Annotated in this window: 49 protein-coding genes and 2 tRNA genes (2 of these 51 only partly in view); 38 read left to right on the forward strand and 13 right to left on the reverse strand. The window is 56.4% G+C overall.

What is annotated here, in order from left to right; genetic code table 11:
• The 3 genes from KP702_RS07370 to fusA all read left to right on the forward strand — a co-directional run.
• On the forward strand, positions 1-589 hold the 3' portion of the coding sequence (locus tag KP702_RS07370) for an ABC transporter ATP-binding protein/permease (protein ID WP_215768724.1). 1,214 nt of this gene lie to the left of the window's left edge; the window shows 589 of its 1,803 coding nt (coding positions 1,215-1,803); the start codon falls outside the window, past its left edge; the stop codon is at positions 587-589.
• 96 nt (positions 590-685) lie between these two features.
• Positions 686-988: a 50S ribosomal protein L28 gene (gene rpmB / locus KP702_RS07375; RefSeq protein ID WP_007282133.1), complete on the forward strand. Its 303-nt coding sequence runs from the start codon at positions 686-688 to the stop codon at positions 986-988.
• A gap of 166 nt (positions 989-1,154) precedes the next feature.
• Positions 1,155-3,257: an elongation factor G gene (fusA, locus tag KP702_RS07380; protein WP_202207330.1), complete on the forward strand. Its 2,103-nt coding sequence runs from the start codon at positions 1,155-1,157 to the stop codon at positions 3,255-3,257.
• 443 nt (positions 3,258-3,700) lie between these two features.
• Here fusA and KP702_RS07385 read toward each other — a convergent pair whose 3' ends face one another.
• Positions 3,701-5,290, reverse strand: a complete 1,590-nt coding sequence (locus KP702_RS07385; protein ID WP_215768725.1) for a S10 family peptidase — start codon at positions 5,288-5,290, stop codon at positions 3,701-3,703.
• 86 nt (positions 5,291-5,376) lie between these two features.
• Entirely contained in the window at positions 5,377-8,142 is a 2,766-nt protein-coding gene (locus KP702_RS07390; protein ID WP_252348598.1) for a phosphoenolpyruvate carboxylase, read from the reverse strand.
• 95 nt (positions 8,143-8,237) lie between these two features.
• Between KP702_RS07390 and KP702_RS07395 the strand changes: the two genes are divergently transcribed.
• From KP702_RS07395 to KP702_RS07430, 8 genes are all read left to right on the forward strand, one after another.
• On the forward strand, positions 8,238-9,557 hold the full coding sequence (locus tag KP702_RS07395; protein ID WP_237389940.1) for a DUF445 domain-containing protein: 1,320 nt from the start codon (positions 8,238-8,240) through the stop codon (positions 9,555-9,557).
• A gap of 120 nt (positions 9,558-9,677) precedes the next feature.
• Complete coding sequence (locus KP702_RS07400; RefSeq protein WP_202207598.1) at positions 9,678-10,160, forward strand: SUF system Fe-S cluster assembly regulator; 483 nt, start codon at positions 9,678-9,680, stop codon at positions 10,158-10,160.
• Between the two features lie 12 nt (positions 10,161-10,172).
• Positions 10,173-11,660 carry a Fe-S cluster assembly protein SufB gene (sufB, locus tag KP702_RS07405; RefSeq protein WP_046901415.1) on the forward strand — a complete coding sequence of 496 codons (1,488 nt, stop codon included), beginning with the start codon at positions 10,173-10,175 and terminating at the stop codon, positions 11,658-11,660.
• Positions 11,661-11,663: 3 nt separating this feature from the next.
• Positions 11,664-12,434: a Fe-S cluster assembly ATPase SufC gene (sufC, locus tag KP702_RS07410; protein ID WP_064273144.1), complete on the forward strand. Its 771-nt coding sequence runs from the start codon at positions 11,664-11,666 to the stop codon at positions 12,432-12,434.
• Positions 12,431-13,624, forward strand: coding sequence for a Fe-S cluster assembly protein SufD (sufD, locus tag KP702_RS07415; protein ID WP_202207333.1), 1,194 nt, complete (start codon positions 12,431-12,433; stop codon positions 13,622-13,624). Before sufC ends, sufD begins: the two co-directional genes overlap by 4 nt.
• The gene (locus KP702_RS07420) at positions 13,621-14,832 is read left to right on the forward strand and encodes an aminotransferase class V-fold PLP-dependent enzyme (RefSeq protein WP_215768727.1); all 1,212 of its coding nucleotides are present in this window, start codon (positions 13,621-13,623) and stop codon (positions 14,830-14,832) included. The genes sufD and KP702_RS07420 overlap by 4 nt, the downstream gene beginning before the upstream one ends.
• Entirely contained in the window at positions 14,829-15,197 is a 369-nt protein-coding gene (locus KP702_RS07425) for an SUF system Fe-S cluster assembly protein (protein WP_215768728.1), read from the forward strand. The genes KP702_RS07420 and KP702_RS07425 overlap by 4 nt, the downstream gene beginning before the upstream one ends.
• A 17-nt stretch (positions 15,198-15,214) precedes the next feature.
• The gene (locus KP702_RS07430; protein ID WP_046901420.1) at positions 15,215-15,571 is read left to right on the forward strand and encodes an iron-sulfur cluster assembly accessory protein; all 357 of its coding nucleotides are present in this window, start codon (positions 15,215-15,217) and stop codon (positions 15,569-15,571) included.
• On the opposite strand, the gene KP702_RS07435 is transcribed toward KP702_RS07430, so the two are convergent.
• The 3 genes from KP702_RS07435 to KP702_RS07445 form a co-directional block, all read right to left on the reverse strand.
• Positions 15,516-16,841 carry a class I SAM-dependent RNA methyltransferase gene (locus tag KP702_RS07435; protein WP_252348617.1) on the reverse strand — a complete coding sequence of 442 codons (1,326 nt, stop codon included), beginning with the start codon at positions 16,839-16,841 and terminating at the stop codon, positions 15,516-15,518. The two genes, KP702_RS07430 and KP702_RS07435, sit on opposite strands and share 56 nt — an antisense overlap.
• Positions 16,834-19,293, reverse strand: a complete 2,460-nt coding sequence (locus KP702_RS07440) for a DEAD/DEAH box helicase (RefSeq protein ID WP_373687835.1) — start codon at positions 19,291-19,293, stop codon at positions 16,834-16,836. Before KP702_RS07440 ends, KP702_RS07435 begins: the two co-directional genes overlap by 8 nt.
• Before the next feature lie 89 nt (positions 19,294-19,382).
• Positions 19,383-19,835: a hypothetical protein gene (locus tag KP702_RS07445; RefSeq protein WP_211496937.1), complete on the reverse strand. Its 453-nt coding sequence runs from the start codon at positions 19,833-19,835 to the stop codon at positions 19,383-19,385.
• A 157-nt stretch (positions 19,836-19,992) separates the two neighbouring features.
• On the opposite strand from KP702_RS07445, the gene KP702_RS07450 reads away from it, so the two are divergent.
• The 18 genes from KP702_RS07450 (at position 19,993) to recO (ending at position 41,423) form a co-directional block, all read left to right on the forward strand.
• Positions 19,993-21,462 (forward strand): NAD(P)H-hydrate dehydratase, encoded by a 1,470-nt coding sequence (locus KP702_RS07450; protein ID WP_252348599.1) that lies wholly within the window; start codon positions 19,993-19,995, stop codon positions 21,460-21,462.
• A 69-nt stretch (positions 21,463-21,531) separates the two neighbouring features.
• Positions 21,532-21,616: transfer RNA gene (locus KP702_RS07455), tRNA-Leu, on the forward strand.
• A 56-nt stretch (positions 21,617-21,672) separates the two neighbouring features.
• Positions 21,673-23,004, forward strand: a complete 1,332-nt coding sequence (gene tig, locus KP702_RS07460) for a trigger factor (protein WP_202207338.1) — start codon at positions 21,673-21,675, stop codon at positions 23,002-23,004.
• A 131-nt stretch (positions 23,005-23,135) separates the two neighbouring features.
• Positions 23,136-23,780 carry an ATP-dependent Clp protease proteolytic subunit gene (locus KP702_RS07465; RefSeq protein WP_046901425.1) on the forward strand — a complete coding sequence of 215 codons (645 nt, stop codon included), beginning with the start codon at positions 23,136-23,138 and terminating at the stop codon, positions 23,778-23,780.
• A 199-nt stretch (positions 23,781-23,979) separates the two neighbouring features.
• A complete protein-coding gene (gene clpX / locus KP702_RS07470; RefSeq protein ID WP_202207339.1) occupies positions 23,980-25,245 on the forward strand; it encodes an ATP-dependent Clp protease ATP-binding subunit ClpX in 1,266 nt (421 codons plus the stop codon).
• 158 nt (positions 25,246-25,403) lie between these two features.
• Positions 25,404-27,944, forward strand: a complete 2,541-nt coding sequence (gene lon, locus KP702_RS07475; protein ID WP_202207340.1) for an endopeptidase La — start codon at positions 25,404-25,406, stop codon at positions 27,942-27,944.
• 139 nt (positions 27,945-28,083) lie between these two features.
• Positions 28,084-28,371 carry an HU family DNA-binding protein gene (locus tag KP702_RS07480; protein WP_007282110.1) on the forward strand — a complete coding sequence of 96 codons (288 nt, stop codon included), beginning with the start codon at positions 28,084-28,086 and terminating at the stop codon, positions 28,369-28,371.
• Positions 28,372-28,441: 70 nt separating this feature from the next.
• Positions 28,442-28,516, forward strand: a tRNA-Val gene (locus KP702_RS07485).
• A gap of 21 nt (positions 28,517-28,537) precedes the next feature.
• Positions 28,538-29,260: a biotin--[acetyl-CoA-carboxylase] ligase gene (locus KP702_RS07490; RefSeq protein ID WP_202207341.1), complete on the forward strand. Its 723-nt coding sequence runs from the start codon at positions 28,538-28,540 to the stop codon at positions 29,258-29,260.
• A 17-nt stretch (positions 29,261-29,277) separates the two neighbouring features.
• Positions 29,278-30,075: a type III pantothenate kinase gene (locus KP702_RS07495; RefSeq protein ID WP_046901429.1), complete on the forward strand. Its 798-nt coding sequence runs from the start codon at positions 29,278-29,280 to the stop codon at positions 30,073-30,075.
• A gap of 51 nt (positions 30,076-30,126) precedes the next feature.
• Positions 30,127-31,785, forward strand: a complete 1,659-nt coding sequence (locus tag KP702_RS07500; RefSeq protein ID WP_064273152.1) for a ribonuclease J — start codon at positions 30,127-30,129, stop codon at positions 31,783-31,785.
• A gap of 11 nt (positions 31,786-31,796) precedes the next feature.
• The gene (gene proS / locus KP702_RS07505) at positions 31,797-33,113 is read left to right on the forward strand and encodes a proline--tRNA ligase (RefSeq protein WP_215768730.1); all 1,317 of its coding nucleotides are present in this window, start codon (positions 31,797-31,799) and stop codon (positions 33,111-33,113) included.
• Complete coding sequence (locus tag KP702_RS07510; protein WP_202207343.1) at positions 33,113-34,360, forward strand: lipoprotein-releasing ABC transporter permease subunit; 1,248 nt, start codon at positions 33,113-33,115, stop codon at positions 34,358-34,360. Before proS ends, KP702_RS07510 begins: the two co-directional genes overlap by 1 nt.
• Positions 34,353-35,042 (forward strand): ABC transporter ATP-binding protein, encoded by a 690-nt coding sequence (locus KP702_RS07515; RefSeq protein ID WP_202207344.1) that lies wholly within the window; start codon positions 34,353-34,355, stop codon positions 35,040-35,042. The genes KP702_RS07510 and KP702_RS07515 overlap by 8 nt, the downstream gene beginning before the upstream one ends.
• A gap of 60 nt (positions 35,043-35,102) precedes the next feature.
• Positions 35,103-38,525: a DNA polymerase III subunit alpha gene (gene dnaE / locus KP702_RS07520; RefSeq protein WP_215768731.1), complete on the forward strand. Its 3,423-nt coding sequence runs from the start codon at positions 35,103-35,105 to the stop codon at positions 38,523-38,525.
• 171 nt (positions 38,526-38,696) lie between these two features.
• Complete coding sequence (rpsB, locus tag KP702_RS07525; protein WP_046901435.1) at positions 38,697-39,491, forward strand: 30S ribosomal protein S2; 795 nt, start codon at positions 38,697-38,699, stop codon at positions 39,489-39,491.
• Positions 39,492-39,593: 102 nt separating this feature from the next.
• The gene (gene tsf, locus KP702_RS07530; protein ID WP_046901436.1) at positions 39,594-40,502 is read left to right on the forward strand and encodes a translation elongation factor Ts; all 909 of its coding nucleotides are present in this window, start codon (positions 39,594-39,596) and stop codon (positions 40,500-40,502) included.
• A gap of 123 nt (positions 40,503-40,625) precedes the next feature.
• Positions 40,626-41,423 carry a DNA repair protein RecO gene (recO, locus tag KP702_RS07535; RefSeq protein WP_215768774.1) on the forward strand — a complete coding sequence of 266 codons (798 nt, stop codon included), beginning with the start codon at positions 40,626-40,628 and terminating at the stop codon, positions 41,421-41,423.
• Here recO and KP702_RS07540 read toward each other — a convergent pair.
• Positions 41,383-41,859: a hypothetical protein gene (locus KP702_RS07540; protein WP_215768732.1), complete on the reverse strand. Its 477-nt coding sequence runs from the start codon at positions 41,857-41,859 to the stop codon at positions 41,383-41,385. The two genes, recO and KP702_RS07540, sit on opposite strands and share 41 nt — an antisense overlap.
• On the opposite strand from KP702_RS07540, the gene parC reads away from it, so the two are divergent.
• Positions 41,836-44,046, forward strand: a complete 2,211-nt coding sequence (gene parC, locus KP702_RS07545; RefSeq protein ID WP_202207347.1) for a DNA topoisomerase IV subunit A — start codon at positions 41,836-41,838, stop codon at positions 44,044-44,046. The two genes, KP702_RS07540 and parC, sit on opposite strands and share 24 nt — an antisense overlap.
• A 2-nt stretch (positions 44,047-44,048) precedes the next feature.
• Here the strand turns inward: parC and KP702_RS07550 are convergent, their stop codons facing one another.
• Positions 44,049-44,765, reverse strand: a complete 717-nt coding sequence (locus KP702_RS07550) for an arginyltransferase (RefSeq protein ID WP_099212259.1) — start codon at positions 44,763-44,765, stop codon at positions 44,049-44,051.
• 115 nt (positions 44,766-44,880) lie between these two features.
• On the opposite strand from KP702_RS07550, the gene cls reads away from it, so the two are divergent.
• Complete coding sequence (gene cls / locus KP702_RS07555; RefSeq protein WP_202207348.1) at positions 44,881-46,293, forward strand: cardiolipin synthase; 1,413 nt, start codon at positions 44,881-44,883, stop codon at positions 46,291-46,293.
• Between the two features lie 3 nt (positions 46,294-46,296).
• Here the strand turns inward: cls and KP702_RS07560 are convergent, their stop codons facing one another.
• Both KP702_RS07560 and KP702_RS07565 read right to left on the reverse strand, forming a co-directional pair.
• Positions 46,297-46,923: an endonuclease/exonuclease/phosphatase family protein gene (locus KP702_RS07560; RefSeq protein ID WP_202207349.1), complete on the reverse strand. Its 627-nt coding sequence runs from the start codon at positions 46,921-46,923 to the stop codon at positions 46,297-46,299.
• A complete protein-coding gene (locus KP702_RS07565; RefSeq protein WP_202207350.1) occupies positions 46,920-47,996 on the reverse strand; it encodes an AI-2E family transporter in 1,077 nt (358 codons plus the stop codon). The genes KP702_RS07560 and KP702_RS07565 overlap by 4 nt, the downstream gene beginning before the upstream one ends.
• Before the next feature lie 51 nt (positions 47,997-48,047).
• On the opposite strand from KP702_RS07565, the gene KP702_RS07570 reads away from it, so the two are divergent.
• From KP702_RS07570 to KP702_RS07580, 3 genes are read left to right on the forward strand one after another with little or no spacing between them, the layout of a single operon-like run.
• Positions 48,048-48,938: a sulfurtransferase gene (locus KP702_RS07570; protein WP_252348600.1), complete on the forward strand. Its 891-nt coding sequence runs from the start codon at positions 48,048-48,050 to the stop codon at positions 48,936-48,938.
• 3 nt (positions 48,939-48,941) lie between these two features.
• Positions 48,942-50,159, forward strand: a complete 1,218-nt coding sequence (gene metC, locus KP702_RS07575) for a cystathionine beta-lyase (protein WP_215768734.1) — start codon at positions 48,942-48,944, stop codon at positions 50,157-50,159.
• Complete coding sequence (locus tag KP702_RS07580; protein WP_202207352.1) at positions 50,159-50,368, forward strand: hypothetical protein; 210 nt, start codon at positions 50,159-50,161, stop codon at positions 50,366-50,368. Before metC ends, KP702_RS07580 begins: the two co-directional genes overlap by 1 nt.
• Here KP702_RS07580 and KP702_RS07585 read toward each other — a convergent pair.
• The 3 genes from KP702_RS07585 to KP702_RS07595 form a co-directional block, all read right to left on the reverse strand.
• Positions 50,348-51,850: a YifB family Mg chelatase-like AAA ATPase gene (locus KP702_RS07585; RefSeq protein ID WP_202207353.1), complete on the reverse strand. Its 1,503-nt coding sequence runs from the start codon at positions 51,848-51,850 to the stop codon at positions 50,348-50,350. The genes KP702_RS07580 and KP702_RS07585 overlap by 21 nt on opposite strands.
• Positions 51,851-51,886: 36 nt before the next feature.
• Positions 51,887-53,134: a phosphoglycerate dehydrogenase gene (gene serA / locus KP702_RS07590; RefSeq protein ID WP_202207354.1), complete on the reverse strand. Its 1,248-nt coding sequence runs from the start codon at positions 53,132-53,134 to the stop codon at positions 51,887-51,889.
• Between the two features lie 80 nt (positions 53,135-53,214).
• On the reverse strand, positions 53,215-54,021 hold the full coding sequence (locus KP702_RS07595) for an inositol monophosphatase family protein (RefSeq protein WP_202207355.1): 807 nt from the start codon (positions 54,019-54,021) through the stop codon (positions 53,215-53,217).
• Positions 54,022-54,095: 74 nt separating this feature from the next.
• On the opposite strand from KP702_RS07595, the gene KP702_RS07600 reads away from it, so the two are divergent.
• Genes KP702_RS07600 through smpB form a run of 4 tightly spaced genes read left to right on the forward strand, consistent with a single transcriptional unit; the run spans position 54,096 to position 57,107 of the window.
• On the forward strand, positions 54,096-54,821 hold the full coding sequence (locus KP702_RS07600) for a 3-deoxy-manno-octulosonate cytidylyltransferase (protein WP_202207356.1): 726 nt from the start codon (positions 54,096-54,098) through the stop codon (positions 54,819-54,821).
• Entirely contained in the window at positions 54,821-55,657 is an 837-nt protein-coding gene (locus KP702_RS07605; RefSeq protein ID WP_202207357.1) for a prephenate dehydratase, read from the forward strand. The genes KP702_RS07600 and KP702_RS07605 overlap by 1 nt, the downstream gene beginning before the upstream one ends.
• A complete protein-coding gene (gene dapA / locus KP702_RS07610; RefSeq protein WP_202207358.1) occupies positions 55,654-56,604 on the forward strand; it encodes a 4-hydroxy-tetrahydrodipicolinate synthase in 951 nt (316 codons plus the stop codon). Before KP702_RS07605 ends, dapA begins: the two co-directional genes overlap by 4 nt.
• Positions 56,605-56,612: 8 nt before the next feature.
• Positions 56,613-57,107 (forward strand): SsrA-binding protein SmpB, encoded by a 495-nt coding sequence (gene smpB, locus KP702_RS07615; RefSeq protein ID WP_202207359.1) that lies wholly within the window; start codon positions 56,613-56,615, stop codon positions 57,105-57,107.
• Between the two features lie 121 nt (positions 57,108-57,228).
• On the opposite strand, the gene KP702_RS16455 is transcribed toward smpB, so the two are convergent.
• Positions 57,229-57,671 carry the 3' portion of a cold-shock protein gene (locus KP702_RS16455; RefSeq protein ID WP_202207360.1) on the reverse strand. It continues 307 nt past the right edge of the window, so only the last 443 of its 750 coding nucleotides appear in the window; its start codon lies beyond the right edge, outside the window; its stop codon occupies positions 57,229-57,231.

The following is a 57,671-nucleotide window of genomic DNA, read 5'->3' on the forward strand; positions in this document are numbered from 1 at the left end:
TGCATACGATCCTACATCGGGTTCCATCTCTATTGATGGGAAAAACCTGCGGGATGTCGCGCTGGAAGACTTACAACGTGTGATTGGCACGGTCCCCCAGGATACCGTTCTGTTCAACGCGGGGATTGGCGAAAATATTGCCTATGGAGATCCGTCTGCTCCTGAATCTGCGGTCGAGCTCGCAGCGACCCGTGCGCAAATCCACGACTTTATTAATAAACTGCCAGAAAAATATGACACAGTCGTTGGAGAGCGGGGACTGAAACTCTCAGGAGGCGAAAAACAGCGCGTCGCAATTGCTCGTGTGCTTCTCAAGGACCCACGCATTCTGCTTCTTGATGAGGCGACGAGCGCGCTTGATACGTGGACGGAAGCCGCGATACAGCAGGAGTTGCGTGCGCTTTCTCTCTCCCGGACAACAGTGATCGTTGCGCATCGTCTGTCCACAGTGCAGGACGCCGATCAGATTGTTGTGCTGGATGCAGGCAGGGTAGTCGAACGCGGAACGCACACGGAATTGCTGCAAAAAGACGGTTATTATGCAAGAATGTGGTCGGTTCAGGCAGGAGAAGCGGTCATGAGGGCTTGACGAAAGCCCTCTCGTTCGCGATAAGCCGCGCCTGATTTACGGAACGCGCCGGGCCTCCGCTGTCCTGCGTCATCCAGCATCGAGGAAAGTGCTACCATGTCTCGCCGTTGCCAGGTCACGGGCAAGGGCGTGCTGACGGGCAATAACGTCAGCCACGCCAATAACAAGTCCCGCCGTCGTTTTCTCCCGAATCTGCAGGAGACCACGATGATCTCCGATATTCTTGGTTCGTCAGTGCGCATGCGCCTGTCCACCAACGGTATCCGTACGATCGAGCACAATGGTGGGCTGGATTCGTTCCTGCTGGGAACGCCAAACCGCAAGCTTCCTGAAGAAGCTCAGGTCATCAAGCGTCGTATCCTGCGCGTTCAGGAACGCAAGGCTGCACAGACCGCCTGAGAAATCTTCCCGGCTGATGTCGGGTCATAAAGATTACTCTTGAAAACCATGGCGGTCTGGGTCATTCAGCCGCCACTGGGACAAATCAGGTTCGGCTTTAACGAGCCGCAGCGGAGGTGTTTCAGTCCAGACTGAAACACCTTTTATTGTTTTTTGGAGGTTCTCCGTGTCCGAAAGCGTTCAGGAAGCCAAATCGGCTCTCTCGAAGATCCGCAATATCGGTATTACCGCACATATTGACGCTGGTAAGACCACCACGACCGAGCGCATCCTGTACTACACGGGTGTCTCCCATAAGATCGGTGAAGTGCACGACGGCAACACCACCACCGATTACATGGCACAGGAGCGTGAGCGCGGCATCACCATCACGTCCGCTGCCGTGACGTGTGAGTGGAACGACCACCGCATCAACATCATCGACACCCCGGGCCACATTGACTTCAACATTGAAGTGAACCGTTCGCTCCGCGTGCTCGATGGCGCCATCTTCGTCATCGAAGGTGTTGCTGGTGTGCAGCCGCAGTCCGAGACCAACTGGCGTCTTGCTGACCGCTACAACGTGCCGCGCATCATCTTCATCAACAAGCTCGACCGTACGGGTGCAGACTTCTACTACGCTTTCAGCACGCTGAAAGAGAAGCTGGACATCGTTGCAGTTCCGCTGCAGCTGCCGATCGGCGCTGAAGAAAATTTCGTTGGTGTTGTCGATCTGGTCGAGATGCGTGCCATCGTGTGGGAAGGCGGCGAACTCGGCGCCAAGTTCCACTACGAAGAGATCCCGGCTGACCTGAAGGAAAAGGCTGAGGAAGCTCGCCAGACCCTGCTTGACACTGCTCTTGCCGTTGATAACGACGCCATGGAAGAGTACTTCGAGAAGGGCGATGTTGACATCGCCACGCTGAAGAAGTGCATCAAGAAGGGTGCAATCTCCGGCGAATTCCGTCCTGTCATGTGCGGTACGGCGTTTAAGAACAAGGGCGTTCAGCCTCTGCTCGATGCCGTCATCGACTATCTTCCGGCTCCGGACGAAGTTGAAGGCATCCGTATTGCTCCGCCGGAAGGCGAAGAGGTTGACGAAGACTTCCTGCCGATCGTTCCTGTCGATCCGGATGGCAAGTTTGCTGGCCTGGCCTTCAAGATCATCTCCGACAAGTACGGCACGCTGACCTTCGTTCGCGTCTATCGCGGCGTTTTGAATGCTGGCGATACAATCCTGAACACGACCAAGGGTCACAAGGAACGCGTTGGCCGCATGTTCCAGATGCATGCTGACAAGCGTCAGGAAGTGAAGTCCGTTGGTGCGGGTGACATTGCTGCGTTCGTCGGTCTGAAGGACACGGTCACGGGTGATACGCTGGCTGATGCCGCTGATCCGGTGGTTCTGGAGCGTATGCAGTTCCCGGTTCCGGTTATCGACATCTCTGTCGAGCCGAAGACCAAGGACGGCGTCGAGAAGATGACGCTGGCACTGCAGAAGCTGACGGCTGAAGATCCGTCCCTGCACCTCAAGACCGATCAGGAAACGGGTCAGACCATCCTGTCGGGCATGGGTGAGCTTCACCTGGACATCATTGTTGACCGTCTGCGTCGTGAATACGGCGTTGATGCCAACATCGGTGCACCTCAGGTTGCTTATCGTGAGACGATCACGAAGCCGCACGTTGAGACCTACACCCACAAGAAGCAGTCTGGTGGTTCGGGTCAGTACGCTGAAGTCAAGATTGAGTTCGCTCCGTCTGACAAGCCGGACGAGATCATCTTCACCAACAAGGTCGTTGGCGGTACGGTTCCGAAGGAATACATCCCGGCTGTCGAAAAGGGCATCCGCATGCAGAGCACCACGGGTGTTCTCGCAGGCTTCCCGACGGTGGACTTCCAGTTCACGCTGCTCGATGGTAAGTACCATGACGTTGACTCGTCGGCTCTGGCCTTCGAAATCGCGGCCAAGGCTTGCTTCCGTGAAGGTATGAAGAATGCCGGTCCGGTCATTCTTGAGCCGATCATGGATGTTGAAGTCACGACCCCGAACGATCACGTTGGTGACGTTGTTGGCGATCTTAACCGTCGCCGCGGCATCATCCAGAGTCAGGAAACGTCTGGTTCGACCGTGATGATCCGTTCCCAGGTGCCGCTGAAGGAAATGTTCGGCTACATTTCCCATCTGCGTTCTGCAACGAAGGGGCGTGCATCCTTCACCATGCAGTTCCATCATTACGAGGCTGTTCCTCGTAACGTTGCTGAAGAAATCATGGCAAAGTCCGCCTGATTTTTTCGCTTCGGTGAGACATCTGACCCCGCCAGAGCAATCTGGCGGGGTTTTTTGTGCCTGTATTTCATAAGGATGCACCAATGCGTCTGCCTGACAGGCAGACATGCACTGTTGCTTGTTTTTCCTGCGAATAACCTTTTACACGCAGAATTTTTCCCTCGGAGTGGTAGCACTCAGGCATACCGGCCTCTGGTACACGCTATCCCGGGCTTGGAGAGGTAGGGTGGGCCCGTTTCGGTTGTCCAGATATGACCGCTTCGGCAAAAACTCTCACTGATCAGATCAGTGACAGGGTGGCATCAATCAAACCGTGCTGCATGTACGAGTTTGTGATTAACGGGTCCTGATAGAATTCTCGTTCGGGTAAGTTAGGGCGCCGAAGCATAAAAAAAGGCGACGAAAGGTTGCCCCGCCGTCGCCTTTTCTGAAAATGCTAGAGATCAGTGCAGATTGTCTGTCCGGCGGATAAACGCTGCGACATTGTCATGAAGCTGCTGCAGGGCTGCCGGGTCTACGTAGACCATGTGTCCGGACGAATACTGAGCGTATTCGATGTTCTTCTGAAGGCTGGTAGCCATCGGAAGATGCTTCATCTCGTAAATACCTTCGTAGTAAGGCGTTGCGAGATCGTAGTAGCCACCATTTAGCATCACATGCAGGTTCGGGTTCGTCTTGATTGCCATGGCAAGGTCGCTCATGACGTTGGGAACGCCCTTGGGCTGGTAGCCGTGTCCTGGCTGGGTGTGTTTGTTGTCCCAGTTCCCTTCAGGATTGAAGAGGCGGTAGGTTTCGTCTGTGCCGTACTTCAGAGTGTTTCGCACATAGTCATTGAAGACCGAAACATAGGCAGAACTGATAGCGCTGGACTGCGGATCGTAATCGGCTTCCTTCGTCATCGGATCAAGCGTTGGGCTGGAATACCGCGTATCGAGGCGACCTGTTGCCATTCCCGTTGCAGCCTGAAGCTGCTGTTCGAATTGGCCGCCGTTCACGCGGAGATCAGAGCGCAGAATATAGTCCACCGGCAGGCCAGTGTAGGTGTGGAGCTTCTCTGCGATGGCCTGACGCTCGCTTTCCGGCAGGTCTGCTCCCTGACGGAGGGCAACGGTATAATCCGTCACAGCAAAATGCTCGACTTCTTTCAGGAAGGCCTTCAGGTCCGGGTGCTGCTGTGGCAGGCAATGATGATACCACGCCGTTGCAGCATAGGTGGGTAGAGCGAGAACATAGGGGTCATCAACGCCAGGGTTGAACTGCGGTGCATCAGCGCTGTTGTCGTAATTCAGGATCTGGGAGAGCAGGATGACACCATTGAAATCGATGTTCTCTTCCTGCTCCAGATCATTGATGACGACTGCGGAGCGCATGGTGCCGTAGCTTTCGCCAAACAGGTATTTGGGCGAATTGTAGCGGTGGTACTTTGCAAGAAACTTCGAGATGAAGTGGGTGAATGCTTCTCCGTCACCATCGACACCAAGGAACTCCTTGGCTGCATCCTTGCCCGCAATGCGTGAGAAACCGGTTCCCGGAGCATCAACAAACACAACGTCCGACACGTCTAGTAGAGACTGGGGATTGTTGATGAGAGCGTAAGGCGCGGCGGGAAGATGCTGGTCACCAGGTGTGTTGACGCGGCGTGGGCCGAACGTGCCCATATGGACCCAGACAGACGCCGMCCCCGGCCCGCCGTTATACAGGAAGGTAATGGGACGTTTCGCGGATGGAACGCCATCCTTGAAGTAGGCGGTATAGAACATCGATGCGACAGGTGGGTTCTTGTCGCTGTCGTCTTTGCCGGCTTCAACCTTGATGCCGCGCTTGGTCAGAACCTCATTGGAATCATTGTATTCTGACCCGTGCACGAGAATAGTCCCGGCAACAGCCTGATAAGGAATGGTCGAGCCATCCACGACTACCGTGCCGCGTGTCACGCTGTCGGCATTGGGGGCAGGAGTGTCCTTGGCGGGTTCAGCGGCAAGAGCGGGTGTTACCATCATGGCAACACCCAGGAAGAGAGCCTTGCGAAGCATTCAGAAGGGCCTTGTGTTAAGTGTTCTGCCCTTCTCTAAACGCATAGCTGACTTGCAGACAAGCCAGATGTTATAATGTTTCGTTCTTAACCGAATGCACGGTTCGTATGCATGATCGCCACGCCGATTTCCCGTAGCAGATTGAACGAGCGTTCCAGTGGCTGGAAAATTTCCCGGTGTTCCCGGGCAAAGCCACTTTCTTCGCCCGCGTCGCCCGGCTCGCCAAAGTCCAGATTGGCCACGCTCGGGCCAGAGACCGGGAAGAGGTCATCCAGCAGATGCAGAGAGCGCGGGATATCCAGACACAGGATCAGGTTGGTGATGGAATCACGTGTCAGGCTATTGCGCGGACCAAAATAGGGAATACGCGTAGACAGAACCCACAGTCGATCAATCAGGGCAAAGCGGATGGCGTGCAGTAGCTTTTCACGGGGCTCCATACGCGGTGCATCCGGCCATGCGGCGCGCAGGGCAATATGATCCGTCTGGATGCGGCGGAACATTGCCGGTGCGCTCGTCCAGAAGCGCAGAACTTCCAGTCCATGGGAAATGGTCAGGAAATTCTGACGCTCTTCTTCGTCCTGCGCTTTGGATGCGCGATCCAGCCAGGTTCCCGGATCAAGCTGACGTATTGTTGCGCGCAGGACTTCCAGATCGGAGTGAGCCAAGGCCTGTCGGGCAAAGTCCATGGCTTCGCGGAAACGTGGCGAGCTGGTGACAAACTGCTCGAATGTTTCCGGATGACGCTGCGCCGCACTTCCAAGGCCGTGCAGCACATTGGCCCACCAGCCAAGCTGTTGAAGGATGGCATTGTTCGGGATGGCGCGTAGCTGACTTGGATGCGTGATGCGCGTCACTGTAGCGGCATCAGACTGGCGTGCAGAGGGACGGGAGCCTGTCTTGTCGATCAGGGATGGTCCAAAAGCACTCAATAGTGCCGCATATCCCGGATCGTTGACCAGAGCGCCCATGTCCAGCGCGATGGTCGAAAAGAAGTCTGCTGCAAAATCCGGGCGTTCATAGACTGGATCATTCACGCTCGTCGGAACGTGCGCCACATGCTCGGCCAATGTTGCAATCGTGGAGGCTGCAATGCTTCCTGTTCCGAACAATGTATAGCCGTCACCACCCTGAAATGCGGTTTCTACACGACAGCCGACGCCTGCATTCTGGAATGCAATCCGCGTTCTTGCCGGAGAAAAATAGTCCAGACGCTGACGAAGGCTGAAAGGATGGGCGCCGCGGCCGATGCTTTCGCCATGGGTGTCGAACAGTGTGAGGGCAACGTCCCCGAGATCATGTTCTTTCAAGAGGTCCAGCGTCCGCATCCGTAGCCGCTCAACCAGATTCGTGGCGGCTAACTGCCCGACATATCGACCCGAGTCCGAATAACCGAACTGGAGGGATAGTCTGCCATTCGCCCGCAGATAATCCCGCCAGTGTGGGGAGCGGAACGCTTCCTCAAGGATGGTCTCTCCGTTTTCGAGTGCGCTTTCCGTCTCGAAAAGAGGAGAAATTTCGATCTGATGATCCTGAATACCGAACAGGCGGGCGAGCCACAGCGTGGCCAGCAGCGTGTATCCGCTTTCTGTTTCAGCAATAAGGAAACGGATGGGGGAGCCGGTATCGATGTGCTTGAGAATCTGCGCCATCGTCATCATCAGGCGCGCGGCCGATGCCGGCTCGACGAGCAGAGAGCCAAAATCAACATGGCGCGCCGTTAGATCATCGAGGGCATCGTTGATTCGAGACAGCAGCACGCGACGGCGGGACGGAAGAGCCGGGTCGTCCGTCAGACCGAGGCGCGTTCTGGCAACATTGTAGATTTGGGCGGCATTCAGGCGCGTGTGGATGTGCGCAATACCAAGCCCGTGGCTCATGAACCCAGCCCGGAGCGTGCGCAGACGCAGGGCATCTGAAGCTTCCAGTCCCGATGCGGCGTCCCGGAAGAAGGGCTGAAGCTCTTTCGCGTCCAGCAGGGCTTTTTCCCGATGTGCGATCAGGGTCTGTGCAAAGTCGCGGATGTCTTCGGGGGTAGCACTTTTGCTTCTCGGACATGCGGCATGTTGTGTCCGGACCGCTTCCATGGCGCGGCGAACACGCATCGCCAGTGACGTATCCTGAAGGCGGAGTTCAGTCAGGCCCGATTCAAGACGTTCAAGCTGGGCAAGTTTGAGTTCCAGACGGATGCGGATTGTGTCCCACCAGCCAATGTCATTGCGCCCGTCTGTATCAAAACCAACCCAGCTTGCGAGAATGATGGGTGAGGGATCCACATGATCCGCCTCGTTCGCCCATCGGGATGTCATTTTTTCAATGAGAGATGTCGTGAGCTCATCAAGGGCATCGCGGCCGCGTAGAACAGCAGCCAAGGCGAGGGACTGCTCATCGGCAAGTGTTGGCGGTGCCGACCGGCGATGTGTTGTCAGGCATGGGAGAGGCGCTTCCGGATTGGAGGCACGTTCGGCCATGAGCGCATAGACATGGTCAGCCAGAGCAAATGTCGGGTGAGCTGTAAAGACAGCGGCAATTGCGGGTTTGGTCAGCGCTTCGGGAGAAGGGGCCTGCTCGACCAGTTTCGCCGCGACCTGCTTGAGACGTTCTGTCGGATTTGCGTCTTCAAGGCCAACATAGTGCCGAAGATGGGCTGCACGCTGGGAGAAGTATTCATCCCGCAGTGTTCGAACTGTGTGTTCCAGTTCCTCGATTTTCTCGCCTTTTCCGATGGACAGTTCATCACCAATGGAGGCAATCAGATCACCCAGGCCGTTGCGTTCCTGTGTAAGGCGCGTGGTCATGGCGTCGATGCGGTCGGAAAGGGATGTGTCGTGCCGGGAGGCGCAGTCAGACATCGGGAGCAGTCTCGCTTCTGCGGGAGGTAAATTGAAAACGGGCAAGTTATGTTCCATGCCCGGCCTGTAAGCGCAACCTTGTTGCGGACGCGACAGTGCGTCCGGATGATGCTATCGGAGGCTTCATGCATCCGGATATGAAGAAAGATGTCAGTCAGGCCATTCCGCAGAAGGGATCTTCGCCAACAAGATTGGCCGGAGGCCTTCTGATCGGGATGGGCGCGCTTGCCACAGGCACGACCTATCTGGCTGCAAGACATTTCCACGATGAGAGTCTGGCGTTAGGCGTGCTCCGGGCAGGCTCACGAGCGGGCGTTGTCGGTGGTCTGGCGGACTGGTTTGCTGTAACGGCTCTGTTCCGACATCCGATGGGGCTTCCTATTCCTCATACGGCTATCCTTCCTAGACAGAAGGTACGGTTAGGGCAGGCGCTGGGTCGGTTTGTGTCCGGTCAGTTCTTTACGGATGCCGACGTTCATCGGGCCCTCTCCAAGATTGATCTGCCAGGTTTGATCGCGGACGCTCTCAGCGAGCCATCTACCCGACAGACACTTGTCGCCACGCTGCGCGCCAGTATCCCCAGCCTGTTTGATCGCCTTGAGGACGGTCGGGCGAGTGCTGCTCTATCGCGCGCGCTGCCGGTCCTGCTCAATGGTGAGGAAATCGCGCCACTCGTCTCTCGCGCCATGAGGGCGATGGTGGACAGTGAGATGCATCAGGAAGTGCTCTCTTTCCTTCTGGCAAAGCTCAAGGCCACGGTCGCCGCCAAGGAAGGTGATCTGAGGCAGTTCGTCGAGGAGCGGGTGCGTGAGCAGGGGGGGCGCTTCCTCGGCTGGGCCATTGGCGGATCGGTTGCCAATCGGGTTCTGACGGCTCTTCAGGCTGAAATTGAACGGATCGATCCGATGGACTCGGATATTCGGCATGGCTTCACGACGTGGGTGCGGGCTGAAATCGATCGGATGGAAACGGATCCGGATCGCCGACAGGATCTGACCCGAGCGATTGGCTCAGTTCTCACGCATTCCAGCCTAAAGGCCTGGAGCGGCGAACTCTGGGAGCGCGTCCGCCGGATGGCAGAAGAAGATTGCGCAAAAGAGGACGGTTGGAGTGCCTCTGTTCTGGATACGGCGATTACCGGTCTGGCAACGTCCATGCGTGAAAATGATCCGCTGAGAGATCGCATCAACACGACCGTGGAGCGCATGGTCTCGAAGCTGCTTCCTGGCGTCAGAGACAAGCTCTCCGGGTTCATCGCTAACGTCATGGCAGGATGGGATGGCGATGACCTTGCGCGCCGTCTGGAAGCACGTGTAGGGCGGGATCTGGCCTATATTCGCGTTAACGGGACTGTCGTCGGGTTTTTGGCTGGAGCTGGCCTTGATCTGATCTCCCGCCTGTTTTTCGGTGTCTGAAGAGGCTATAACTCCGTTTAAGACATCACAAACTTCTTGACCTTTGTGACAGCATGGGTCATCTGGAACCTAATCAGGACTTCATAAGTCTTGAATGAATGTAATGTGAGTGTGCAAGCTATGCTGAGGCTCTCCAAACTAGCCGATTATGCCACCGTCCTCCTTGTCCACCTCGGACAGCACGAGGGTCTGGCAACAGCCGCCGCGCTGGCAGGAGAGACCGGAGTACCCGAGCCAACCGTTGCAAAGCTGCTTAAGGGGCTGGCTTCGAGCGGACTCGTCATCTCTCATCGAGGGGCCCGTGGCGGTTACCGGCTGGCAGGTGCGCTGGAAGAGATTACGATCGCCACGGTTATTGCCGTTGTTGATGGTCCGATCTCGATCACAGCCTGCTGTGATGGTCGGGAGTGCGAGCATAGCTCCCTGTGTGGCCTTTCTGGGCAGTGGGACATGGTAAATGACGCCATTCTCCGAACGCTCAACAGTATTACGCTTGCGGATATGAATCGACATTCCGTTCTACATAGCGGGAAGGCGCCCAAGGAGCCTTCTCTCGACACTACCGGCGCCGGGCCAGTCCCCGTGGCTGATCCGGTCAACTGAGGACACCAAATCATGCCAGCTGTGACGGAGACCCGCGAGACAGTCGAAAAGCTCGCGAAGTCCAGTTACGAGTGGGGCTTCGAGACTGATATCGAAATGGATATCGCTCCCAAGGGCCTGAATGAAGATACGGTTCGTCTGATCTCGGAGCGTAAGAGAGAGCCTGAGTGGATGCTGGAATGGCGTCTCAAGGCTTTCCGTATGTGGCTGGAAATGAAAGAGCCTGAATGGGCCAAAGTCAGTCACCCTCCGATTGATTATCAGGATGCGCATTACTTCGCTCAGCCTAAAAAGAAGCCTGGCCCGAAAAGTCTGGATGAAGTCGATCCCGAGCTTCTCAAAACCTATGCCAAGCTAGGCATTCCGCTGCATGAGCAGGCGTTGCTGGCTGGTGTAGAAGGTGCTGAAGATCAGAAGCGTCTTCCTGTTGCTGTTGACGCTGTTTTTGACAGCGTGTCGGTTGCGACAACCTTCCGCAAGACGCTTGAAGAAGCCGGTGTCATCTTCTGCCCGATTTCAGATGCTATTCGGGAACATCCGGATCTCGTAAAGCAGTATCTTGGTTCGGTTGTGCCAGCCGCTGACAATTTCTTTGCGGCACTGAATTCCGCCGTCTTTACAGATGGGTCGTTTGTGTTCGTTCCAAAGGGTGTGCGTTGCCCGATGGAACTCTCCACATACTTCCGAATCAATGCCCGCAATACCGGCCAGTTCGAGCGGACCCTGATTATCGTCGAAGATGGCGCGAGCGTCTCTTATCTGGAGGGGTGTACAGCTCCCCAGAGAGATGAAAACCAACTTCATGCGGCGGTTGTCGAGCTGATTGCGATGGATGATGCGTCCATCAAGTACTCTACGGTGCAGAACTGGTATCCGGGAGATGATGAAGGTCGCGGTGGCATTTATAACTTCGTGACGAAGCGGGGAGCCTGCCGCGGCGCACGGTCCAAGATTTCCTGGACGCAGGTTGAAACCGGTTCTGCGATTACGTGGAAGTATCCCTCCTGCGTTTTGGCAGGCGAGGGCTCGGTTGGCGAATTTTACTCCGTTGCTGTGACCAACAATCACCAGCAGGCCGATACAGGTACGAAAATGATTCATCTGGCGCCGAATACGCGCTCGACGATCATTGCCAAGACCATTTCGGCCGGCCGCTCTGACAGCACATATCGTGGTCTTGTTCGTATGCAGCCGAAGGCCCGCAATGCGCGCAATTTCACGCAGTGCGACAGTCTTCTGATTGGTGATCAGTGTGGTGCACATACGGTTCCGTATATCGAGAGCCGCAACATGACCGCGCGTATCGAGCACGAAGCAACGACGTCTAAAATCTCCGAAGACCAGCTTTTCTACTGTCGCTCTCGCGGGCTTTCTGAAGAAGACGCAGTTGGTTTGATTGTTAACGGATTTTGCCGCGAGGTGCTCAAGGAGCTGCCAATGGAATTCGCGGTCGAGGCTCAGAAGCTACTCCAGGTCAGCCTCGAAGGAAGTGTGGGTTAAGACATGAATGATTTTCTCAAGATCCAGGGTCTCGAAGCACGCATTGATGCCGATGGGACGCCAAAGGAAATCCTGAAAGGGATCGACCTCGAAATTCCAAAGGGCGAAATCCATGCCATCATGGGCCCAAATGGCTCCGGCAAATCTACGCTCTCCTATGTCCTTTCCGGCCGCGATGACTACGAAGTAACAGGCGGGAGCGCGACCTTTAAAGGCCAGGATCTTCTAGCTCTGGACCCGGAAGAGCGTGCTGCTCTGGGCGTGTTTCTCGCATTCCAGTCTCCCGTCGAGCTGCCGGGCGTCAATAACGCCAATTTTCTGCGGACAGCCGTAAATGCTGTGCGCCGTGCGCGTGGTGAAGACGAACTGGACGCTGTTGCGTTCCTGAAGGCCGTGCGAGCTGAGACTAAGCGTCTGTCCATGTCTGACGAAATGCTCAAGCGTGCGGTTAATGTCGGCTTCTCCGGCGGTGAGAAGAAGCGCAATGAAGTGCTCCAGATGCGCTTGCTGCAGCCCTCTTTCGCTATTCTCGACGAGACGGACAGTGGTCTGGATATTGATGCCCTGCGTATCGTTGCAGATGGCGTGAATTCTCTTCGCGGGCCTGACTTCTCGGCACTTGTCATCACGCATCATCAGCGTCTGCTCGATTACATCGTTCCTGACCGCGTGCATGTTATGGCCAAGGGCAAGATCATCTACAGTGGTGGTCCGGAAGTGGCGAAGACGCTTGAGAAGCAGGGCTACACCCAGTTCCTCGAGGCTGCAGCGTGAGTACAGGGACAGCAGTTCAGTCGTCCCCAGCCCTGAGCGCTTTCGTCGGGCGTGCAGCGGGACATGGCTCTGTTCTGGCTGAGCGCGGGATTCCCACGCGGCGTGTCGAGGCATGGCGATATACGCCCCTGCGGGCCTTTACGGAAACGGTTTGGAACGAAGCGTCTGCACTGTCGGATCACGACGTGCAGTCGCTGTTGGATGCGCTGGCGTTGCCAGAGGCGGAAAGCCGTGCGGTTTTCGCGAATGGGCAAGAAGCTGCATCTCAAACACGCCTTTCGGAAAATCTTGTTCGTTCGCAGGGTGAAGCCGTTGATCCGTTAGAGGACCGCTTTTCGGCTATTCTCAACGCAGCCCTGCGTCAGGATGGTTTGTCCATTCGCGTGCCTGCGGGCGTTGCTGCTGGAACGCTGGTCCTCGTTTCCCTCACCTCAGGGAACGCCATTTCCACACATCTGCGCCATCAGATTGTTCTCGAAGACGGTGCATCTCTGACGGTCTTCGATGTTAACGCAGGGGACGGTCGGTATGTGACCAACCCGCGGTTTGACATTGTGGTTGGGAAGGGCGCCCAGTTGAATCACGTCAAACTGCAGCGTGAGGGCGCAAACGCGGGGCATCTTGCTCTTGTTTATGCATCCGTGGACGCGAACGGAAACTACGACAGCTTTACCCTGAATCAGGGTAGTGAGCTGGCGCGGCACGAAGTTGTTGCGACGCTGACCCAAGCCCATGCACAGGTCCATGTGAACGGAATTCAGATCGTGGATGGCACGCGCCTGAACGATCTGACGTCTATGATTCATCATGCAGCGCCTGATTGTGGGTCGCGCCAAACGGTTAAGACTGTGCTCTCTGAGAGCGGACAGGGCGTGTTCCAGGGCAAGATTCTCGTCGATCGTGTTGCCCAGAAGACTGACGGCTATCAGATGAATCAGGCACTTCTTCTGTCAGAGAAAGCGCAGATTAACAGTAAGCCTGAGCTGGAAATTTACGCGGATGACGTGAAGTGCAGCCATGGCGCCACTGTGGGGGCACTGGATGACGAGCAGCTTTTCTATCTGCGCTCTCGTGGTGTGCCAGAAGCAGAAGCGCGCATTATTCTCGTTCAGGCCTTCCTTCTGGATGCACTTGATCTCGTAACAGACGAGACCCTGCGCGACGTACTGATCCGGAGCATCACAGCATGACGCCGGCTGTACGCGCGCAGTTTCCGATCCTGTCTGAGCAGGTGCATGGTCGTCCGCTCGTCTTTCTCGACAGTGCCGCTTCAGCCCAGAAGCCGGAATGCGTGATCGAAGCTATGCGCGATGCGGCGTATCATCAGTACGCCAACATTCATCGCGGCTTGCACTGGATGAGTGAGCGGACAACAGAAGCTTACGAACGTACGCGTGATGCTGTCGCAGGGCTCATTAATGCGCCAGACCGCCATGAAGTTGTCTTCACGCGAAACAGTACAGAGGCCATCAATCTGGTGGCGCACAGTCTTGGCTCACTGATGAAGCCAGGGCAGGCGGTTCTGATTTCGGAACTGGAGCATCACGCCAATATTGTCCCATGGCTCATGCTGCGGGACCGGGTTGGTATCGAACTCCGTGTAGCCCCAATGGATGAGAGTGGTGACATCGATCTTGAGGCGTATGAAGCGCTTCTGGATGACGGCAATGTCGCTCTTGTGTCCATCACGCATATGTCGAATGTGCTGGGGACCGTCACACCTGCCAAAAAACTGGCAGAAATCGCCCATGCTCACGGCGCGCGCATCCTGTTTGATGGGTCGCAGTCTGTCGTACATCGGAAAATCGATGTGCAGGATATCGGAGCAGACTTTTTTACCTTCACTGGCCATAAGCTTTATGGGCCAACAGGTATCGGCGTACTCTGGGGAAAGCGGGAGCTTCTAGATGCCATGCCGCCGTTCCTGGGTGGGGGCGAGATGATCCAGAATGTCTCTTTCGAGCGTGCGACCTGGGCGACTGTCCCTCATAAATTCGAAGCGGGAACCCCTGCCATTCTGGAAACGATTGGTCTGGGCGCGGCCGTTAAGTTCGTGGAGGGGATTAGCTATGACGCTATCTCTCGTCACGAAACAGCTTTGACCACATATGCCGAGCAGCGTCTGGGCGAGGTTGAAGGGCTTAAAGTTCTTGGGTCTCCGCGGGTTCGCGGTGGTGTTCTGTCCTTCGTGATGGACGGCGCTCATCCCCATGATCTGGCTACCTTGCTGGATCAGTTGGGAATTGCGATCCGTGCTGGTCAGCATTGTGCAGAGCCGCTTGTCCGTCGTCTCGGTGTGCATGCTACGGCACGCGCCAGCTTCGGTATTTACACGACACAGGATGAGATTGACGTCCTGATCACAGGCCTTGAACGGGCACGGAAGATGCTCACATGAGTGATGCCATGACCGAACACCACCCCATTGATGAGAGCACTCCCGTAACAGGTGAGGGCACCGGCCCGGACCAGGACGCTGTTATAGCGGCCATAGCGACCGTTTATGACCCGGAAATTCCGGTAAACATTTATGAGTTGGGCCTGATCTACGCGATTGACCTGCATGATGACGGCCGGGTCAACGTGGAAATGACCCTGACGGCTCCCAATTGTCCGAGTGCTCAGGAACTGCCGGAAATGGTGCGTGACGCCATTCTGAAAGTGCCAAATGTGACGAATGCCACTGTGGAAATCGTATGGGATCCGCCATGGGACATGAGCCGCATGAGTGATGATGCGCGTCTTGCGCTTAATATGTTCTGATCTGAGGGGCAAAAGTCATGTCTGAAACCCTGACACGTCGACCACTTCCCGCTCTGATGTCTGTGTCTGATCGTGCTGCTGAGAGGCTGCGCGTTCTCTATGCCGGCGCTCATCAGGGACAACTTTTACGCATTGGTGTCGGTACGCGAGGCTGCTCAGGCCTGTCTTACGAAATGACTTTTGTGGATGAGCCAGCCGTAACGGACGAGCGCGTAGAAGACCAAGGTGTGACCCTGCTTGTTGATCGCAAGGCCACACTTTTTTTGACGGGAACAGTCATGGACTACGAGATCAAGGATCTCGAAGCCGGATTTACCTTCAGGAATCCAAATGAGAAGGGACGTTGTGGCTGCGGCGAGAGTTTTCACGTTTGATCCGTTTAGGATCACGTGAAAATACCAGAACCGTTTCCACTTCTGTGGACCAGAGGAACTGGTCCACAATTGTCCAGTTCAGGACTGAATAGCCTGCCTCTTTTAATGCGCGGCCATCTTTTTCCAACGCAGCAGGATTACAGCTCACATACACGATGTCTTTAACGCCAGATTTGGCGAGTGGCATTGTCTGTGCACCAGCACCAGCATAAGGCGGATCAAGAACGACAGTTCGCGTTGACTTCAGATCCTGAGGCAGAAGAGGCTGACGCATAAGATCACGATGGAATCCGTCCACCCGTCGGCCGCCTGCTGCTGCCTTTAAGCAAGTTGCAGCAGCAAGATCGCCTTCATACGCTATTACGCGGCCTTTTTCCGACATAGGGAATGTCAGAGTACCGCAGCCTGCGAAAAGCTCGACTGTGATATCTTTTTTGTTGAGTGGCGGAAGCCCATCAACAACAGCCTGTACAATGGCATTTTCCGCATCTTCAGTCGCCTGAAGAAAGGCAGCAGGAGGCGGAGTAATTTCCACGCTTCCAAATGCTTCCTTGACTGCCCGCGTCTGTGAGACCGTTTCAATAGAACGGTCTTTCGGGTTTTGCCATGAAATCCGCGGCAGTCCGTGTTGCCTCCCGAAGGCGGCAAGTTTCGTACGGTCAGCGGTAGTCAACTCAGCTGGCGTCGAAAGCGTCAGGTCTGGGCCACTATCCAGAAGATTGAGGACTAAGCCTCCGCGGCCGGTCAACGCACCCAGAGAAGACAGGACCTCACGAAGTGGCTTCAGCAAAGCAAAAAGGGTCGGGTGCAGGACATGACACTCCGTCATATCCACCGGATCGCCATTGCGTCGATGAAGCCCGAGGATAACGCCGCCTGGAATACGCTGGATCGCGAGGTCCATGCGTCGGCGCGTGTATGACGGGGTTTGATAACGCTGCGGAACAGGAAGATCTTCAAAGCCTGCTGCGGTGAGAGCTTCAGCGACTCGCGTTGTCTTCCAATCCAGCAGCGCAGGTAATGACATCTGTTGAATCGCACAGCCACCGCATTCGCCAAAGAGAGTGCACGGAGGTGCAACTCTATCTGACGACGGAGCCGTAATTTCAATCAGTTCCGGACGCGTACCAGAAAAGCGGGCTAGCACTTCCTCTCCTGGCAACGTGCCAGGAATAAAAAGAACATGCCCGTCGTGATGAGCAACGCCGTCAGCCGCAGCGCCTAAACCTTCAATCCGGAGGGGAAAAGCTCCGGTCCCGGGGTTATTCATCACCGTAATGACGAGCATCGTGCTGAACGGGAAGGGTCAGGTCTGTTTCGGCTGCCACCGACAGCCTGTGTCGCCGAGGCACCAGCATGAATGCAGGTGTATCCCCACCGAAGCCTGTCTTTGGCGCATCGTTTTCGAAGGCAGGGGCAAGTTCAACGGACTGGCGATCGTGAGGAGCAGGCTGTGCAACGGGTGTTGCAACAGACTGTGGCGCGTTTGCCACCTGTGTCTCGTCACGATCCGTACGATTGCGCTTGCGGCCTCCGCGTCGGCGCTTGTTACGGCGCTGTCCTTCCGATTCGTCCTCAATGCTGGATTCTTCGGAAGCCTGCGATGGGAGTGCCTGCTTAGGTGTCTGAATCAGACGACCATTTTCGTCTTCCTGAGCCCAGTCAACGGACTGTATTCCGGCGAATTCCAGACGGGGAATAACCTTCCCTGTCAGGGTTTCAATCGCGTCGAGGAGGCGGCGATCACGCGGTCCAGCAATGCTGAAGGCATGACCATGCTTGCCGGCACGACCAGTGCGTCCAATGCGATGCACATAGTCTTCCGCATTGAACGGCAGATCAAAATTGAAAACATGCGACAGACCGCCGATGTCAATTCCACGCCCGGCAACGTCAGAGCAGACCAGAATCTTCAGCTCGCCAGACTTGAAGCTATCAAGCGTCGAAAAGCGTAAGGACTGTGCAAGATCGCCATGCAGATGGCCTGCGGCGAATCCATGCTTCGTCAGATAACGCTGGAGCATATCGACGTCGCGCTTGCGATTACAGAACACAATGGCGTTCTGAACATTCTGCGCCTGAAGCAGCTTACGCAGTGCCCGGCGCTTCTCGTCTTCTTCGACGACGATCAGGCCTTCTTCAATCGTGGTCGCGACAGAAGATGGACGGGAGACCGTGATCTGTACCGGATTTCTCAGGAACGCATCTGCAAGGCGACGAATTTCCGGCGCCATAGTGGCGGAGAAGAAAAGCGTCTGACGATTTGCGGGCAGCAGGCTGACGATTTTTTCAATATCGGGAATGAATCCCATATCGAGCATACGGTCAGCTTCGTCGATAACGAGCGTGCTTGTCTGCGTCAGCAGCAGGCCGCCGCGTCCGAATAGATCGAGAAGACGTCCCGGAGTCGCAATCAGGACGTCCACGCCACGGTTCAGAACTTCGCGTTGTTCTGCCATGCTTTCACCGCCGATCAGCAGTGCATGGGTCAGGCGTAAGTGCTTGCCGTAAAGCTTGAAATTATCTGCAACCTGGAGGGCCAACTCACGTGTCGGCTCAAGAATGAGCGAACGCGGCATTCTGGCCCGAGCGCGAGAACCAGACAGCTTCTCAATCATCGGAAGGGTGAAAGACGCAGTTTTTCCGGTGCCGGTTTGGGCAACACCCAGAACGTCGTGTCCCTTCAGAACTTCAGGAATAGCCTGAGCCTGAATAGGAGTCGGATGCTCGTAACCGAGTTCCTGAATGGCGCGCATGATGGCGTCAGAAAGGCCCAGATCAGCAAAGCGCGGACGGTCTTCTGAGGTCTCAACAGCGACTACAACTTCAGCTTGTGCCGGCTCAGCTTTAATCTCAGCGACCACTTCCGGAATAGCTGGCGCAGTTACCGGAGCTTCAGCCTCGGGCCGAATCTTCCTAGGGCGTCCACGACGAGCTGGTGCTTTCGCTGGAGCCTCTGCTGCCTCTACCAGAGGAGCAACTTCAGGACGTGCCTCGGCTTCTGCTGGTTCAGGTGCGGATACCTCGGCTGCGACAGCAGCTTTGGGTTTGCGCCCGCGACGTGGCTTCGGTGTCTCTGGTGGCTCCAAGACTTCAGGTGTAGCCTCAGTAGCAACGACTTTCGGTTTACGACCGCGCTTTTTGGGAGTAGGCGCTGCGACTTCTTCAACGACAGCGTCACTAACGACTTTCGGCTTGCGACCGCGGCGCTTGGGCGCAGGAGTTTCGGTTGCTTCCGGGGCAACAGCTTCGACGGACTCGGTTGTTTCCGGAGCTGGCTTGCGTGCCTTGCGGCGAGGAGTGCTCACAGTGTCGGTATCAACCGTCTCGCTCTTGGGGCGACGGCCACGACGTACTGGGGCAACTTCAGCAGTTTCTGGTGCGCTTTCCTCTTCGGAGATTGCAACTGCCTTCGTGCGCCGACGAGAAGGTGTTGCGGTGTTGGCAACGGCTTCTGTCTCGGTCTTTTGAGCTGCGGGACGACGGCCGCGAGGCTTCTTTTCAGCTACGACCGGCTCAGGAGTAGCCGAATCGGCATCTTCCGTTTCGATCGGGGAATTCTTGATTGCCTTCGCACGGCTGCCTACGGGGCGTCCGCGTTTTGCAGGGGCAGAGGTACGGGGCTTGGAAGGACCGGAGGTCGTTTTCGCGCTCAAATGACTCTCGAGACTCTCGTTGACGGTACAGACCTGACGGAATGGACCGGAGTTGAGGGCGGGCACATGTCCCGCAACTTTAAAGTGGTGCGTTATCGGCTAAACGCTGGAATGGCAAGCGATACAGCCCATGAAGCGCCATATCGCTACCACAATCACATGCCGTGCGCCATGGCTGCAATCAGAATGTTCACAAGACCAAGGCCAGCCATAAGAATCATACGGTTTCTGAGAGTATCAAAAACAGCAGGCTGAGGGCGCATGGCCCGACGGGCTCGCAGGAATGGACCGCGAACTGTTGTTATGAAAACCACTGCCATGGCAATCCCGATCAACTGCATGGCATTGATCGTCCAGTTCACGGCAGCAAAGCCGCCTTCATGGAAAACAAGTGCCCAGCCGCTTACCAGGGAAAAAGGCACAACCTGCCAGAGACCTTTGAAAAAGCGTGTGTAGTTCTGCAAAAGGACCGAAGAGCGGGGTCCGGGGTCGAGCAGGCCAACTGTGGAGCGGACAACCAGGGCGGAGTAGATCGATCCGCCAATCCAGTATGTCATGCACAGAAGATGGATTGCGAGCACTAGGCTCCAGAGAAGTGAACCCGTCATTGATCCTCGTCATGGTCAGGTGGGTGAAGGAAGAGCAGGGATATCCCTGATGTATCGGCCGGAGGTTACCCGAGGGGAATGTCCAAAGGCCATAGGGAACGCGGATGTCGCCTGTGCTTTCTGTAAGCATACCCGCGAATCAGGAGAAAACAGAGTTATGCCTCCATACCCTCTTGCGCTGCTGACACCTGAGGAGAGCGACATGATGGATCATGCCGCTTCTGCCGTCGTTCCTGTCGCGCAACTTATGGAAAATGCGGGATGGGCCGTTGCTCGGGCCATTCGCAAGCGGTTTCAGAAATGTCGCGTGGCCGTTGTTTGCGGGCCGGGTAACAACGGTGGCGACGGCTACGTCGTGGCCCGTCTTCTGGCGCGATGGGGATGGTCGGTCCGAGTGGTTGCGATGGGTGTTCCCAAAGAGGGTGGCCCGGCATTTGTCGCTGCGTCAGGATGGTCTGGTCCTGTACTGCCATTCGAAGGAGCGTCTCTGGAAGGAGCAGACCTGCTGGTTGATGCTGTTTTTGGATCCGGGTTGAAGCGTCCAGTCAGTGACGACGTAGCTGCAGTGCTGGCAGCTGTTCCTCGACGCGTGGCGATCGATATGCCGAGTGGCGTATCCGGAGAAACTGGAGAAGTGCTCGGTCAGGCACAGAGTTGCGCGTTGACGGTCACATTTATGAGGCCGCGGCCAGGTCATTTTCTGGAGCCTGGGCGAGGGTTGTGCGGGGAGCTGGTCTGCGCCGATATTGGTATGCCTGAGCAGGCATGGAGTGGCCTGACGCCAAAAATCAGCTTCAATTGGCCGGGGCTTTGGGATCTGCCGGTCTCCGGAGAGGGAGACTATAAATATCGACGCGGCGTTGTGAGTGTCTGTGGCGGCGCTGTTATGCCGGGCGCCACAAGGCTGGCAGCACGAGCTGCAAGGCGGACAGGCGCTGGGCTTGTCCGCATCGCAGCCCGAAAAGTTGCAGAAGCTTATCGACTCGGCGACCCGGGACTAATCATTGATGACCAGCCTATTGGCTCCCTGCTGGAAGATTTGCGACGGAAGGTTTGGGTCTGCGGACCCGGCCTGACTCCTGAAGAGGTTTCTGAAGTTCTCCCTGCGCTATTGGCCGCAAAAAAAACGGTTCTTGCGGATGCAGGTGCTTTGGCGTGGGGAGCGGAAGACCTTTCTCGTCTGAAAGGTGTGGCGGCTGTTACGCCGCATATCGGCGAATTCAAAAAGCTGTTTGGCCCTGTGACTGGGAGTCGAACTGAAGCTGCCTTGAACGCTGCGCGTGAGTTGAATGCCGTGATGGTCATGAAGGGTTCAGATACGATCATAGCTGCGCCAGACGGACGCATTGCAATCAACGCGCACGCCACATCGGCGCTTGCTACTGCAGGGTCTGGCGATACACTGACGGGTGTGATTGGGACTTTGATGGCTGCGGGAATGGAGACCTGGGAGGCGTGTTGCGCGGGTGTCTGGCTGCATGGTGAGGCAGGAATACAGGCATCCCGTGATCACGGTGGGTGGCCCGTCGCAGAGGATCTGGATCTTCCCCTGGGGGAGGCTCGGAGCGTCGCGACAGAGCTTTCAAAGGCGGATTTAAGCAAAAACCCGATGGCCGCCCTGTTGTGAAGTGGCGTTTCATGCGCTAAAGGCCGCGCTTCCAAGGTTCGGTAACACGAACCCCGGAGACGGGGCTGAGCGGGCGTGGTGGAATTGGTAGACACGCCAGATTTAGGTTCTGGTGGCGCAAGTCGTGGGGGTTCAAGTCCCTCCGCCCGTACCAACCCGGTTTCCTGAGAAGAGATTTTAACATACCCGACCGAGAGGATCGCCTGGCTCATGCAGGTTACGCCCACGCTCAACGAAGGACTTAAGCGCGCCTTCACTGTCGTTGTCCCGTCTGCGGACCTGCAGGCTCGTCGCGCCGCCCGACTCGCAGAAGTTGCACGCACGATCAAGCTTCCGGGTTTCCGTCCGGGCAAGGTGCCGGCATCTCTCGTCAAGCAGCGTCATGGCGCAGCCGTGAATGCGGAACTGATGGAAGAAGTTGTTAACGACACGGTTGGCAAGCTTCTCCAGGAACAGGACGTCCGTGCGGCTATGCAGCCGAAGGTCGAACTGGTTTCTGCTCCGGACTCTGATGGCGATCTGGAATTCAAGATCGAAGTTGAAGTTCTGCCGGAAATTGCAGTTCCTGATCTGTCTGGTCTGAAGCTGACGCGTCTGACCTCCAAGGTTGACGAAGAAGTCGTGAACAAGGCTCTGGCTGACCTCGCCCGTCGCAGCCGCAAATTTGACGCCATTGAAGAAGATCGCGCTGCCGTAAAGGGTGACGTGGTCTGCGTTGACTTCGTTGGTAAGCATGATGGCACGCCGTTTGACGGTGGCACGGCTGAAGACGTGAACGTCGAAATCGGCGGTGAAGGCTTCATTCCGGGTTTTGCCGAGCAGATGGAAGGCATGAAGGCCGGGGAAGAGCGCGTTATCAACGTGACGTTCCCGGAAGACTATCAGGCTGAAGAACTGGCCGGTAAGGCTGTGACGTTCGACATCAAGGCGAAGTCCCTGAAGAAGCCTGTTGATCCGGAAATTAACGATGATCTGGCCAAGGACATTGGTCTTGAGAGCATCGAGCAGATCCGCTCCCTGATCACGGAGCAGGCTGAAGGCGAGTACAAGCAGCTTTCCCGTCTGCGCATCAAGCGCGAGCTTCTGGACGCCCTGTCTGAGAAGACCGACTTTGAAGCCCCGCAGAGCATGGTTGACGCCGAGTTCGGTCAGATCTGGACCCGCGTCGAGCAGGATCGCGAAGCTGGTCGCATGGACGAGGAAGATGCAGGCAAGGACGAAGAGACCCTGCGTGCAGATTACCGTCGTATTGCAGAGCGCCGCGTGAAGCTGGGTCTGCTGCTGGCTGAAATTGGTCGCAAGCAGGAAATTCAGGTGTCCCGCGAGGAACTGCTGGGTGCGATGCAGCAGGAAGCTCAGCGTTACCCGGGTCAGGAAAAGATGGTTTTCGAGTTCTTCTCCAAGAACCCGCAGGCTGTTGAAGGGCTTCGTGGCCCGATCCTGGAAAACAAGGTTGTCGACTATCTGATCGAGCTGGCTGACGTCACCGAAAAGGAAGTCACACCTGAAGAACTCGCAGAAATCCCGCCTGCCGAGCTCTGAGAGTACTGACGTAAGAAGGACGGGCACTCTCAGGAGTGCCCGTTTTGCTGTCTGCTCCCTTTGACGGAACGCTCTCTCGGGTCCATGTTAGAGAGAACAGACAGCCCATCGGGCATTGAGGAACAGACAGTATGACCATTGGGGACCGCGATCCCGTCGAGGTGTTCAACAACTCTCTGGTGCCGATGGTGGTCGAACAGACTGCCCGCGGAGAGCGAGCTTTCGACATTTTTTCACGCCTCCTTCAGGAGCGTATCATCTTCCTGACCGGCCCGGTTTACGATCAGGTGTCATCCTTGATCAGCGCTCAGCTTCTGTATCTTGAGAGCGTCAATCCGACCAAGGAAATTTCGTTCTACATCAACAGCCCTGGCGGTGTCGTTTCCGCTGGTCTCGCGATTTATGACACGATGCAGTACATTCGTTGCCCTGTTAGCACTGTCTGCATTGGTCAGGCTGCGTCCATGGGGTCGCTGCTCTTGGCTGGTGGCGAGAAGGGGCATCGTTACTGCCTGCCGAATGCGCGCGTGATGGTGCATCAGCCATCTGGTGGAGCACAGGGTCAGGCGTCCGATATTGAGATTCAGGCTCGTGAGATCCTGTTGATCCGTCAGCGCCTGAACGAAATCTATCGTGAGCACACAGGGCAGACGCTTGAAGAGATCGAGCGCAAGCTCGAGCGTGATAGCTATCTGTCTGCTGAAGAAGCGAAAGAATTCGGTCTGATTGACGCTGTTGTGCGACGTCACCCCAACGTGGCAGCCAGTCAGGATTGAGTTTGTTTGAAGTGACAGGGGAGAAGGTTGCTCCCCTTGGAAAGAAAAAGCGGCATACCGATATGCCGCTTTTCATGTCTTGGAGCCCAGGGCTTCGGGGTTGCCGAAGGCTGAGACCTCGGCCTAGAGTTTTAAGTGCTTCCGCATGTCTGCTGCCGAAAAGTGGTCGGTGCGTGCGTGAGGGGAAAGAGGAACAGCGATGAGCAACAAATCCGGCGATTCCAAAAACACCCTGTATTGCTCGTTCTGTGGGAAATCCCAGCACGAAGTGCGCAAGCTGATCGCTGGCCCGACAGTTTTCATCTGTGATGAATGCGTTGAGTTGTGCATGGACATCATTCGCGAGGAGCATAAAACGCATCTCGTGAAGTCCCGAGACGGTGTTCCGACGCCAAAAGAAATCTGCAAGGTTCTGGACGATTACGTCATTGGTCAGTTCGAGGCCAAGCGCGCGCTTTCTGTGGCCGTTCATAACCACTACAAGCGTCTGGCCCATGCTCAGAAGAGCAATGACATCGAGATCGCGAAGTCGAACATTCTTCTGATTGGCCCGACCGGAACAGGCAAGACGCTGCTGGCTCAGACGCTGGCTCGTATTCTCGATGTGCCGTTTACCATGGCTGATGCCACGACGCTGACCGAAGCCGGTTATGTGGGCGAGGACGTTGAAAACATCATCCTGAAGCTTCTTCAGGCATCAGACTATAACGTTGAGCGTGCGCAGCGTGGCATCGTCTACATCGATGAAATCGATAAGATTTCTCGTAAGTCCGATAACCCCTCCATCACGCGTGATGTGTCGGGCGAAGGTGTACAGCAGGCACTGCTCAAGCTGATGGAAGGGACCGTTGCGTCCGTTCCGCCGCAGGGTGGCCGCAAGCATCCTCAGCAGGAGTTCCTGCAGGTGGATACGACGAACATGCTGTTCATCTGCGGTGGTGCCTTCGCGGGGCTGGACAAGATCATTGCAGCGCGTGGGAAAGGCTCAGGTATCGGTTTTGGGGCAGATGTGCGTTCTGAAGACGAGCGCCGTCTGGGAGCGATCCTTCAGACTGTCGAACCTGAAGATCTTCTCAAATTTGGGCTGATTCCAGAGTTCATTGGTCGTCTGCCTGTCATCGCGGCCCTGAATGATCTGGATGAAGCTGCTTTGATCCAGATTTTGAGCAAGCCCAAGAATGCGTTGACCAAGCAGTATGCGCGTCTCTTCGAAATGGAAGGCGTCAAGCTGACATTCACGGAAGACGCACTTTCCGCCATCGCGAAGCGTGCCATCGAACGTAAGACAGGTGCACGTGGCCTTCGGTCGATCATGGAGAATATTCTTCTGGGAACAATGTTCGATCTTCCTGGGCTGGACAGCGTTGAGGAAGTCGTCATCAATCGTGAAGTGGCGGAAAGCAAAGCCAACCCTGTGTATGTGTATGGGAAAGGCAAAAGCGAGCCGGCTGAGCAGTCTGCCTAAGAGTGTTGAAGGGGCCGTCTTGTCAGACGGCCTTTTCGTTCCGACATTCTGGATAGATGCTGTCTGAATTCGTGCCTTTTCTGCATGAAGAGACATCACGGTGTTCGCGCTGCCAGGCAGGCGGAGGCCGTGGGATCGTCCCTATGGAGATCAAGTGAATGACTGACGATACCAAGCCTAAAACGCGCCGTCGCACAAAGAAGGTGGACGACGCTGCTGTTGTAGAAAAGAAGCCTGCCCGCAAGCCGCGAGCCAAAGCTGCCGCTCCAGTAGAGGCTGTGCCTGAGGCCGCTCCGGCTTCGCGTCCGGATGTTATGGCTGTACTGCCGCTGCGGAACATTGTTGTGTTTCCACACATGATTGTTCCGCTGTTCGTCGGCCGGGAAAAGTCTGTCAAGGCGCTGGAAACGGTCACGCGTGACAGCAAGCAGATCCTGCTTGTTGCGCAGAAAGATGTTTCGCAGGATGACCCTTCTGCTGACGACATTTACCGGTACGGCACGGTTTCCACCATCCTTCAGTTGCTGAAGCTGCCGGACGGCACCGTTAAGGTTCTGGTCGAAGGAACCCGTCGTGTTGAGATCACGCGTCTGTTCGACGTGGACGGTCACTTCGAAGCTGAAGTGAAAGAAATTGCGGAGGAGCCTTTGTCGGCTACTCCTGGCAGCGATCTGGAAGCTCTGGGCCGCTCAACGGTTTCCCAGTTCGAGCAGTATATCAAGCTCAACAAGAAGATCCCGCCTGAAGTCATGGTCTCGATCAACCAGATCGAGGATCTGTCAAAGCTCGCGGACACAATTGCCAGCCATCTGAATCTCAAGATTTCCGAAAAGCAGGAAATTCTCGAGATGGCCTCTGCTGAGCAGCGTCTGGAGCAGGTCTTTGCTCATATTGAGACAGAGATTGGTGTTCTGCAGGTTGAGAAGCGTATCCGGAACCGCGTGAAACGGCAGATGGAGAAGACGCAGCGCGAATATTATCTCAATGAGCAGCTTAAGGCGATCCAGAAGGAGCTTGGGGAAGGCGAGGATGGCAAGGACGAACTTGCCGAGCTTGAAGAGAAGATCAACAAGACGCGCCTGAGTCGTGAAGCCAAGGAAAAGGCCCATGCCGAGCTGAAAAAACTCCGTGGCATGAGCCCGATGTCAGCAGAAAGCACGGTCGTCCGGAATTATCTGGACTGGCTGTTGGGTATCCCGTGGAAAAAGCGTTCCAAGATCACCAAGGAGTTCACGCACGCTGAAGGTGTACTTGAAGCCGAACATTACGGTCTGGAGAAGGTCAAGGAGCGTATCCTTGAGTATCTTGCCGTGCAGACGCGTTCCCAGAAGATCAAGGGACCAATCCTGTGCCTCGTAGGGCCGCCGGGCGTTGGTAAAACGTCTCTCGCACGGTCTATCGCCAAGGCAACGGGCCGTCAGTATGTTCGGATGTCTCTGGGTGGTGTGCGCGACGAATCGGAAATTCGCGGCCATCGCCGGACGTATATCGGGTCCATGCCTGGAAAAATTATTCAGGGCATGAAGAAAGCGAAAACGTCTAATCCGCTGTTCCTGCTGGATGAGATCGACAAGCTAGGCGCGGATTGGAGAGGTGATCCTTCGTCTGCACTTCTGGAGGTCTTGGACCCAGAGCAGAACTCAACGTTTGCCGATCACTATCTGGAAGTCGATTACGATCTCTCGGATGTCATGTTCGTGACGACGGCTAACAGCCTGAACATGCCGCAGCCACTGCTGGATCGTATGGAGATCATCAATCTCTCCGGGTACACGGAAGATGAGAAGGTCCAGATCGCGCGTCGTCATCTGCTGTCAAAGCAGGCTGAGGCCCACAATCTCAAGCCGGATGAATGGTCTGTTTCCGATGAGACGCTGATGGAGTTGATCCGCTCCTACACGCGTGAGGCTGGCGTCAGAAATCTCGAGCGTGAGATTGCCCGATTGGCTCGTAAGGCCGTGAAGGAAATCATCACGACGGGTGTGACGCATGTTGAGATCACGCCGGACAACCTGGAAAAATACGCAGGTGTCCGCCGCTTCCGTCATGGTGAGACCGAGACGGAAGATATGGTTGGTGTCGTGACCGGACTTGCCTGGACGCAGGTCGGCGGCGAGATCTTGACGATTGAGAGCGTCATGGTGCCTGGAAAGGGGCAGGTGAAGCAGACTGGCAAGCTGGGGGAAGTGATGCAGGAGAGCATCTCGGCCGCCCTGTCTTACGTCCGATCACGAGCTCAGGACTTCGGCATCCGGCCACCTCTTTTCGAGAAGCGCGACATCCACGTGCATCTTCCAGAGGGGGCTACGCCGAAGGACGGTCCGTCCGCAGGTATTGCGCTTGCTACGTCTCTTGTCAGTATTCTGACGCAGATTCCCATCCGTAGAGATGTGGCGATGACGGGCGAAATTACGCTGCGTGGTCGTGTGCTGGAAATTGGTGGCTTGAAAGAAAAGCTGCTTGCAGCGCTTCGGGCAGGGATCAAAACTGTTCTTATCCCGAAGGATAATGAAAAGGATCTTGCCGAGGTTCCTGAGAATGTCCGCCATGCTCTCAAGATTATTCCAGTCAGTCACGTCGACGACGTTCTGAAAATTGCTCTCACGCGTATGCCTGAGGCGATTGAATGGGATGAAAATGTCGATCCTGTAGGCGGAATTTCGGCTGAGAAAGTGGCTCCAAGGGCACTTCCGCACTAACGGTTGGGTTCTTATACGATTCTAACAGTTGACGCGGCCAAAAAGCGCTTCATAGTGCGGCCGCAGATCGAACAAGCGCCTGAGCCGCAAGACTCTTCGGAGGTTGGCTCAGGTGCTCTTAACACCAGAAAGGCACATCATGGAGAAGCCCCTCAACAAGCAGGAACTGATCGCCGCCGTTGCTGACGCCGCCGATCTTCCGAAGGCCAAGGCCAGCGAAGTTGTCGATGCGGTGTTCAGCACGATCGAGAAGACGCTTGCCAAGAAGCAGGAAGTTCGTCTGGTTGGTTTCGGTAGCTTCGTGACCGCTACGCGTAAGGCCGCCAAGGGCCGTAACCCGCGTACGGGCGAAGAGATCGACATTCCGGCATCCACCTCTGTCCGTTTCAAGCCGGGCAAAGGTCTTAAGGACGCCGTAAGCGAATAATTTCGCTTTTTTGGTTCTGAGTGCCTTTACGGGTGCTCAGAACCGTGTATATAGGCCACGTGTTTTCAGAGGGCGATTAGCTCAGCGGTAGAGCGTCTCGTTTACACCGAGAGGGTCGGCAGTTCAATCCTGTCATCGCCCACCACATGAAGACTGTTTTTTGACTATGGCCTGGCGTTTCGAAGTTTATGAGACGTTGGGATCGACTTCCGATCTCTGTAAAGAGAAAGCTGAGGCTGGAGCCCCCGAGAGGCTCGCCGTTCAGGCACTTTTCCAAACATCAGGGCGTGGAACCCGAGGTCGCAGTTGGGTAGATCCCGGCGGTAATCTGGCAATTTCTCTATTGTTCAAACCGCAAAATCTTGAAAAATTTTTGATTGCGTGCCCGTTTCTGACCGCTTTGGCGCTTTACGAAACAGCGCAGAGTTTCTGCCCTTCAAAAGCAGAGTTTTTGCTGAAATGGCCAAATGATCTGCTCTTGAATGAACGCAAAATGGCGGGAGTTCTGATTGAGGCGGGTGGTATTGCGTCTAACAGGTGGGTTGTTGTCGGTATTGGTGCAAACCTGGCGCAGGCGCCTGACGTCCCTGGTCGTCAGTTGGCAGCCCTTTCCGAGGTCGCTCCTTCAGTCGATCCCATCAAGTTTGGCGAGGCACTGACGGCGGAAATGGACCGCTGGATTGCCGCGTGGAATGATCATGGTTTCGAAGTCATTCGTCGGGCATGGCTCGAAAGAGCGCATCCGGTTGGACGTCATCTTGCGGTTCAGCGTGGTGAAACTTATATAACAGGTTCATTTTCAGGGTTGGATGAACAGGGGCGACTGCTTCTCGCTCTCCCGGGTGGTGAAACCATACCGGTCGTAACAGGTGATATCCTGCTGGGTTAAAGGGACCGGATCGGAACGTGCTTCTCGTCATTGATGCTGGCAACACCAACGTTGTGTTTGCCGTCCACGACGGTCAGTCGTGGATCGGTCAGTGGCGCATGTCCACCAGCGACTCCCGTACAGCAGATGAATATGCCGTTTGGTTACTGGGCCTTTTCGATCGTATTGGGCTGACGCCTGCGTCTGTCACGCGCGCGATTATCGGAACTGTTGTTCCCGCAGCATTGTATGATTTGCGGCGTTTCTGTCGCCAGTGGCTCGATGTGGAGCCACTTGTGGCCAATGCTGGCTTGGATTGGGGCATTGAAGCGCTAGTCGATAACCCGGCAGAACTTGGTGCGGATCGTCGATTGAACGGTCTGGCAGCCCAGCACTTTTATGGTGGCCCGCTCATTGTTGTTGATTTTGGCACGGCAACAACGTTTGATGTCGTGAATGAATACGGTCAATACTGTGGTGGGGCGATTGCTCCGGGCGTCAATCTGTCCATTGATGCCTTGCACAGAGCGGCCGCTCGATTGCCACGGATGAGCATCGGGCGCCCTCTGAACGCAATTGGCCGAAGCACAAGCGTTGCCATGCGTTCCGGACTCTTCTGGGGCTATGTTGGCCTGGTTGAAGGGATCGTAGGAAGAATTTCCGAAGAAATGGGCGGACGCCCCAAGATTGTTGCAACAGGCGGTCTTGCGCCTCTGTTTTCAGAGGGCACCAACCTGTTTGACGTGATGGCCCCGGATCTGACCCTGGATGGCCTCCGTCTTCTGGCGGACCGCAATGCGCTCCTGCCGATCTCAAATTCCCCCGAAGGCATGTAGGCTTTCGGCAATGAATATCGCTCATGATGGTAACACACGTAAGGAATAACTATGACGGATACACCTGACGGTTTGTCCTTCCTGCCTTTGGGCGGGACGGGCGAGATCGGCATGAATTTCAATCTCTACCGCCTCACTAAAAACAGTAAGGAAACCTGGCTCGCCATCGATTGCGGCATTGGCTTCTCAGGTAACGACACGCCTGAAGCTGAAGTGCTGATGCCGGACCCGACGTTTATCGCGGACCGCGCAAAGGATCTGTGTGGGCTGGTCATTACACATGCCCATGAAGATCATCTGGGTGCAGTAGCCCATCTCTGGCCTTATCTGCGCTGCCCGGTTTATGCCACGCCGTTCGCTGCCGCAGTACTGCGCCGCAAGCTGCATGAAGCGCATCTGGTTAATCAGGTAAAAATTCATGTGGTGATGCCGGGCTCGCGTTTCCATGTCGGCCCGTTTGATCTCCAGTTTGTGTCGGTGACGCACTCTGTCGCGGAAGCGCAGGCAGTTGCTCTGCGGACACCTCACGGGCTGATCGTTCATACAGGCGACTGGAAGCTGGACGAAAATCCGCTTGTTGGCCCGGTGACAGATCTGGAAGAGTTCCGTCGTCTGGGTGACGAAGGCGTTCTGGCGATGGTGGGTGATAGCACCAACGTCATGAAGGAAGGTCGCTCAGAGTCGGAAGCTGACGTTCGCAAGGGCCTGACGGATCTGATCACAAGCCTTCAGGGGCGTGTGGCCGTAACGTGCTTTGCCAGCAACGTGGCGCGCGTTGAGAGCATTGCGAAGGCTGCCATGGCGGCTGGTCGTGCTGTCATGATCGTGGGCCGTTCCTTGCGTAATCTTGAAACTGCTGCCCGTGAGTGCGGTTACTTCAGCGATCTGCCGCCGTTCCTGACGGAGCAGGACGCACGCGACGTCCATGATGACAACCTTCTGATGATCATCACGGGAAGCCAGGGCGAGCCTCGTTCTGCACTGTCCCGTATTGCATCCGATACTCATCCGAATATTTCGCTGGGTGAGGGTGACACGGTCATTTACAGCTCTCGCGTCATTCCGGGGAATGAGCAGGCTGTCATGGCTGTGCAGGACAACCTGTCCCGTCGTGGTGTGACTGTTCTGACGGACAAGGACGCGAAGGTTCACACGTCCGGTCATGCAACGGGCGATGATATTCGCGTTCTGTATGGCATTGTCCGTCCGAAATACAGCATCCCGACGCATGGCGAATGGCGTCATCTGACGGCTCACGCGGCTCTGGCCCATGAAATGGGTTCTGATCCGATCCTGCTGGAAGATGGCGACATCCTGAACCTGTCGCCGGGTGAAGTGAAGGTTGTCGATACGGCACCGACTGGTCGTTTGGCGCTGGATGGCGGTCGTCTTCTGCCCATGACGGGTGGCGTTCTGGCAGCACGTCGCAAGATGCTCTTCAACGGCATGGTTCTTGCGAGTTTCGCTGTTGATGACGAAGGCTATGTGATCGGTGAGCCAAAGATCAGCGCGCCAGGCCTTCTGGAATCGGAAGATCCGGAAAGCATTCGCATTCAGGAAGAATTCGCTGATTCTATTGACGAAATTCCTGATGAACTGCGAAAGGACGACACGGCATTCCGTGATGCGGCCAAGACGGCTCTGCGCCGTGCCCTGGGGCGCAAGCTCCAGAAGCGTCCGCTTGTCGATGTTCATCTGCTGCGCGTCTGAGAGAATAGAGTATGCGTCTGAGTAAAGCCTTTCAGCCGACGCTGAAGGAAGTTCCGGCGGAGGCGCAAATTGCGTCTCATCGCCTGATGCTACGTGCAGGTTTGGTTCGCCAGACCTCCTCGGGTATTTATGCCTGGTTGCCAGCGGGCCTGCGTGTTCTTCGGAACATCGAGCAGATCATCCGCGAAGAGCAGGATGCAATCGGGGCTCAGGAAGTCCTGATGCCGACGCTTCAGTCTGCTGATCTGTGGCGTCGTTCAGGGCGTTATGACGCTTATGGTCCGGAGATGCTCCGCATTCAGGACCGTCATGGTCGTGAGCTGCTTTACGGACCGACGAACGAGGAAATGATCACGGATATTTTCGGATCTTCCGTCAGTTCCTACAAGCAGCTTCCTAAGGCACTGTATCATATTCAGTGGAAGTTCCGTGATGAGGTGCGTCCCCGCTTCGGTGTGATGCGCGGTCGTGAGTTCCTCATGAAGGATGCCTATTCCTTCGATGCAGACTATCAGGGCGCGGTTAACAGCTATCGCCGCATGATGCTGTCTTATCTGAGGATCTTCCAGCGTCTCGGTGTTCGCGCTGTTCCGATGGTTGCTGATACCGGCCCGATCGGTGGTGATCTCAGCCATGAGTTCCTGGTTCTCGCACCAACTGGTGAAAGTGGCGTATTCTTTGACGCTGCCCTTGAAGAACAGGATTGGCTGGGACGGCCGGTTGACTGTGATAACGAGGAAGATCTCGCCGCATTTTTCTCTTCCGTGACGGATCACTATGCCGCAACTGATGAGAAGCACAACGAGGCTGCCTGGGCGGAAGTGCCGGATGACCGGAAGCGAGAAGGGCGTGGCATCGAAGTCGGCCACATCTTCTACTTCGGCACCAAGTACACGGAATCCATGGGTATCGAAGTCAGCGGTGCCGACGGGACGAAATTCTCGCCTCACATGGGGTCTTATGGCGTCGGTGTCTCCCGTCTGGTGGGTGCGATCATCGAAGCGTCTCACGACGATGCGGGCATCATCTGGCCAGCTTCTGTTGCTCCATATAAGGCCGCGATCCTGAACCTGCGTCCAGGCGACGAAGCCTGCGATGCAATCTGCGAAGAGATCTACGGGGCCGATCCAGAGAACTTCATGTACGATGACCGCTCCGAGCGTGCAGGCGTGAAGTTCAATGATGCCGACCTGATGGGCCATCCCTGGCAGATCATCGTTGGTCCGCGCGGTGCCAAGGAAGGCAAGGTTGAACTGAAGCGCCGTGCAGACGGTGACCGGTTCGAACTGCCGGTGGCTGAAGCGCTGGCCAAGATCGGAGCAGCCTGATGTTCGGCCGCTTCGAGCGTATGGTGGCGGGGCGCTATCTGCGTGCCCGCCGTGGCGAACGCTTCGCCTCGATCATTGCAGTTTTCTCACTGGTCGGAATTGCGCTTGGAGTGGCCACGCTCATCATCGTCATGTCGGTGATGAACGGGTTTAAGGCCGATCTCATGGGGCGTATCCTTGGCCTTCACGGTGATCTCACTGTGTTTGGCTACGGTCGCCCTATTGAAGCCTATCAGAACGACGTCGAGGCTATCCGCTCTGTTTCTGGAGTGAAATCTGTCATTCCCATGGCGCAGGGGACTGTGCTCGTGGAAGCCGGACGATACTCGACGGGTGCAGAGGTTCAGGGTGTCGCCCAGCAGGATCTTCGTGATTGGCGTGCTCTAAGTAACGGGATTATTGCCGGTTCGATTGATCGTTTTACCGGCGACGATGCTGTTGCCATCGGGACGACCATGGCCGATCGCGCTGGTCTGACGGTCGGTTCTCCGATCACCCTGTTGTCTCCGGACGGCCAGGCCACACCGTTTGGCACGATGCCGCGCGTGAAGACGTACCATGTGGCCGCCATCTTCGATGCCAACTGGAACGATTACAACTCGAACATCGTTTTGGTGCCGCTCCCTGCCGCACAGAAGTTTCTGATGCTCGGGAGCGCCGTCTCCCTGATCCAGGTCTCAACCAACGACCCTTCGAACATTCAGCCCACACGTCAGGCCATCGCGCAACGCCTTGATGACCCGCGTCTTCGGGTTCTGGACTGGACGCAGAGCGCGAACGGCTTCCTTGATGCTGTGACGGTTGAGCAGAACGTCATGTTCCTCATTCTGACGCTCATTATTCTGGTGGCTGCTTTCAACGTTATCTCGTCCTTGATCATGATGGTGAAGGACAAGACACGTGATATCGCGGTTTTACGAACGCTTGGTGCGAGCCGTGGCGCAATCATGCGGATATTCCTCATGAATGGTGCTTTTGTCGGGATTGTCGGGACGGCTGCTGGTTCTGCCCTTGGTATTGCGTTCGCCCTGAATATCGAACGTATCCGGCAGTGGCTCCAGTCTCTTACCGGAACCAACCTGTTCAACCCGGAAGTTTACTTTCTCGAGCGTCTTCCGGCGAAGCTGGTCTGGTCGCAGGTTGGAGAAGTGATTGCCATGTCTCTGGTGCTTTCTCTTCTCGCAACGCTGTATCCATCCTGGAGAGCAGCGCGAACTGATCCAATTGAGGCGTTGCGTCATGAGTGAGGCACAGGTGCCAGCATTAAAGCTGGAGAATCTGACGCGTCGTTTTCGGTCAGGCGAAGAAACGCTCGAAATTCTATCGAATGCCGAGTTTACGCTTTACCCCGGTGAAATTGTCGCCCTTGTGGCGCCGAGCGGGACCGGAAAATCTACGCTCTTGCATCTCGCCGGGCTGTTGGAAGCTCCCACCGAAGGTACAGTTTATATCAGTGGCAACGCCGTAAGTGGACTGAGTGATAGCGTTCGCACTGCTGTCCGACGTGATCAAATCGGGTTTGTGTATCAGTTTCACCATTTGTTAGGTGAGTTCACGGCACGCGAGAATGTCATGTTGCCCCAGTTGGTTGCGGGTGTGTCCGCAAAGGTGGCGAAGGCGCGTGCCGAAGATCTATTGGGACGTTTTGGATTGTCTCATCGCCTGAATTCTCTGCCCGGCCGCCTGTCTGGCGGTGAGCAGCAGCGGACTGCTATTGCGCGGGCCTTAGCCAACAGGCCAAAACTTCTCCTTGCGGATGAGCCAACCGGTAATCTGGATGTTGGGACGTCTGATCACGTTTTTGATGAGCTATTGCGTGCCGTTCGTGAGGAAGGCGTTGCAGCACTGATTGCAACGCATAATCAGGAACTTGCGGCCCGTATGGACCGGACGGTGACGTTACGGGATGGGAAGCTCGTACCGTTTTGAGTTGAGGTGACCGGCAAGAAGAGCGCTGTATCTGCTCGCCGGTCCTGATAGAATAGAGGCATGCCTCATGCCGATTTTGTCCATCTCCGTAATCACTCAGCTTACTCCCTGAGCCAGGGCGCCATTCGCATTCCAGATCTGGTTAGTCTGGCTGTGAAGAACGGTATGCCTGCCGTTGCATTGACGGACAGTGGCAACCTATTTGGTGCTCTGGAATTTTCTCTTTACTGCCGAAGCAGCGGTGTACAGCCAATTGTGGGCTGCCAGCTCTCACTTCCATCGCGCAGCACCAAGCCCGGAGCTCCTTCTGAGCCGCTGGTGGTGCTGGCCCGGAACGAGACGGGACTGGCCAATCTCCAGATCCTGTCCTCTGAGGGCTTTCTGAATGGCGATCCGGCTGATCCAACAATCGCTGTGGATGTGCTGTGTCAGCATGCCGACGGGTTGTTTCTTCTGACTGGCGGCAATCGTGGGCCGATCAATCGGTTGATTTATGACGAGCAGAAAGGTGAGGCAGAAGAACTGCTGCGTCGTCTGGCAGACGCTTTTCCAGGTAATATTGCGGTGGAACTCAATCGCTTCGGCGCGGCGGGTGAACGCGAAATCGAAAGCGTTCTGATCCCACTCGCGGACAAGCTTGATATTCCCCTTGTCGCTACCAATGAGTGCTTCTTCCCGACGCCGCAGATGCACGAAGCCCATGATGCGCTTATCTGTATTGCCCAGGGGCGGACGATGGCCGAAGCCGATCGTTGGCACGTTTCCCCGCAGGCCTGGTTCAAGACGCCGGCTGAGATGCGTGAGATCTTCAAGGATTTGCCGGAAGCTTGTGATAACACGCTGATCATTGCGCAGAAATGTGCCGTCGCTGCGTGTACGCGAAAGCCACTTCTTCCGATTTGCCCGAAGGTTCGTGAGGGTTCAACGGAAGAAGAAACGCTTCGTGCTATGGCATGGGAAGGGCTGGAAAAGCGCCTTGAAGCGATCAGTGCGGACGAAGACAAAAGAAAAATCTACTCAGATCGGCTGCAGACTGAACTCGACATCATCGCGAAGATGGGTTTCCCCGGTTACTTCCTGATCGTTGCCGACTTCATTCAGTGGGCAAAAGCGCATGATATTCCCGTAGGGCCTGGGCGTGGATCGGGTGCAGGCTCACTGGTGGCGTATGCACTGACCATCACTGATATTGATCCGCTACCCTTCGGCTTGCTGTTCGAGCGCTTCCTGAACCCGGAACGTGTCTCGATGCCTGACTTTGATATCGACTTCTGTCAGGACCGGCGAGACGAAGTTATCCGCTATGTTCGTGAGGAATACGGTGGAAGCCGTGTCGCTCAGATCATTACCTTCGGTAAGCTTCAGGCCAAAGCTGCCGTCCGGGACGTTGGTCGTGTACTTGGTTTGCCTTACGGCATGGTTAACCGGGTTGCGGAATTGATCCCAAATAACCCTGCCAAACCAGTGACACTGGCGCAGGCGATTGAGGGCGAACCGCGCCTGCAGGAGATGCGAGACAGCGATGAAGCTTTGAAGCGGCTTCTGGAAATTGCTCTTCAGCTTGAAGGTCTCTATCGGCACGCCTCAACACATGCCGCAGGCGTCGTGATTGGCGACCGAGAACTGGTCGAACTGGTGCCGCTTTATCGAGATCCGAAGAGCGACATGCTGGTCACCCAGTACAACATGAAGTTTGTTGAGCAGGCCGGACTGGTCAAGTTCGACTTCCTTGGTCTGACGACATTAACAATTCTGAAGCGTGGTCTGGATTTCCTTAAAGAACAAGGAATTATAGTCGATCTCTCACGTATCCCGTTAGACGATAAAAAGACTTTTGAAATGCTCGCGAAGGGAGACACGGCTGGTGTCTTCCAGTTTGAAGGCGCGGGCATGCGCGATATGCTCAAACAGATGGCCGCCAGCCGTCTGGAAGATCTGATTGCCGGTGTGTCGTTGTATCGACCGGGGCCGATGGCCAACATTCCGGACTATTGTCGGCGCAAACATGGCGAGGCATGGGAGCCGCCTCACGAAGAAATTCGGGATATTCTGGAAGAGACCTATGGGATCATGGTCTACCAGGAACAGGTCATGCAGATCGCTCAGAAAATGGCGGGATACAGCCTCGGTGGTGCTGACCTTCTGAGACGCGCCATGGGCAAGAAGATTGCGTCTGAAATGGAGAAGCAACGCGAGATCTTCACTGACGGCGCTACGGCCCGAGGAATTCCAAAAGATAAAGCCGTAGAAGTCTTTGATCTTATGGCTCGTTTTGCGGACTACGGCTTTAACAAGTCACATGCCGCTGCCTATGCTCTGGTTTCATATCAAACGGCCTGGATGAAGGCGAACCATCCAGTCGCATTCCTTGCTGGCTGTATGTCTCTGGCACGGGAAAAGACGGATAAACTCGCTGCGCTTTATCAGGAAGCAAAGCGTATGAACATCTCGGTGCTTCCCGTTGATATCAATCGCTCAATGGCGGATTTCTCCATTGAGACACTGGAGGACGGGCGTCAGGGCATTCGTTATGCGCTTTCAGCGATCAAGCGCGTCGGGACTGCCGCCATGGAGGCGGTGGTGGCAGTTCGCGGGGACCGTCCTTTCAAGGATCTGACAGATTTTGCAGAGCGATGTGACCCTAAAAGCATTAACAAAATCCAGATAGAAAATCTCGCAAAATCAGGAGCTTTTGATAGTCTTCTTAAAGACCGCCACACCGTATTCGCGAGTGCGGACATCCTCATCCGCCGGGCGCAGGCGAGAGCGCAGGAACAGCAGGTTGGTCAGACGGGTCTGTTTGGCGGGAGCGGACAGGAGCGGGAAATTCTCCGTCTGAATGAGGGGCGCCCTTGGCCGGATTTCGAACGTCTTTCGCTGGAAGCGTCTGCTATTGGCTTCCATATGAGCGCCCATCCTCTGGACGCATACCGTACGGTCCTTAGACGTCTGGGTGTCACACCATCCAACGCACTGGAAAATGCTGCAAAAACAGGAAGTACCCGCGTCAAGATCGCTGGATGTGTCGTGGATAAGAAAGAGCGTCCTACCCGGACTGGCAAGAAGATGGCGTGGGTCAATCTCTCGGATAGTGGCGGTGGCTGTGAAGTCACGCTCTTCGCTGAGACATTGATGTCCTGCCGAGATCTCTTGGTCGCAGGGCAAGCTATTCTTGTGCAGGCTGAACTCAAACTGGACGGGGACGCTCTGCGGATTACGGCACAGAGTGTCATGGATCTGGAGGTCGCGGCTGCTGCTGAGCGGTCTGAAATGCGGGTGTGGCTCTGCCAGTCCGCCGCTTTGCCCAGTCTTTCCGAAATGCTTGAAGAAATGCGTGGCGGACATGGTCGTGTCGTACTGCTTCCTTCTCTGGAAGAGACACAGGATGTGGAAATCCTTCTGCCCGGGACATATCGCGTGACGCCTCGGTTGGCTGAGCGGATGCGCACCATCCGTGGCGTAGAGAAGGCTGAACAACGATAAACCAGAGAAAATTCTTGCAATAAGGGCGCGTATCAGCCATATCGCGCTCGTCCGTTTTCTTCCCTTCAAGGAGGTTGACGGACAATCCGCACGCATGACCATGAGGTTTTCTGGTGTTCCGTAAGGGGCGTCGTCATGCGGAGGTCTAACCAGATGCTAGGAATTTGAATCATGGCAATGCCAGAATTCACCATGCGCCAGCTCCTTGAAGCCGGCGTTCACTTCGGTCACCACACCCGCCGTTGGAACCCTGCAATGGCGCCGTACCTGTTTGGTATTCGCAATCAGGTCCACATCATCGATCTGCAGCAGACCGTTCCCCTGCTGGACCGCGCCCTGAAGCTGGTCCGCGAGACGGTTGCAAACGGTGGTCGCGTTCTTTTCGTTGGAACGAAGCGCGCTGCTGCTGAGCATGTTGCTGAAGCTGCCCAGCGTTGCGGCCAGTACTATGTGAACCACCGCTGGCTCGGCGGCATGCTGACGAACTGGAAGACCATTACGGGTTCCATCAAGCGTCTGCGCCAGATCGACGACATGCTGTCCGGTGACACGGCTGGTCTGACAAAGAAGGAAGTTCTCGACATCACGCGTGACCGTGAGAAGCTCGAGCGCTCCCTCGGCGGTATCAAGGAAATGGGCGGCCTGCCTGACCTGATTTTCGTGATCGACACGAATAAGGAAAAGCTGGCTGTTGAAGAAGCCAACAAGCTCGGCATTCCGGTCATCGGCATTCTGGACAGCAACTCCAACCCGGCCGGTGTCACGTACCCGATCCCGGGCAACGACGACGCTATCCGTGCCATCACCCTGTACTGTGACCTGATTTCTGGCGCAGTTCTGGACGGCATTTCTGCTGAGCTGGCCGCTTCCGGCCACGATATCGGCGCTGAAGAAGAGCTTCCGGCTGAGACCGCAGTTCTTGAAGCTGCCGTCGCCGAAGGTGAGCAGGCTCCAGCCGCTAACTGAGACAGCGTGCCGTGTTCTCTCTGATGGCACGGCAACTGAAAAACATGCATGCGGTCGGGCGTTTACGCTCGGCCGCATGATCTTTTCGAGGGATAAGAGAACATGGCAGAGATCACCGCAGCCCTGGTTCGCGAGCTACGCGAAAGCACCGGCGCAGGCATGATGGATTGCAAGAAGGCTCTGACTGAAGCCTCTGGCGACATGGAAGCCGCCATCGACTGGCTGCGCACGAAGGGGCTGTCCCAGGCTGCCAAGAAGTCTGGCCGTACCACGGCAGAAGGTCTGGTTGGCGTTGTTTCCGGCCCGAACCGCGCCGCTATGGTCGAAGTCAATGCCGAGACGGACTTTGTTGGCCGTAACGAAGCATTCCAGGCTTTCGTTGAGCAGGTTGCGCAGGTTGCTCTGGAAGTTGGTGATGACCTGGAAACCATCAAGGCTTCCAAGGTTCCGTCTGGCCGTACGGTTGCAGACGAACTGACGCACCTGATCGCCACGATCGGTGAAAACATGTCCATTCGTCGCGCTAAGGTTCTGTCCGTAGAGACCGGCGTTGTCGCAAGCTATGTGCACAGTGCACTGCGTCCGGGCATTGGCAAGATCGGCGTTCTGGCTGCTCTTGAAGCACCGTCCGAGAGTGAAGCTATTCTGACGCTCGGCCGCCAGATTGGTATGCACGTTGCTGCAACCCGTCCGGCTGCTCTGGACGTTGCAAGCGTTGATCCGGAATCTCTGGAGCGTGAGCGCGCTGTTCTGATCGAGCAGGCTCGTGAGTCCGGCAAGCCTGAAGCCATCATCGAAAAGATGGTCGAAGGTCGTGTCCGCAAGTTCTACGAAGAAGTTGTGCTTCTGGAGCAGGTGTGGGTGCTGGACGGCGAAAGCCGCGTGTCCAAGGTCGTTGAGAAGGCTGGCGCGAAGCTGATTGGTTTCGAGCGCTTCCAGCTTGGCGAAGGCATCGAAAAAGAAGAAAACGACTTCGCTGCTGAAGTGGCTGCTGCTGCTGGCACGAAGTAAGATCTTTCTTTTTCCGGCTGATGGGCTTGCCTGTTCAGTGGGATACGAGAGACTGGAAACTCCCGCATGGTTATCGTGCGGGAGTTTTTCTGTTTTCAGGGGCTGTGGGGCTGCTTTGCAATGATGGAATGGGAAGCCGCTGCGCTTGTTCTCTCCGTTCGACCCTACGGTGAAGGCAGTGCACTTGTTCACTTATTGAGCGAAGAGCACGGTGTTTCGCATGGAATGGTCCGTGGGGGTGGTTCACGGAAACAGGCCCCGCTGTGGCAAACCGGTAATCTTGTTATGGCCAGATGGCGCGCCCGGTTGTCTGATCAGCTTGGAGGTGTGACTGCCGAGCCTGTGCAAAGTGTTGGAGCCAGATTGCTGGACTTGCCGTTGCAACTGGCAATGGTCAGCAGTGCGTGTGCCCTCGCTGACGGGGCGCTCCCACAGGGTGAGCCTCACCCTGAGCTTTTCATGCGCCTGATCCGCCTGCTGACATTGATTGCTGTTGCTCCGGAGCCGCCCCCCATGGCGGCCTATATTCGCTGGGAACGTGAACTGCTCGGTGGCCTTGGGTACGGTCTGGATCTTTCGACCTGTGCAGTTACGGAGACGACTGAAGATCTGGATTTTGTCTCTCCACGATCTGGCCGGGCTGTCAGCGTTGCGGGAGCAGGAGAATGGCGGGACCGTCTATTGCCGCTTCCGGCCTTCCTCCGACATGACGAAGAAGAAGGCCTGCCTGACGAATGGTTGCAGGGAATGACCCTGACAGGTCATTTCCTGGCACGCTGGGTCTTTGGCGTCCGGCATCAACCATTGCCTGCAGCCCGCGAAAGGCTTTTCGAACGTGTCCGTAGATTGACTGAGCCAAACGAACTGCAGAGTGATGCGGTCAGTATTGTACCTGCACCGGACCTGGGCGAAGGCCACTAACGACATCCGGGTCTGCGCGCCAGTTCCAGACTGACCAGTCCCATCCCGGATGCTGATTAATTTCTGCGGTCATACGTTGTTCTTCATTCGCAGAGACATGGTGGCCGGACTGGTAAGCGTGGTAAGCAGACATATTGCCCATATAGACGCACCCGCAGGCTGTTGGATCCGCATAGAGCAGGACCGGAATATTGCCTTGCATGCGGTACGTCATGGTGTTGGCAGGAAGCAGGTTCATCATTTGCCAGCGGGCTGTTGTATCGGCCGGATGGGCGACAAAGCCGCTGCGAGCCAGTGTATCTTCCGCATGGAGGATGGGCCGGTAAGGTGAACAGGCCGAAAGAAGAACGAGGGCGGCGCTGGACAGAAGCGGGCGCCAGTGTCTAATTCCTGCGGAGAAAAGGGGAAGTGCATGGGCGTTGATCTGGCGGGTCATATTGAGGATACCAAGCTCGCGGAGGCTTTGAGCGAGCGATATATTGCGTATGCGATGTCGACGATCATGTCGCGGTCCCTTCCGGATGTGCGTGATGGTCTCAAGCCGGTGCACCGGCGCCTCCTCTATGCGATGCAGCAGCTACGCCTTGATCCCACATCAGGGTTTAAAAAGTGTGCACGTGTCGTCGGTGACGTGATCGGTAAGTTTCATCCGCATGGTGATGCGTCCGTTTACGAAGCGCTGGTGCGTCTGGCGCAGGATTTTGCCGTCCGTTATCCGTTGGTGGAGGGGCAGGGTAACTTTGGTTCCATCGACGGTGATGGCGCGGCTGCCATGCGATATACGGAAAGCCGCCTGACAGAGATTGCCCAGACGCTGCTGGATGGCATCAACGATGATGCTGTCGATTTCCGGCCGACCTACGACAACGAAGATCACGAACCGATCGTGCTGCCTGGGACGTTCCCGAACCTCTTGGCCAATGGCTCCGCGGGTATTGCGGTGGGCATGGCGACAAGCATTCCGCCTCACAATGCTGGTGAAATCTGCCGAGCTGCAAAGCTGCTGATTGAGAAGCCTGAAGCAACGGTTGCGGAACTCGTCGATTACATTCCAGGCCCTGACTTCCCGACGGGCGGCATTCTGGTGGAAGATCGGGATTCGATTATCCGGTCTTACGAAACTGGGCGAGGCAGTTTCCGGACACGGGCGCGCTGGGAAGTTGAACAGGGACGTTTTGGTACGTGGTGCATTGTCGTCACTGAAATTCCCTATCAGGTGCAGAAATCCCGGCTGATCGAACAGATTGCCGAGTTGATGGAGCAGCGTAAGCTGCCCTTGCTCGGAGATGTCCGGGATGAAAGCACCATGGAAATTCGTCTGGTGCTGGAGCCCAAGACCAAGGGATGTGATCCTGAGGTCCTGATGGAGACGATGTTCCGCAACACGGCACTTGAAAGCCGGTTCAGTTTGAACATGAATGTTCTGGGCGGGGATCGTGTACCGGGTGTTCTGTCGATCAAGCAGGTCATTCAGGCTTGGCTCGCACATGTGCATGAAGTGCTGGTTCGACGTTCCAACCATCGTCTTGCGGCGGTCCTGCGCCGACTGGAAATTCTTGACGGCTTTCTCGCGGTCTATCTGAATCTTGATGAGGTCATCCGCATCATTAGAGAAGAAGATGAGCCCAAGGTCTGCCTTATGAAGACCTTTACTTTGACGGATATTCAGGCGGAAGCCGTGCTGAATATGCGCCTGCGTTCTTTGCGGCGCCTGGAAGAGATGGAAATCCGTAAAGAACGTGATGCACTGGCGGATGAGCGGAAATCTCTTGAAACCCTTCTGGGTTCTGAAAAGCGGCGCTGGACACGGATCGGCAAAGATCTGGACGCCACGATCAAGAAATTCGGCAGTGGCCCACTAGGTGATCGCCGGACAACAATTGCTGAACCGCCCAAAGCCATCGATATTTCAGCGGCTCTGGAGGTTGATCGTGAGCCTCTGACAATTCTGCTGTCCAGCGAAGGCTGGATACGGGCCATGAAAGGCCATGGATTGGACCCGGAAGGCCATCGCTTCAAGGAAGGTGATTCGCCGGGACTGATGGCGGAATGTCAGAGCACAGACCGGGTCTGCCTGATCGCCAGCGGAGGAAAGGCGTTCACACTCAAAGCTGCGGATCTGCCCCGTGGACGTGGTTTTGGTCAGCCGGTGCGGACGCTGATGGACATTGCGCAGGAAGAGCGCATCGTTGCCATGTTCCCTGTGACGGAGGATGGCAAGCGCCTGATCGCCTCCGAAACTGGGCGTGGCATGATTGTGTCTGAAGCTGGGATTGTTGCCGAGAAGCGGACCGGCAAGCAGGTTTTTAACGTCAAGGATGGGGAAAGCGTTTTTGCCTGTATTCCGGCAGTTGGAACGCATGTTCTGGCGGTCGGGCATAACAAGCGCGTTCTTATTTTCCCAATGGAACAGGTTCCTGAGATGACGCGTGGGTCAGGCGTGTCTCTTCAGAAGCTGGGCGAGAGCACATTGCGGGATCTCAGGGCCTTTACGCTTGAGGAAGGCCTTCTGTGGCAGCCCGGGCAGCGTGTACGACCTGCTGCTGATCTGGCCCCGCTTGAAGGACGGCGCGGTGCAGTTGGGCGTGCCGCTCCGCAATGGATCCTGCGCAAACCAAGCTGATGTCAGACCGGTGCGGCCAACGTTTCCCAGTGACCACCCTGGAAGATCTCAGCCGGACGGAAGGTGGCCTTGTAAGCCATTTTCCGGCTGCCGGGGACGTAATAGCCTAGATAGAGATGAAGGCTTCCGCGCCGCTTGGTCAGATTGATCAGCGTCAGGATTGAATAGGTTCCCCAGGAGGCCGTCGGGCTGGATGTATCGTAGAACGTATAAACTGCGGACAGGCCGTCAGACATAATATCCACGAGGCTGACGCAGACGAGTTGGCCTTCAGGGGTTCGAAATTCCACGACAACCGTTTCCACCGGGGTGTTGGAAATCAGTTCGACGTAATCCTGCCAGGACATGTGGGCCATGTCGCCGTCCGTGTGCCGACTTTCCTGGTAGGCATGGAACAGGGCAAACTGCTCCTGCGTTGGCACCGGCGGTATGATGACAGCATTGGTATTTTCGTGATGCTTCCAGACGCGCTTCTGGGCACGCGAAGGCGTGAAGAGTCCTACAGGAAGGCGCAGGGGCTTGCAGGCCCGGCAGTCGATGCAGACAGGTGCGTAGGCGATTGTATGGCTGCGCCGGAAGCCAGCCTGGGACAGACGGTCATGCAATGCCGAAGCATTCGGGCCGGAAAGATCAGTCAGAACCTTGCGCTCCATGCGATCGGGCAGGTACGGGCATGGTGCTGGCTCGGTTGTATAGAAGAGCTGTGGGCGGTGTTGCACAGGGCCGCTCCTCCAATGGAAAACCAGATGCGTTCTTCAGCCTAACCCAGACAGGACGCTGGCGCATCCATCATCTTTGCGGGAAGAGTATAGCCTCGGCCTGATTGGGAGTTTTATGAGGCACTGGACCATTCTGGATTGTGTTCTGACGTTTTTTCGCTGGGCGCTTCCCATCTGCGTGACGCTCCATGCGCTGCGGCATAAACGGAATACGTCTGCCTGTGCCGGGTGGATTGGCGTGTGCTGGGTCGGACCGTTTGTCGGGACAGCGCTTTATCTGATGTTCGGCATCAACCGGGTGCATCGCCGGGCCCGGAAGATGATCGATCATCATTCCTGGGAAGGACGGGAGCTGCTCGCCAAATACCGGCAGGTGATGGACGGACATCTGGCGCCATTGGCGAAGATGCTCGGGCGACTGACAGAGCGGCCGCTGATGGGGGGGAACTCTGTCAAAGTGTTGCATGATGGGGATAACGCCTATCCCGTCATGATCGAAGCCATCAATCAGGCGCAGACGTCGATCGTGCTGTGCTCTTACATCTTCCGGGCCGACAGGATCGGAGAAATGTTCGCGGAAGCTCTGGTCGAAGCACACAGACGGGGCGTCGAAGTTCGTGTTTTGGTCGATGGAATCGGGAGTGGGTATTTCAGGTGTGCGATTGAACGCCGCCTGCGACGGGATGGCGTGAAGTGTTCGCGGTTCATGCATTCTGTGTGGCCATGGCGCATGCCGTTCATCAACCTCCGCAATCACCGTAAAATTCTGGTGGTGGATGGTCGTCTTGGTTTCATGGGTGGCCTGAATATTGGTGAGGAGAACATGCTTCGTCTCCGCACCAAACTGCCGGTTGCGGACACGCATTTCCAGTTGCGCGGGCCGATTGTGCATCAGCTTTCCGTAGCATTCGCCTGGGATTGGTCTTTTACAACCGGGGAAGAGCTTCGTGGGGAGCCGTATCTGCCTGAGCCGGTTCCGGTTGGTGATGTACCCATGCGGATTGTTACGTCTGGGCCAGATGCAGATCTGGAGAAGATTGAGTACGGAATGCTTCAGGCTATCACGTTGGCAAAGACGCATGTTCGCCTCATGACGCCATACTTTCTGCCAGACGATCGATTTTCAGCCGCATTGAATCTGGCCGCTCTGCGGGGCGTAGTGATTGACGTCGTGGTGCCCAAAAGCAGCAATCATGCCATTATTGATTATGCACGCGACGCCAATCTGAGGCCGTTTCTGGATGCCGGGTGCCGCATATGGATGGCCGATCCGCCCTTCAACCATTCCAAGCTCATGGTTGTGGACGATGAATGGAGCTTTGTTGGAAGCACTAATCTGGACGTACGTTCTCTGCGGTTGAATTTCGAAATCAATCTGGAGATTTACGACACGGGCGTTGCGCGCGACCTGTCTGCGTTCATGGATAGTCACCGGAAAAACCGCCTGACCCACCACGATATTGATCGGACGCCTTATCTGATCCAGGTCCGCAACTCAGCGCTCAGACTTTTTCTTCCTTACCTGTAACCGTCAGGGATTGAGGCGCAGCGTCACCGAGATGGGTCGGTGATCAGAGCCAAAGCGTGGCAGGGCCTTCGCCTCAAGGCGGTTCACCCCACGTACGAGGCATCGGTCCAGTCGCAAAGGAAGGCGATCCAGCATGCGGTGTGTTTTTTCACGAGGGCCAACATCGTGAAAGCCGGGCAGGAGCACGGGGCCAACAAGATTGAAGTCCCCCATGATGACGGCACGCCGGTGCATGTTGGCTGTCAGACTGCGTAATTGCCTGCGGTTCAGGATCTGACCGTGCGACAGATGGACGTTGGCGAGAGAGAAATTTCCAAAGTCGAGGATCTGCGCCGTACGCTTGACCACCAGGCCACGCGGTAGATGGCAGAAGGACGGAGGCTGCGTGAAAGGCAGACGGCTCCAGCACGCTGTGCCGTGTGGGCGTCCGGGAAGAGGGATACGATCATAATAGCCTCCCAGGATTTCTGGCAGGACATCGACGGGCTCCTGAGCTTCCTGCATCAGGACGACGTCTGGATTTTCCGCACGAATGACTGTCAGGATGTCTTCGAGCGATGCGCCATCCCAGCGCAGAAGGTTCCAGCTCAGAACGCGAAACGGTGAGCCAGACGTAAGGGATGCCGTCACTTGGGAGACTCCGAAATATAGAGAGGGCCTGATTGGGGCATGTGTGGGCCAGCAGCGAACTCACTTGTCAGGGTGTAGCCGATGGCCAGAAGAACAGGTCCTAGAAAAATTCCCAGTCCGCCGAAGGCTACGACGCCACCTAGAACTCCCAGAACGGTCAGGAGATAGGGTAGTTGTGCACCTCGTGAAATGAAAATCGGACGGATCAGATGGTCGGCGCCTGAAATGACGATAACGCCATAAGCCGCCAGAAAGAGACCGTGTCCGACGTGATGGGTCATGGCCAGCCAGATGGCCGCTGGAATCCAGATCAACGGGGCGCCAATGGGAAAGACAGCCACGAAAGCTGCGATACCTGCCAAGAGAACGGGCGATGGGACACCTGCGATCATAAGGCCAATCCCGGTCAGGACGCCTTGAATGATGGCCGTGCCGAGCACGCCATACACAGTACCACGAATGGTCCGACCAATGACATTGATGAGCCGTGGTGTAGCGCGTGGGCCAGCAATGCGAGCGATGAGGGCCGTAATGGTCATGCCAAGGGCGTCGCCGTTCAACCAGAGGAAGAATGCGACGAACAGCGCCATGACCAGCTCAACGAGACCGCTGGCTAGCTTTACAAGAACGGCAAGCGTGAAATGAGCGATCTGCCCGAAGTAAGGACGCAACATCTCCGTGGCGGCACCGACGTCATGCGTCAGATGATACCAACCTTCGACCAGGTGTGGGCCAGCCATAGGGATGCGCCCCATCCATGCTGGGGGTGGGCCAGCTGAGGCGGCTTTGAGAAGCAGCGTGTCCAGGCTGGCGATGGTTGCTGGAATATCGCTGATTCCGGCAGATGTCAGAACGGACAAAGGCACGATAATGGTCACGGCGCTGAGCATCATCATAGTGAGTGCAGCGAGAGCCGGACGAATATGGCGTCGCAGCCACCGATAGATGGGCCAACTCGCAAAAGTCAGGATTGCCGCCCAGAGGATAGCCGAAAGGAATGGCCAGAGGATGATTCCACATCCATAGGCAATTCCGACAAGGACGAAGCCAAGAATGATCCGTTCGGTCTTCATGCAATGGTTTTCCGGACGGTCAGGGGCTTCAAGGCTGGGACCTGCATGTTCATGACTGGACACTGTGCCACGCTCTGGCGTTCTGCGCATCCCTCGACCTATGGTGGATCCATGACGAACTCCCCCCTTATCACCGCAAAAGACCTCCTTTCTGTTGGGACGGCATATGTTCCGCTCGACGCCAGTGTTCTTCTGCCCGGTCAGAAGGGCGATCTGGACGCAGCTTTTCGTGAACGACGCCTGCCAAATGCGCGCCGATTCGACATTGATGTTTTTGCCGATCCAGACAGTCCGCTCCCACATACGGTGCCGGGTGCAGCCCGGTTCTCCCGTCTCATGGGTGAACTGGGGCTGAGTGAAGAGACACCTCTTGTCTTCTATGACGGCAAAGGAAGCGTTGGAGCCTGCCGGGGGTGGTGGTTGGCCCGTCTTTTCGGGCATCAAAATGTGAAGGTTCTGGATGGCGGACTGGCAGCGTGGGAAATCGCGGGCGGCGAACTGGAATACGGTGACCCTGCGCCAATACAGCCGGCGTCCTACAGGACGCGTCCACAATACCGGTTACTCGCAGGAAGCGCCGACATTCTAAACGCTGACTCGCACACTGTCGTGCTGGATGCGCGAAGCCATGCCCGTTTCACGGCGTCCGTGCCAGAACCTCGCCCTAGTGTCCGAGGGGGACATATGCCGGGAGCTCTCAGCCTCGACTGGACGCAGCTTGTGGATGAGGCCGGTCATTTTCTGCCCGTTGAGTCTCTGCAAGATCTGTTTGCTCCAGTCGCTGGGCGGCGGGTGATTACCAGTTGCGGGTCGGGTTTGACGGCGGCAACGCTCCTGGCTGGTCTGGCAATCGCTGGGCTGCCAGATGGCGCGTTATATGATGGGTCATGGGCTGAATGGGGCAGCGATCCACAGGCACCAATCGTGACGGGAGAAGAATAAAACATGAGCGACCTTGAAATGAAGGTGAGTGCTGGCTGGAACCGTCTGGCGTCAACGCTGGTGCAGGGTGGCCGGGCTGACGTCAGGGAGAGCGGCACGCTTGTGAACCTTCCTGTCACACGGGGCTCGACAGTTCTTTTCCCAAGTCTTGAAGCCATGAACCGGATGGACGGTCGAAGCCATTCGCATAAGGCTGTGTATGGTGCCATGGGGACGCCCGTTCAGCATGAGCTGGAAAAGCTCCTGTCGCTCATTGAGGGGGGAACGCATACGCAGGTCGTCAACTCTGGCCTGAGTGCCTGCACGACGCCGCTTCTGGCGTTTCTGGGGCAGGGCGATCATCTTCTGCTTCCCGATTCGGTTTATGGTCCGACGCGTCGTTTCGCAGATACGATGCTCAAGCGGATGGGCATCAGCACAACCTATTATGCTCCCATGGCGACACGCGCAGAGATTGAGGCGCTGATCCGAGCCGAGACCCGGGTTATTCTGGCGGAGAGTCCGGGAAGCCATACATTCGAGGTGCAGGATGTGCCGATGCTGGCAGATGTCGCTCATCAGGCGGAAGCACTGCTGTTTTTAGATAATACCTGGGGCATTGGCGTGTTTCAGCCGTTTGAGCATGGCGTGGACGTGTCCATTCAGGCTCTGACGAAATATCCCGGCGGCCATTCGGACGTCATTATCGGGGCCATTACGGTTAATGATGAAACACACTGGAAAACCCTACGGGATGCGTCCATCCAGTTAGGTCAGTGCGCAAGCCCGGATGACTGCTGGCTCACCTTGCGTGGCCTGCGAACCATGGGAGTGCGCCTCACGCATCAGTCGCGTTCGGCTCTCGAGATTGCACAGTGGCTAAAGACGCGCCCCGAAGTTGCCCGGGTTCTGCACCCCGCTCTGCAAGACTGCCCCGGGCATGAATTCTGGAAGCGCGATTTTACGGGGGCTTGCGGTCTGTTCGGTGTTGAACTGCAACCAGATATCAGTGTCGAAGCTGCGGAACGCATGATTGATGGTCTGAGCATGTTTGGGATCGGCGCCTCATGGGGCGGTTACGAGAGCCTTGTTTTGCCGACCACAGGCCATATTCGGCGTGTGACCGAAGCTGGGGCTCCAAAGGCCGCGACGTTCCGTCTGCATATCGGTCTTGAGAGTGTAGATGATCTCAAGGCGGATCTGGCACGGGGCTTGGACGGTTTGCGGCAGGTCGATCAGTAATGCCACGCAAGGAATGGGTGATCTGGTGGGTCATGGTCTGCGGGTATGTTTTGATGACTGCGACCCTGCTTTATGGCGTCTGGCTATTTGGAACGGCGTTTTTCCTGAGGATTAATTTCTGGATCACGCTGTTTATCATGGCCGCAATGATCCCATCTTTTCTGGATCTGAAGCGTCGCAAGAACGGATCAACGTCGCCGAAACCCTAGCGCTTCTGCCACATGGTGGCGCTGGATCTGCTGCGTTCCTTCCAGATCAGCAATTGTTCGGGAGACGCGCATCAGGCGTGTCAGGCCGCGATTTGAAAGGCGCAGTTTTTCGGCAGCCTGTTCAGCCAGGGACCTCGCATCATCGTCCATGACAAACAGGTCTGGCGAGGCCTGAGCATTGCGCACGTTCTGACGGGTAATCTGTCGATCGCGTGCTTTTTCAACACGGGCACGGACGGTTGCACTGTCTTCACCCCGAGGCGAACGACTGATCTCGATGGGCGAGAGAGGGTCAATCTGCACGCAGAGATCCATGCGATCCATCATCGGACCTGAGATCTTTGCGCTGTAATCTTCTCCGCATCGAGGGGCCTTGCGACAACTCCGGTCAGGGTCTCCCAGATATCCGCAGCGGCAGGGATTCATGGCCGCGATGAACTGAAAACGGGCCGGGTAGGTTGTGTGCTGGGCAGCGCGGGCGATCGAAATTGATCCCGTCTCGATAGGTTGTCGAAGTGACTCCAGACATGACCGCGAGAATTCGGGCAATTCATCCAAGAAAAGCACACCATTATGGGCAAGGCTGACTTCGCCGGGCCGTGCTTTGGCCCCGCCCCCGACCATCGCAGGCAAACTGGCACTGTGATGAGGCGCACGATACGGCGGCCGGATTGTCAGGCGACCATCTTTCAAGAGCCCTGACACACTGTGGATCCGGCTTGTTTCCAGCATTTCCTCAGCCGTGAGGTCCGGTAAAATACCGGGTAGTCTGCAGGCCAGCATGGATTTCCCTGCACCCGGTGGTCCGCTCATGAGAACGGAATGTCCGCCAGCGGCAGCAATTTCCAGTGCTCGACGCCCAAGAGCCATGCCCTTTACGTCAGCGAGGTCAGGGCCATAATCCGGGGTGTATCCTTCTGCCGCGGGAACAGGCGTTAAAACCTGTTCGCCACGGACATGAGACACAACGCCGAGCAGGGTGTCTGGCGCCAGAATGTCTTGGTCTGGATTGCCCCAGCGAGCCTCTCTTCCCTGCAGCGCCGGGCAGATCAGCCCTAGAGACTGAGCCCCTGCACCGAGTGCCGCGGACAAAACGCCATTGACCGGGTTGATCCGTCCATCCAGCGAAAGCTCCCCAACGGCCGCATAGGCAGAGACAGCCTCGAACGGTAGAATGCCCATGGCGACCAAAAGTCCAAGCGCGATGGGAAGGTCAAAATGTGCACCTTCCTTGGCGAGGTCTGCGGGGACGAGATTGACCAGAATACGTTTGGGAGGAAGGGCCAGGCCCATGGCTGTCAGGGCAGCACGGACACGCTCGCGTGCTTCGCCGACTGATTTGTCCGCCATGCCGACCAGCAGAAACGCTGGAAGCCCTGTTGAAACCTGAACTTCAACCGTAACCGGAACAGCTTCGATGCCAGCAAAGGCAAAGCTTTGGATACGGGCAAGGGTAGGAGTGTTCTGGCCAGATGTCGTCATGGAACGAGATCTTAGCCAGAACATGTTACTGGATGGTTAACGCTGGTAAATCAGGCGCGCACGAAGCGTTCCATCAAGGGCGCGCAGGCCATCCAGAAGGTGCTGGTCCATGTCCGGTCCAGCAGATTCGGCTTCCACAACGACGTAACCAACTTCACCGTCCGTCTGAAGATACTGCGCTGTCACGTTGCAGTTCTCGGCCGCGAACAGCTCGTTGATCTGGCGCATGATGCCGGGACGGTTGGCATGAACGTGCATGAAGCGCGTGCCACGTGGCCGCTCCGGAAGCTGTACGCTTGGAAAATTCACGGCACCGATGGTGGAGCCCACGTCAGAGTAGTCCACAAGCTTGCGGGCGACTTCAACGCCAATCCGCTCCTGTGCTTCCATGGTGGAGCCGCCGATATGCGGGGTGAGAATAACGTTCTCCAGGCCCTGAAGCGGTGAAACGAAGCGCTCTCCTGCAACTTTGGGCTCCACTGGGAACACGTCCACGCCAGCACCCATGAGATGGCCGTCCTTGAGGGCTGCGGCCAGAGCTTCAAGGTCAACGACACTGCCGCGGGCGTTGTTGAGAAGAATCGAGTTGGGCTTCATGGCCCGGATCTCGGCTTCTCCGATCAGGAGGTCTGTATCCGGTGTCTGGGGAACGTGCAGCGTGACGATATCGGACTTGGCAAGAAGGTCCTTGAGCGTCGCGACTGCAACGGCGTTGCCGTGCGGGAGGCGGGGCATGATGTCATAATACAGGACGCGCATGCCAAAGGCTTCGGCCAGAACGGAAAGCTGTGAACCGATGGAACCGTAACCGACGATACCGAGCGTCTTACCACGGACTTCCCACGCATTAATGGCGGATTTGTCCCAGCCACCTTGGTGGCACTGTTCAGAACGGGACGGAATGCGGCGCATCAGCATGACCACTTCACCCATCACCAGTTCGGCGACGGAGCGCGTGTTGCTGTAAGGCGCGTTGAAGACCGGAATACCGGCCATGCGGGCGGCGGTCAGATCGACCTGATTTGTCCCGATGCAGAAGCAGCCGATGGCCATCAGGCGATCAGCGGATTCAATGACTTCGCGCGTCAACTGCGTCCGGCTGCGAATACCCACCATATGCACGCCTTGCAGTGCTTCCTTGAGGGCATCGCCTTCAAGAGCGCCTTTCAGACGCGTAACCTCTGCATAACCCTGCACATTAAAATGCTCGACAGCACTCTCATGGATGCCTTCAAGCAGGAGGATGCGGATCTTATTCTTGGGGAGAGAGAAGTGCGTTTCCATATTTCCATCCCGGTCCTGAACCGGAAGGCTCCGGCTCTCATTCCAACCTGTCCCGGCCCATGATCACCGGGGCGTCATGCCTAGCCCATCGTTCCCGGATGGGAAAGGTGGTTCACGATGTCTGTGAGCAGGGCAGGGTTGCCGCACGCCAGAACGGTTCCATCACTTTCGAGCGTAAGAGGCTTGCCCTGCCAGTCCGTAATGCTGCCACCTGCACCTTCAATGACCGGAACAAGTGCACCCCAGTCCCATGGGTTCATGGTGCATTCGGCGATCACATCGATCTGCCCAAGCGCCAGTAGTCCGTACGCGTAACAGTCTCCGCCCCATGATGTCCGCCGGACCTGCTTCTGGAGGTTGGCAAAGCGTGGTGCGTGATCGGGCGTCATGATTTCCGGGGATGTGCAGGACAGTTCCGCCTGCCCAAGAACCGGGCATACGCGTGTGCCAATCTGACCGGGCAGTCGGGCGGACACAAAGCGTGTCCGCTGCCCGGCAAGGCCTATCCACCGCTCGCCCGTCAGAGGTTGGTCAATCAACCCAAGAACAGGGCGACCCTTATGAAAAAGCGAAATAAGGGTTCCGAAGGTTGGGCGGCCGGTCAGGAACGCGCGTGTTCCATCAATCGGGTCCAGCACCCAGAGCCAGTCTCCTTCGTGACCGCTCATTCCGCTTTCTTCGCCCAGGATAGCGTGTTCTGGCAGAGCGTCTTCCAGAATGGACCGCATAACTTTTTCAGCAGCACGATCTGCAACAGTGACCGGGCTGTCATCAGACTTGGCATCAGCCTGTAGCGACGTGCGGAAATGGGGGATGACTGTCTCGCGGGCAGCGTCTGCACAGGCTTCGGCGACTAAAAGCGCCTTTTCCAGAACTGTTTCGCTCATATTTTCTTTCAATTCCTGCCAGAAAGCCGTGTGTGAGATTGACGCCCGATCAGGCGGGCGGCATCAGAAGGGCCATGCGTCCGATCATCGTCATTCCCTCCAGACTTGCCTCGACCCGCCTCCCACGCAAGCCCCTTGCAGACATTGGCGGTCTTCCCATGATTGTCCGCGTTGCGAAACGGGCTCTGGAAGCAAAGATCGGACCAGTGGTTGTTGCTGCGGGCGATCAGGACATTCTCGATGCCATTAGTGGACTGGAAGGCGTTCAGGGTGTCCTGACCGACTCGTCATTGGCGAGCGGTTCGGATCGTGTGCATGCAGCCATTCAAAAACTCGACCCGACAGGAACTTATGACGTCGTGATCAATCTGCAGGGAGACCTGCCTTTGATTGATCCGGACAGTCTGACCGCTGTGCTCGAGCCACTGGAAAATCCATCCTGTGATATCGGCACACTGGCCGCTCCCGTTCAGTCAGACTGGGAACGAGACGCCGAGCAGGTGGTCAAGATTGCCTGCGACTTTGGCGAGGCCACGGTGACACGGGCTCTCTATTTTTCGCGTATGCCCATTCCATGGGGCGCGGGGCAGCATTGGCATCATGTTGGCGTGTATGCTTGGCGTCGAAATGCGTTGGAGCGCTTTGTCAGTCTGCCACCGTCGGCTCTGGAGCGGCGTGAAAGTTTGGAGCAGCTGCGCGCGCTGGAAGCAGGAATGAGCATCGGGTGTGCCCGGATAGAACATGCTCCTCAAGGTGTGGATACAACAGAAGATCTGGAACGAGTGAGAGGATTGGTCTGATGCCGGTAATTGCTTTTCAGGGGCGGCCTGGCGCCTATTCAGACCTTGCATGCCGAGAGGCTCGACCAGGTTGGACAACGCTTCCCTGCGCAAGTTTTGCAGCTGCGATTGAGGCCGTGCATGTCGGTCGGGCAGATGAAGCGCTTCTGGCCTGTGAAAATTCGCTCGCCGGGCGTGTGCCTGACATTCATTCTCTGCTGCCGGATGCTGGACTGCATATCGTTGGTGAGCATTTTCAGCGTGTCGAGCACTGTCTGCTGGCAGTGCCGGGTGCTGAAATTTCTGACATCCGACGCCTTCACACGCATCCGGTTGCACTAGGGCAGGTCCGCAAACTCATTCACGAGCTGGATCTCGAAGCCGTGCCGGAATTCGATACGGCCGGTGCTGCCGAAATGGTCGCGAAATGGGGACGGAAGGAGGATGCTGCAATTGCTTCTTCGCTCGCCGGAGAGCTCAATGGGCTCGTTATTTTAAGACGTAACGTTGAAGACGCAGCTCATAACACGACGCGCTTCTATCGCGTCGCGCCAGTCCCGAGTTTCCCGGACCCCGCTCGAGGCGACACATTAACGACTCTTCTGATGAGAGTCGGCAACAAACCTGGTGCGCTTTACGCGGCATTGGGTGGATTCTCGCGGCATGGTATTAATATGACGCGAATTGAAAGTTACATGCTGAACGGCTCGTTCGCGGCGACGCAGTTTCTGATGGATGTTGAAGGACATCCAGAGCAGCCCGCATTGGCTGCCGCGTTGAAAGAGCTGGAGCATGTCAGCGATAATTTGAAGATTCTGGGTGCATACCCACGCAGTCTTGCTCGTTCCAGCGCATGACGCTGGCGGATCGGAAGAGCAGGATGGAACGCATGATGAGCAGAGGCGAGACAATGGTGGAGACGGGCATGTATCAGGGGTCGCTGACGGCTCTGATCACTCCGATGGATACGGATGGCCGTATTGATTTCGAGGTGGCGACAAAGCTTATTGAGCGCCAGATTGAAGCTGGCACCAGTGGCCTTGTGCCCGCAGGAACCACAGGTGAGAGCCCCACGCTGTCGCACGAGGAACATGGCCGCATCATTGCGCACTGCGTTGAGACATCGAACGGTCGCGTTCCTGTCATGGCCGGGGCTGGCTCAAACAGTACATCTGAAGCTGTGCAGATGGCACGCCATGCTCACTCTGTGGGCGCGAGCAGTCTGTTGGTTGTAGTTCCGTATTATAACAAGCCCACCCAGGAAGGCCTGTATCGCCATTTCATGACGATCGCCGACGCGACGCCACTTCCGATTCACGTATACTGCATTCCGGGTCGGTCTGTAGTGGATCTCACGCCGGAGACATTGGGACGCCTCGCTCAGCATCCCAATATTGCTGGGGTGAAAGACGCCACAGCCAATCTGGCGCGCCCCATTGCTGTGCGGCGGAATGTGAAGAAGCCGTTCAACCAGCTTTCCGGCGACGACAACACCGTCGTGTCGTTTCTTGCGACAGGTGGCGATGGCTGCATTGGTGTAACGTCAAATGTTGTCCCTGTGTTGTGCGCAGAAATGCATAGTGCCTGGCAGGAAGGGCGAATCGAAGATGCGATCGAAATTCAGGATCGTCTCTCTCCACTGCATGATGCCATGTTCATGGAGAGCAACCCTGGGCCGGTGAAATACGCTATGTCTCGGCTGGGTCTATGCAATGCAACGCTGCGCCTTCCGCTCGTGGAGCCTCAGGAGGCAACGCGCAAGGCTATCGATGCAGCTTTACGATCTCTCGATCTATTGGACTGAAATTTTTAATGGCCGGAAAAAAAGAGAAGAGCGGGATGATCTCTCACGGGATCGTCGCTCAGAACCGTAAAGGCCGGTTCGATTATACGATTCTGGAAACCGTAGAGGCAGGAATCGTTCTAAAAGGACCGGAGGTCAAAAGCCTCCGCTTAGGACGTTCGACCATTACCGAGGCTTATGCCGCCGAACGTGATGGAGAAATCTGGCTCTTCAATTCCTACATTCCGGAATATCAAGGGGGTGTCCTTTCCCGCTTTGAGCCCAGAGCACCTCGCAAATTGCTGCTGCACCGCAAACAGGTGGCGCACTATCTGTCCGCTGTGACGCGTGCGGGCGCATCACTTGTGCCACTGGATATTCACTTCAATGCTCGCGGAGTCGCAAAAGTGACGATTGGCTTGGGGCAGGGGCGGAAGAAAGAAGACAAGCGACACGCAATCGCTGAGCGAGACTGGCAACGTGACAAGGCTCGTCTGATCCGAAACAAGGGTAAGGACTACTAATTTCCGGTGGGTCGAAACCGCTTGGAAACGAACACTCTTAAAAACAGCCATTAAAAAAGCCGCTGTGGAAAAATCCACAGCGGCTTTTCTTAAAGCTCAGCGAGATGCCGAAGCAACCGAATCAATCGATGTTGATTGCAGCAGCTTCCGGACCCTTCTGACCCTGAACAACCTTGACGTTAATCGCCTGGCCTTCGTCGAGAGTCGGGAGCTGTGAACGCTCGAGAGCGGAAGCGTGGACGAAGATGTCCTTGCCGCCGGAGTCAGGCGTGATGAAGCCGAAGCCCTTGGTGGCATTGTACCACTTCACGGTGCCGCGGATGTCCTGTGCGTCGGACAGGTCAGGAGCCGGACGGCCCGGACGTGCTGACGGGCCACCGAAGCGTGGCTGCGGAGCTGCACCGAACTGGGCGCGCGGGCGAGGAGCTTCAGCTGTGCTTTCGTCAACGGAAATGACTTCAGCAACCTGGCGACCCTTCGGACCCTGGCCAATGCGAACAACCACGGTTGCACCCGGGTTGACACTGCTTACGCCAGCGTTGCCAAGAGCGTTGGCGTGCAGGA

The sequence above is a fragment of the Gluconobacter sp. P5B12 genome (genome assembly GCF_018812035.1).
In the GTDB taxonomy this organism is placed as follows: domain Bacteria; phylum Pseudomonadota; class Alphaproteobacteria; order Acetobacterales; family Acetobacteraceae; genus Gluconobacter.

What these genes read in the sequence shown, in the direction of transcription:
- clpX (WP_202207339.1), top strand. Translation starts at nt 23,980, where the DNA reads ATGAGCAACAAATCCGGCGATTCCAAAAACACCCTGTATTGCTCGTTC.
- metC (WP_215768734.1), top strand. Translation starts at nt 48,942, where the DNA reads ATGAGCGACCTTGAAATGAAGGTGAGTGCTGGCTGGAACCGTCTGGCG.
- lon (WP_202207340.1), top strand. Translation starts at nt 25,404, where the DNA reads ATGACTGACGATACCAAGCCTAAAACGCGCCGTCGCACAAAGAAGGTG.
- KP702_RS07540 (WP_215768732.1), bottom strand. Translation starts at nt 41,859, where the DNA reads ATGACCCGCCAGATCAACGCCCATGCACTTCCCCTTTTCTCCGCAGGA.
- KP702_RS07390 (WP_252348598.1), bottom strand. Translation starts at nt 8,142, where the DNA reads ATGTCTGACTGCGCCTCCCGGCACGACACATCCCTTTCCGACCGCATC.
- KP702_RS07585 (WP_202207353.1), bottom strand. Translation starts at nt 51,850, where the DNA reads ATGACGACATCTGGCCAGAACACTCCTACCCTTGCCCGTATCCAAAGC.
- KP702_RS07480 (WP_007282110.1), top strand. Translation starts at nt 28,084, where the DNA reads ATGGAGAAGCCCCTCAACAAGCAGGAACTGATCGCCGCCGTTGCTGAC.
- KP702_RS07600 (WP_202207356.1), top strand. Translation starts at nt 54,096, where the DNA reads ATGCGTCCGATCATCGTCATTCCCTCCAGACTTGCCTCGACCCGCCTC.
- smpB (WP_202207359.1), top strand. Translation starts at nt 56,613, where the DNA reads ATGGCCGGAAAAAAAGAGAAGAGCGGGATGATCTCTCACGGGATCGTC.
- KP702_RS07400 (WP_202207598.1), top strand. Translation starts at nt 9,678, where the DNA reads ATGCTGAGGCTCTCCAAACTAGCCGATTATGCCACCGTCCTCCTTGTC.
- KP702_RS07570 (WP_252348600.1), top strand. Translation starts at nt 48,048, where the DNA reads ATGACTGGACACTGTGCCACGCTCTGGCGTTCTGCGCATCCCTCGACC.
- tig (WP_202207338.1), top strand. Translation starts at nt 21,673, where the DNA reads ATGCAGGTTACGCCCACGCTCAACGAAGGACTTAAGCGCGCCTTCACT.
- cls (WP_202207348.1), top strand. Translation starts at nt 44,881, where the DNA reads ATGAGGCACTGGACCATTCTGGATTGTGTTCTGACGTTTTTTCGCTGG.
- rpmB (WP_007282133.1), top strand. Translation starts at nt 686, where the DNA reads ATGTCTCGCCGTTGCCAGGTCACGGGCAAGGGCGTGCTGACGGGCAAT.
- KP702_RS07515 (WP_202207344.1), top strand. Translation starts at nt 34,353, where the DNA reads ATGAGTGAGGCACAGGTGCCAGCATTAAAGCTGGAGAATCTGACGCGT.
- tsf (WP_046901436.1), top strand. Translation starts at nt 39,594, where the DNA reads ATGGCAGAGATCACCGCAGCCCTGGTTCGCGAGCTACGCGAAAGCACC.
- KP702_RS07430 (WP_046901420.1), top strand. Translation starts at nt 15,215, where the DNA reads ATGTCTGAAACCCTGACACGTCGACCACTTCCCGCTCTGATGTCTGTG.
- KP702_RS07595 (WP_202207355.1), bottom strand. Translation starts at nt 54,021, where the DNA reads ATGAGCGAAACAGTTCTGGAAAAGGCGCTTTTAGTCGCCGAAGCCTGT.
- dnaE (WP_215768731.1), top strand. Translation starts at nt 35,103, where the DNA reads ATGCCTCATGCCGATTTTGTCCATCTCCGTAATCACTCAGCTTACTCC.
- KP702_RS07450 (WP_252348599.1), top strand. Translation starts at nt 19,993, where the DNA reads ATGCCTCCATACCCTCTTGCGCTGCTGACACCTGAGGAGAGCGACATG.
- KP702_RS07465 (WP_046901425.1), top strand. Translation starts at nt 23,136, where the DNA reads ATGACCATTGGGGACCGCGATCCCGTCGAGGTGTTCAACAACTCTCTG.
- proS (WP_215768730.1), top strand. Translation starts at nt 31,797, where the DNA reads ATGCGTCTGAGTAAAGCCTTTCAGCCGACGCTGAAGGAAGTTCCGGCG.
- sufB (WP_046901415.1), top strand. Translation starts at nt 10,173, where the DNA reads ATGCCAGCTGTGACGGAGACCCGCGAGACAGTCGAAAAGCTCGCGAAG.
- dapA (WP_202207358.1), top strand. Translation starts at nt 55,654, where the DNA reads ATGACGCTGGCGGATCGGAAGAGCAGGATGGAACGCATGATGAGCAGA.
- KP702_RS07445 (WP_211496937.1), bottom strand. Translation starts at nt 19,835, where the DNA reads ATGACGGGTTCACTTCTCTGGAGCCTAGTGCTCGCAATCCATCTTCTG.
- KP702_RS07500 (WP_064273152.1), top strand. Translation starts at nt 30,127, where the DNA reads ATGACGGATACACCTGACGGTTTGTCCTTCCTGCCTTTGGGCGGGACG.
- KP702_RS07490 (WP_202207341.1), top strand. Translation starts at nt 28,538, where the DNA reads ATGGCCTGGCGTTTCGAAGTTTATGAGACGTTGGGATCGACTTCCGAT.
- recO (WP_215768774.1), top strand. Translation starts at nt 40,626, where the DNA reads ATGGAATGGGAAGCCGCTGCGCTTGTTCTCTCCGTTCGACCCTACGGT.
- KP702_RS07605 (WP_202207357.1), top strand. Translation starts at nt 54,821, where the DNA reads ATGCCGGTAATTGCTTTTCAGGGGCGGCCTGGCGCCTATTCAGACCTT.
- KP702_RS07510 (WP_202207343.1), top strand. Translation starts at nt 33,113, where the DNA reads ATGTTCGGCCGCTTCGAGCGTATGGTGGCGGGGCGCTATCTGCGTGCC.
- KP702_RS07420 (WP_215768727.1), top strand. Translation starts at nt 13,621, where the DNA reads ATGACGCCGGCTGTACGCGCGCAGTTTCCGATCCTGTCTGAGCAGGTG.
- KP702_RS07425 (WP_215768728.1), top strand. Translation starts at nt 14,829, where the DNA reads ATGAGTGATGCCATGACCGAACACCACCCCATTGATGAGAGCACTCCC.
- rpsB (WP_046901435.1), top strand. Translation starts at nt 38,697, where the DNA reads ATGGCAATGCCAGAATTCACCATGCGCCAGCTCCTTGAAGCCGGCGTT.
- sufC (WP_064273144.1), top strand. Translation starts at nt 11,664, where the DNA reads ATGAATGATTTTCTCAAGATCCAGGGTCTCGAAGCACGCATTGATGCC.
- KP702_RS07580 (WP_202207352.1), top strand. Translation starts at nt 50,159, where the DNA reads ATGCCACGCAAGGAATGGGTGATCTGGTGGGTCATGGTCTGCGGGTAT.
- KP702_RS07435 (WP_252348617.1), bottom strand. Translation starts at nt 16,841, where the DNA reads ATGAATAACCCCGGGACCGGAGCTTTTCCCCTCCGGATTGAAGGTTTA.
- serA (WP_202207354.1), bottom strand. Translation starts at nt 53,134, where the DNA reads ATGGAAACGCACTTCTCTCTCCCCAAGAATAAGATCCGCATCCTCCTG.
- parC (WP_202207347.1), top strand. Translation starts at nt 41,836, where the DNA reads ATGGGCGTTGATCTGGCGGGTCATATTGAGGATACCAAGCTCGCGGAG.
- KP702_RS07565 (WP_202207350.1), bottom strand. Translation starts at nt 47,996, where the DNA reads ATGAAGACCGAACGGATCATTCTTGGCTTCGTCCTTGTCGGAATTGCC.